Below are 57366 nucleotides of genomic sequence, written 5' to 3'. Positions count from 1 at the left end.
CAGCGACTGATGCAGCGGGATGGTGGTTTCCGGTTTGACCACTTCTGGCTGCCCACCGTTAATGCCCGGCAGGGTATAGCGCCCGTTAACCATGTCGAAATCGAGTCGTAAAAGCGGGCCATTCGCGGTTTTACGTACGAAGCGCCCGTGACTGGCGGTGTCCTGCGGCGTCAGGCCGAAATCCAGGAACTGCACGCCGCTGTTAGCAATAAGCGTGACGCTTTGTTTATAGTCGCAAAGATTTACCAGCATAGGATCAGGCACCTGCTTTCTTGAACGTCAGTGGAACGACGGTGTTGGCATCATAACGCGCGCGACATTCTGCGATATCGCTGGTGCCTGCTTTACAGGCAACTTCCGGCATCGGGTAGCGGGAACCGTCGGTGCAGCGGGCAGTACCGCGACTCTTGATCATCAGTTCGCCATTGCTGTGCAGCCCGGAGAAGACTTCCGCGCGGCAGACAATGTTGTCGCCATGAACAATACGGGCGAAGCCTTTATTGTTCTGGATTTGATAGCGCATTGACGGCGGCTTGCCGGTCACCGGATCTTTTACGTCGAGGATGGCGCGCCAGGTGCCGTTCAGGAAACGCGTGGATCCCGCTTTTACCTGATTCGCTTCCATTACCATGGCATCTTTCGGGATGGCGGCAATCACCACCGGAGCGGGCTGTGGCGCAGGCGCAGGCTCTTTCTCTTTGCTGGCCACCACCTCTGCCTGATGCAGCGGTAACGTCATCGCCAGCGGCTCAACCGCTTTAATCGGCTTTGGCGCAATCTCCACGGGCTGAGGGGCGGGGGCCGGTGCGGGCTCGGCGGAAGGCGCCTGTTTTGGCCACAGCAGCGGCGCGGCGATAGCGGCAACGATCACGGCAGCAACCGGCAGCGTCCACAGGGGGATACGACGTTTTTTCGCGACAACCGCCGGGGCCGGTTCCTCTACGGGTTGCGCAACAACCGGGGCTGGCTCAGGTTCGTACAGCTCTTCCGGCGTAATGCGCACCACTGTAGAAGGGGCGACCAGCGGCTCGTCAGCGTGCTCAAAGGTCACCACCGGTTCGGGTTCCGGCTCGGGTTCAGGATCGTCAATCACAACGGGGTCAGGCTCAGGGATCAGGGATTCACGCAGGCAGTCGAGGACATCGTCGCGCGCATTTTCGTTGAGGTTTACAAATCCCCAGAAGCTGATCACCGGTTTTCCGTCCACCAGGAAAAGGAAATTTTCACCCGGGAACTGAAACGCCTTTGACAACAGAGAGCCAAAAAGCTGTTGCGCAGTTTTGGGCGACTGGAGGCATTTCTTGCTTAACGACTCGACGCTGGCGAGCGTGTTTTCCAGATAGCGCAGGGCGCGGTAACGGTCATCTTCACCGGCCGCTTTCCAGCTGGTTACGCTCCCTTCAACAGGAGAATACCAGTCCACGCGGTCACCGCTGTCGTTGACCTGAGGAATAGCCAGACAGTCGACGATAGCCTGCTGTTTGCGCAACCGGAGCGCTTCCCGGATTTGTAACGCTGATTCGAAAACGGCTTGTCCGCCGCCGCCAACGGCCTGAAAATCATCCAGATTACCGCTGCGTAAAAGAGTTTTTGCCACGATTTGATCCCATATACTTCTTCACACCGTTACTTTAACGAAACGAGGAAGCAAACAAACGGAGGAAGAGACGCTAAAAGCGTCGATTTCTTGCGGCATAGAAAGTGACGGTTGTGCTTGACGAATAATGGCACTTAAGACAAATCGCTTTTTCTGACGCTGGCTGCAAAACCAGCGAAAAACGCGACTTTAGAATAACCTGATAGTGTTTCGTTATTTGCCAGGTGATTACGGCTGTGCTGTTATTACTGTTCTATATAATAAAATTGTCAGGGTTATAACCATGTCTACAGGGAAAACACTGCTCGCCCTTGCGCTGAGCGCACTTTTACCAGCCGGTGCCGCATGGGCGGCAAACAACGACACCCTTATTTACTGTTCTGAAGCGTCCCCCGAGTCCTTCAACCCGCAAATTGCCAGCTCTGGACCGTCTTTTGTGGCCAGCTCTCAGGTGCTCTATAACCGCCTGATCAATTTCGACCCGGTGAAAAATACCCCGGTGCCGTCACTTGCCGAGTCCTGGACGATTTCACCTGATGGCAAGACCTATACCTTTACCCTGCGCAAAGGGGTGAAGTTCAACAGCAATAAATACTTCAAACCGACGCGTGACTTTAACGCCGATGACGTTATTTTCTCGGTCATGCGTCAGAAAGACCCTAAACACCCGTACCACAATGTGTCGCAGGGCAATTACGAATACTTTAACGATGTGGGCCTCGATAAACTGATCCAGGACGTGAAAAAGGTCGATGATTACCACGTTCAGTTCACCCTCAGTGAACCCAACGCCGCATTCCTGGCCGACTGGGGGATGGATTTCGCCTCCATTCTCTCCGCTGAATACGCCGACGCGATGTTGAAAAAAGGCACCCCGGAGAACGTGGACACCTGGCCGATTGGTACCGGGCCTTACGTTCTCCAGCAGTACAAAGTGGATTCGTTGATCCGCTACGTCGCGAACCCGAACTACTGGGAAGGCGAAGTGCCGACGAAGCATCTCATCTTCTCCATCACGCCGAATGTGGAAACCCGACTGGCGAAATTGCAGACCAACGAGTGCCAGATCATTCCTGCGCCGTCCCCGGTGCAGTTCGATGTTATCAGGAACAACAAAGACCTGACGCTGCACTCGGTCGATGCGCTGAACGTCGGCTATCTGGCGTTTAACACCGAGAAAAAACCGTTTGATAACGTGCTGGTGCGTCAGGCGTTGAACTACGCGACCGACAAAAAGGCCATCGTTAATGCGGTGTTTATGGGGTCGGGCACGGTGGCAAAATCCCCGATCCCGCCAAACATGCTGGGCTTTAACAAAGAGTTGAAGGACTACAGCTACGATCCTGAAAAAGCGAAAGCGCTGCTGAAGCAGGCCGGGCTGGAGAAGGGCGCGGAGGTCACGCTGTGGTCAATGCCGGTTCAGCGTCCGTATAACCCTAACTCCCGTCGTATCGCGGAGATGATCCAGAGCGACTGGGCAAAAGTCGGCGTGAAGGCCAAAATTGTCTCTTACGAATGGGGCGAATACCTCTCCGGCATGCGTAAAGGCGAACATGACTCTGCGCTGTTTGGCTGGATGTCCGATAACGGCGATCCGGACAACTTTGCCGATGTGCTGCTGGGCTGCAACAGCATTAAAACCGGCTCAAACGCCGCGCGCTGGTGTGACAAGGGGTATGATGCCCTGGTACAAAAAGCGAAGCTGACCAGCAACCCGGCGGAGCGTGCGAAACTCTACGGCCAGGCGCAGGAAATCTTCTACCAGCAGGCGCCGTGGATCGCGCTGGCGAACGGCAAAACGTTCTATGCAACCCGGAGCAACGTAACCGGGTACAGCGTGAGCCTGATGGGCAGCGATTTCTCAAAAGCGAAGCTGAATTAAGTATGTCATCGCCGGGTGGCGGCTACGCCTTACCCGGCCTACATTTAGCACCCGTAGGCCCGGTAAGCGTAGCGCTACCGGGCACATAACAAGGAGTGACAATGTCACATTTAAACGACGTGATCGCCCGTGTCGATGGCGCGATTAACGAAGGCGTCATCACCCATATGAATGAACTGCTGATTGAACTGAGCGATGACGCTGAGCTGAGCCGTGAAGACCGCTACACCCAGCAACAACGCCTGCGTACCGCTATTTCGCACCACGGCAAGGAGCACAGAGAAGAGATGGAGGCGCGCCACGAACAGCTGACCAAAGGTGGCACGATCCTCTAGCGATTAAAACTGACGTCGCGCCACCAGCCAGGCGCCGACGACCAGCATCACCGCGCCGCACACCGGGCCGATCAGGGCGCGTAGCGGAATGCCGTTGCTTCTCAGCACGTCCAGTACCAGCCCGCCGATAAGCTGGCTTGCCACCAGCACGGCAATCGTCGTCGCCGCGCCAACATTCTGATACCCGCTGATGCTGGCAAACACAAAAAAGGAGCCCAGCAGCCCGGGAATGAGCGTCCACCAGCGTACCGTTGCGGCCAGCTCGCTAAATCCGGCGACGCCCTGTTTCAGCAGCAGAATGCTGACAAACAGCACAATGCCGACCAGGGAATTCAGCAACATCGCGATAAGTATGGTGGAGGAGGACTGGGTGATACGCACCATCAGGGTGTTTTGCACCACCAGGCCTATTCCCGCCGCCACCAGAAATGCCAGCGTTAGCGACTGATTCATGGGATAGCGTCCGGATCGCTGCGTTCATCCAGCTGCAGCTGCATAAAGGTTAAGTCCAGCCAGCGGCCAAACTTGGTCCCCACCTGTGGCATTTGCCCCGTCGTGACAAAACCGAGCGTTTCATGAAGATGGATCGAAGCCTGATTCTGCGCTTCAATCCCGGCAACCATCACGTGTTTACCGATGGCGCGGGCCTCGTCAATCAACGCTTTCATCAGCGTGCGGCCAATGCCTTTGCCCTGATGATCCGGGTGGACGTAAACCGAGTGCTCAACCGTGTGACGAAAACCGTCAAAAGCGCGCCAGTCGCCAAAGGAGGCGTAACCGGTGATCGCGCCGTCTTCCTCACTGACCAGTACCGGGTAACCCGCGAGCGTGCGCGCCTCAAACCAGGCGATGCGGTTCTCGGTATCGACGGTTTTATCGTTCCAAATCGCGGCGGTGTGCACCACCGCGTGGTTGTAGATCTCTCCTATCGCAGCGCAGTCTTCTTTGCAGGCATGACGAACGATCATGATTAAACCTCTGTGTGTTGTTCACTATAGTGTTACGTTATGGCTACGATATTACACAACTGTATCGCCCGATCGCTACGGCATAAGCCATATTTTTTTGTTATCAAAAGCCCATTGAAATGCCGTTCATACACTATAGTATGACGTCATGAACACCATAACAGACACAATGAATCAACGGATTAGCGCAAGAATTCGCCTGGAGCGCGAGTCTCGCGGCTGGTCCCTGAGCGAGCTTGCTGACCGGGCAGGCGTCTCCCGCGCCATGATCCATAAGATAGAGCGCGGGGACAGCAGCCCGACAGCCACCTTGCTTGCCCGCCTGTCTGGCGCATTTGGCATCAGCATGTCCACGCTGATTGCCCGGGCCGAGATGCAGGAAGGAAAGCTGCTGCGCCTGGCAAACCAGCCCGTCTGGCGCGACCCGCAAACGCACTACCTCCGCCGCCATGTTTCTCCCCGCACCGATCTGCCCATCGATCTTGTTCAGGTTGAACTGCCTGCGGGCAGCGATGTTCCGATGCCTGCATCTTCTTACGCGCTGGCACGTCAGCTTATCTGGCTGCAGTCCGGCGAACTGGTGTTTCAGGAGGGCGATACGCGCCACGAGATGCGCGCCGGAGACTGTCTTGAACTGGGGCCGCCCAATGACTGCCGGTTCATCAATGAAACGAATGAACCCTGTATCTATCTGGTTGTACGGCTGAACCAGTCTGGCTCGTAATGCTAAGGCGAGAACGCCATTCGTGCGCCAGGCTGTAATGACATTTGTACCAGAAGGAGATCCCGATGAATCAACCTGTTTCGCAAAATCGCCGCTGGGTCCTGGCTTCGCGCCCTCATGGTGCGCCAGTCGCAGAAAATTTTCGTCTGGAAACGCAACCCGTTCCGGAACCTGAGGCGGGGCAGCTTTTGCTTCGCACCGTCTGGCTGTCGCTGGATCCATACATGCGCGGGCGCATGAGCGATGCGCCATCCTATTCACCGCCGGTTGAGATTGGTGCGGTGATGGTAGGGGGAACGGTCAGCCGTGTTGAACACTCCCGACATCCCGATTTCAAACCGGGTGAGTGGGTGCTGGGCTATAGCGGCTGGCAGGAGTATGAACTTTCAGACGGCAGCGGTCTGGTGAAGCTCGGTGAAAATCCATCTCATCCTTCCTGGGCGCTGGGTGTTCTGGGTATGCCGGGCTTTACTGCCTATATGGGGCTGCTGGATATCGGGCAACCCAAAGCGGGTGAAACGCTGGTGGTTGCGGCGGCAACAGGCCCGGTGGGGGCGACAGTGGGGCAGATTGGCAAAATCAAAGGTTGCCGGGTGGTCGGCGTCGCCGGTGGTGCTGAAAAATGCCGCCATGCCGTCGAGGTTCTCGGGTTTGACCAGTGTCTGGATCACCACGCGGCGGATTTCGCTGAGCAACTGAAACACGCCTGCCCGAACGGCATTGATGTCTATTATGAGAACGTCGGCGGCAAAGTCTTTGACGCTGTCCTGCCGCTGCTGAATACCGCCGCACGCGTGCCGGTGTGTGGTCTGGTCAGCGGCTATAATGCGACGGGCCTGCCAGAGGGGCCGGATCGCTTGCCGCTTCTGATGGCGACCCTTCTCAAGAAACGCATTCGTATGCAGGGCTTTATCATCGGCCAGGACTACGGGCACCGCATTCAGGAGTTCCAGCAGGAGATGGGGCGCTGGGTACAGGAAGGTAAAATTCACTATCGTGAACAGGTCACGGACGGGCTGGAGAACGCACCGGAGGCGCTGATTGGCCTTCTTGAAGGGCGGAACTTCGGTAAAGTCGTGATTCGCGTCGCGGACGACAATAAATAAAGAGTACTATGGCGGGGTTTCCCGCCATATTTATTTGTGAAGATACGATATATTGTCTTTAATTACTGGACATGGCATTTCGCGCCATCATCCCGGATGAGCCCGAAATCGATAAAAAATGACGTTTGCTTTTTTTTGCAGTTTTTACGTACTCCCACCACCAGGCATGACGATACAGGATATATCGGACCAGCGTCGTTTTATTAAAACTGGCGTTTAAAAATAGCATTAAGTTTTAGCTACAGGAATTGAACATGCTTGATTTGGATCACTTAGAAAAAGCCCAAAGGGTCAGCCTTACTATGCAAGTTGAACTCAGTTTGAAAGGGGCGTTAATTACAGGCTCACTCAAACCTGGGGCACGACTGATAACGAAAGAGATCGCCGATAAATTAGGTACCAGTATTACTCCGGTTCGCGAGGCGCTTTTGCGGCTGGTCTCTTCTGGCGCGTTACACGCCACTCCCGCGCAGGCATTTCTGGTGCCAGAGGTGACGCTGGAGCGCTATAACGAGATTAACGCCATCAGAAAACAGCTTGAGCCGATGGCCGTTGCCGCCGCCTGTCAGAATATGTCTGACACTAAGCTTGAGACGTTGCGCAAAATGTCAGACGCCTTCCATGAGGCCATGCGCAACGGGCACGTTCAGCAGGCGCTGCATGCTAATCGCGTCTTGCGGTTTACGCTGTATCAGTATGCGGAAATGCCAACGCTTAACGCGCTAATTGAACAGTTATGGGTGCGTATCGGGCCATGCATGAACTATCTTCATCAGGAACTCAACGACATCAAAGCCTCGACATATCACTATGACGAACTCCTTTCAGCCCTTGAGCGAAGAGATGTTGAAGCCAGTCAGAAGGCAATTGATAAGTTGATTGATGAAGCCAATACTCTTTTACAGCGACAATATTTTAACTGAGAGATTATTTAACAGAGCGACTATATACCGCGGCTGATTATTTATCTTATGAATAACTCCTGATGGTTTATTGCCATCAGGAGCGTTATTTTAGAGATAAAATAAACTTTTCTTATTACTTACTCGAAGCGATAAGAGACCGAGAGTCCTACACCGTAGTTACGTCCAGGTGCAGGCTCGTAATAACGGCCGTTGGACTCGTTGACAATGACTGAGCCGACGTACTCTTTATCGAAGAGATTATCGACGCGACCAAAGACGTCCATGCCCCAGTTGCCATAGTTAAATTTATACCCGGTATTCAGTCCGACCACCGTATACGATGGCGCTTTCGCTGTGTTCTCATCGTCGGCCATGATATCGCTCATGTAACGCACATCTGAACCCGCGTACCAGCCTTCCTCCGGCTGCCAGCCAAACGAGGCGTAACCCATATTACGGGCGATGCCCGGCATCCGGTTACCGTTACAGTTCGTATCGCCGCATACGTTGGTGCGATAAGTGGCGTCCAGATAGGTCCACGCCATCTTCAGCTTCCAGTTTTCAGCGAACTGCTGATCGAGGGACACTTCGACACCCTGACGACGGGTTTTGCCGGCATTTTTATAGCTGGTACGGCCGCCAGAACTGGCATCCACCACGATCTCGTCATCCGTATCGGTGCGGAACAGGGCGGCGGTCAGCAGGCCATTGCCGATGCGGGTTTTGCTGCCCACTTCATAGGTGTTGTTGGTGGACGGTTTCAGACCAATATTCAGCCCACCCTGGTTATCTGAACGGTAGGAAAGCTCGTTGATGGTTGGCGTTTCAAAGCCACGCCCGGCGGCGGCGTAAAGGTTCCACGCGTCCGTCACGGCATACTTCACGGAACCGGCAGGGAGCCATTTGTGGTAGCTCGCGTCGCCGCTGTCATCGCCATTGCCCGGCGTCACGTAGTGGTCATTGGAATCAAACCAGACCGAGCTGTAGCGTACCCCGGCATCCACTGACAGTTTCTGCGTCAGCTGCCAGCTCGTTTGCAGATACGGATCGACGTTCCACATCAGATTGCGTTCATTGCGACGCTTATCACCTTTGACGCCGTAATCCGGTACGCCGTTATCCATGACGAAGTTCTCGTATCCGCGACGATCTTCGCTCATGTTTTCGTAGTTAAGACCGGTGGTGAAGGTCACCGGCACCAGCAGCTCGCCACGGTGCGTCCAGCGGGTATCAATCCCCTGATAGTGGCGCTGCATATCGATCACCCCACCGGAGTGGGAGGGTTTCAGCTGCGGCTGATACGGAATCGACTGGTACTGCGTCATTTCACGCTCACCGGCGTACATCATCACGCTGAGGTCGTCCTGGGTGCTGAGCTGACGGTCGTAACGCAAACCGGCCTGGGTCTGTTTGATGGTTTTACGCGTGTTGTACTGATCGCCGCGCGGGGACTGGCGCGGGTTATCCCGCCACTCCTGATAGTTCAGTCCGCCCGGATCGTTGGCCTTCATGTCCACGCTATTAAAGACCAGCGTCAGCTTGCTGACGTCATCAATACGCACGCCCAGTTTGGCGTTGGCAAGATTCTTTCGCGCGCCGCTGTGGTCGCGATAACCTTTGGTGGTGAAACGGGTGGTGGACACGGTGTAATCCACATCGCCCGCGTGGGTGCCATCACCCATCGCGCCAGTGGCTTTCATGCCGTAGCGCCAGGTCCCGTAACTGCCGTAATAGCTGCTGGCTTCAATGGTCGGCGGCTGCTGCCCGGTCTGGGTATTGATGTTAATCACGCCGCCAGAGGCGTTGCCGTACAGGGCAGAGAAGGGGCCGCGCAGCACTTCAACACTCTCCACGCTTGAGAGATCGATGTTCGAGGTCTGACCCTGTCCGTCCGGCATGGTGGCCGGAATACCGTCTACGTACATACGGATGCCGCGCACGCCGAAGGTTGAGCGGGCACCAAACCCACGCATCGAAAGCTGGAGATCCTGCGCATAGTTCTGGCGGTTCTGAATTTGCAGGCCCGGGACGCTGCCGAGAGATTCAGACAGGTTGATACGGGGAGCGGCATGGCGCATATCGTCGCCATTGACGACGCTGACCGCGGCTGGAGTATCGAGTTCCGATACGGTTTGCGGCGTGGCGCTGACGATCATGGTCTGTTCTTCCGCGCTCATGGCGGTAAGAGGCGCAAAAATAACAGGAACCAGCAGCAGCGGAAGAGAAGCCTTATGGGCAGAAATGATTTTCATGAATAAAACCGGTTGTGGTGTATAAACGAACCAAATGGAACATGTCCATATATGTTAAAGGTTTTGTAAAAGTTTTGAAAACTATAACCGCACATTGCGTTAATGGAAGGCGAAGCGGGAAAGAAAATCTCCACATTTGATTCATTAATGATTACTATTCTCATTATCAAAAGGCAATGCCATGACGTTGCCTGCCGGAAGCGATGTCAGCAGAACCCCTCATTTAGAAAAGGAATTGTTATGTCTTTACGTCATCTGTGCTCACCGCGCCTGAGCCTGTCACTGCTTTCAGCCACGTTACTGCTTGCCGGAACGTTCCAGGTTCATGCCGCCGAAGAGGTGCTGCGTAAAGCCGTGGGCAAAGGGGCGTATGAAATGGCGGTGAGCCAGCAGGAAAATGCCCTGTGGGTCGCGACGTCGCAAAGCCGTAAAACCGACAAGGGCGGCGTTGTCTATCGCCTCGATCCGGTTACGCTGGACGTGACGCAGGCGATTCACAGCGATCTCAAACCATTTGGTGCCACTCTTGATAAGTCGACCCAGACGCTGTGGTTGGGCAACACTATCAACGGTGCGGTAACGGCCATCGATGCGAAAACGGGCGATGTAAAAGGGCGGCTGGTGCTGGATGGACGTCAGCGTAGTGACACCGTTAAGCCACTGCAGCCGCGCCAGCTGGTGGCCGATGACAGCACGAACACCGTGTACATCACGGGCGTGGGGAAAGAGAGCGTCATTTGGGTGGTGGATGGCGCCACGCTGAAGCTGAAAGCGACCATTGCCAATACCGGGACCTACAGCACCGGCCTGGCGCTGGACGCGCAGGCGAAACGTCTCTATACCACCAATGCGGACGGCGAGCTGGTGACGATTGATACGGCCAGCAATAAAATTATCAGCCGTAAAAAGGTGCAGGATGACGGCAAAGAGCACTTCTACCTGAATCTGAGCCTCGACACTGCCGGTCAGCGCGCATTCCTGACCGATTCAAAACAGCCGGAAGTGCTGGTGGTGAGCCTGAAAGAGGGCAGCGTGATCGACAAAATCGCCGCGCCGGAATCGCTGGCCGTCCTGTTTAACCCGGCCCGCAATGAAGTTTATGTGACGCACCGTGAAGCCGGTAAGGTGAGCGTGATTGACGCCAAATCGTATAAGGTCACCAAAACCATCGACACGCCGGTCTACCCGAACAGCCTGGCGCTCTCAGCGGATGGCAAAGCCCTGTACGTGACGGTGAAACAGAAATCCACCCGTCAGCAGGAAGCCACCCAGCCTGACGATGTGATTCGTATCGCGTTGTAATAAAAAAAGGGAAGGCTAAATGCCTTCCCTTTTTGTTGACTGTGTATTAACGCGAGGTCTCTTCTACCAGCGGCGCGTCGTGTTTTTCATCATCAGGATGAACCGGCGCGGTGCTGTGGATCTCGTGAACGCGTTTACGCACGCCAAACCAGCCAGCAATCAGCAGCACGGCCAGCAGCGGAATGGTCGCGATGGTGTAGGTGCCGTTCGGGTAGTCGAACGCCATCAGCACCAGCACGCTGAACAGGAAGAGCAGGGTGAGCCAGGAGGTCACCGGTGCGCCAGGCAGCTTAAAGCTAACGTCAGCGGCTTTCCCTTCTTTGATCGCTTTACGCAGACGCATCTGGCAGACCACGATAAAGCCCCAGGAGGCGATGATCCCGAGTGCGGCCACGTTCAGCACGATTTCGAAGACCTGAGACGGGACCAGGTAGTTCAGGAACACGCCGAAGACGTAGACCACCAGCGTGGCCAGAATACCGGCGTACGGCACGTGCTGCTTGCTCATCTTCGACATGAACTTCGGTGCAGAACCGCCCATCGACATGGAGCGCAGGATACGGCCGGTAGAGTACAGACCGGAGTTCAGGCTCGAGAGCGCTGCCGTCAGCACCACGATGTTCATGATACTGCCAACGTAAGGCACGCCCAGCTTAGAGAAGAAGGTCACGAACGGACTCTGACCCGCCTGATAGGCGTTCCACGGCAGCAGCAGAACCAGCAGGACCACGGAACCGACGTAAAACAGACCGATACGCCAGATCACGCTGTTGATGGCCTTTGGCACCATCGTCTGCGGATCTTTACATTCACCTGCTGCGGTACCCACCAGCTCGATGGAGGCAAAGGCGAACACCACGCCCTGAACCAGCACTAGCGCAGGCAGCAGACCGTGCGGGAAGAAACCGCCGTTATCGGTTATCAGGTGGAAGCCGGTGGCATTGCCATCCAGCGGTTTACCGCTGCCGAGGAAGACGGTACCCACCACCAGGAACACCACGATGGCCAGCACTTTGACCAGCGCAAACCAGAACTCCATCTCCGCGAACCACTTCACGCCGATCATGTTCATGGTGCCGACAATGGCCAGCGCGCCAAGCGCAAAGACCCACTGCGGCACATCGCCGAACGCGCCCCAGTAGTGCATATACAGCGCAACCGCGGTGATGTCGACGATACCGGTCATCGCCCAGTTGACGAAATACATCCAGCCCGCCACGTAGGCCGCTTTTTCACCGAGGAATTCACGGGCGTAGGAGACGAAGCTTCCGCTGGAAGGGCGATGCAGTACCAGTTCGCCCAGCGCGCGAAGAATGAAGAAAGAGAAGATCCCGCACACCAGATAGACCAGGGCGAGAGCCGGGCCAGCCATCTGCAGACGTGCACCCGCACCTAAAAACAGACCCGTTCCGATAGCGCCGCCGATGGCGATCATTTGAACCTGACGGTTGCCCATCGCTTTGTGGTAGCCCTCTTCGTGGGAGTTCAACCAGCGACGTTTAGCAGCATGATGATCGGCTGCGCTTTTATTGCTTGTTTTCATTGAGTTACCTGTTTGCCTGTCTGAACCATTATCGTGATAGTCCTGCCTGGCAGAATGCAATACAAACGATTGCTTCTGCGCAAACACATGTCGCCTTCCCAGTCATTCTGCGTATGGATAAGGCGAAACATGGCGAGGCATCCTACCTGCAATTCATAAGCGACGCAAAATATAACCGTGCCGAAAGTGATGCACGTCGAAGGAAATCGTGTGGTCAGAGCAGACGGGGATCACAACACGCTGAATCGTGGTGATTTTTTAGTCAAAACCGTCAGCGATATGCTGCTTTAATCATCAGTACCGCTTAATAGTTACCAGGTGGTATAGATTTTGGCCACCGTAGAACCATGAACGTATCCAGGCTCAGGTTTTTACATGGCCGACGCCATGCTGAAATAACGTTCAGTTAACAGGATGAAAACGCTATGCTTTGGGCAGCTTTCGTAAACAGAATGGAGGGAGTGTGAAAATTAATGTCATCGGAACCAGCGGAAGTGGAAAAAGCACACTGGCGAAGCAGATTGCGGCTGAGCTGGACATTCCCTGTATCGAGATGGACCGACTCTACTGGCGCCCTGACTGGCAGGGAACCCCGGACGACGTGTTTCAGGAAACGCTGGAGCAGGCGCTGCAGGCGTCGCCAGACTGGGTGCTTGACGGTAACTATAACCGCACGCGCCCGGTTAAATGGCGCCATGTCGATGTTGTGGTGTGGGTCGATTATGGGTTTACCCGCACCCTGTATCAGGCCGTTACCAGGGCCATCAAACGGGCCTGGCATAAACGGGAACTTTGGCCCGGCACGGGGAATAAGGAGAGTTTTCGCCGCGCGTTCCTGAGCAGAGAATCCATTATCATCTGGACGATAAAAACCTGGCGCAACAACCGCAGGCGTTATGAAGCCGATCTGCAAAACCCGCGCTACGCGCACATTCGCTTTGTCCGTATTACCCGCCGCAGTCAGGTAGATGCGTTGATTGCCTCTCTGAAGACATATTCTTAGCGTGGTTTTATATATCTGTTTTCCGGCAAACTAAATGTAAATTAATTGTTTCTCAGTGGTGAAATACGCCTTTAATAATGTCGACATGTTAAGTCAAACGAGAACGCAACATGTCATGGCGAATCAGCATTCTGGATAAAAGCCCCATCGCTGAACACGAAACGGCTGCCGATGCACTGGCGCGTACCCTGGCGCTGGCGCAGCAGGCAGAAAATCTGGGCTATCACCGCTTCTGGATTGCCGAACACCACAACACTCCCCAACTTGCCAGCCCCTCACCGGAGCTGCTGATTGCCTGGATCCTCGGGCAAACCTCGCGCATTCGCGTCGGTTCCGGCGGCGTGATGCTTCAGCACTACAGCCCGTATAAAGTCGCCGAGAACTTCAACGTTCTGGCCGCGCTGGCGCCAGGCCGCGTGGATCTTGGCGTCGGAAAAGCACCGGGCGGTCTGCCGCTCTCGACCCGCGCGCTGCAGCAGGGTCTGAATCAACAGGAAAAGGGCAGTTTTGCCGAACAGCTGGCCCAGCTCGACCGCTGGATCCGTCCTGAGCATCAGTCAACGGCGGAAGCCGTTCTGGCCACGCCGCTGCCGCCGTCGCCTGCGCAGGGTTTTCTGCTCGGCGCGAGTCGCGAAAGCGCGCTGCTGGCCGCCAGCCTCGACTGGCACTTTGTTTTTGCCGCGCACCTGAATGGCGATCCGCATCTGCTGCGTGAGGTGATCGCCACCTGGCGTGAAAACAGCGTCCGCGATGTGATTGTGGCGGTGCAGGGGATTGTCGCACCGACGCAGGCCGAAGCAGACGCGCTGGCGCAGAAGGTGGAAGTGTGGGGCGTGGAGCTGGCCAACGGCCAGCGCGTCACCGTGGCCAGCGAAGAGCAGGCTTACGCGTTCGCGCGTCAGGCAGGGAGTGAGCCGGTACGCATTGCGCGTCGGGCGCAGTCGCTGCTGGCCGGCACGGCGAAATCCGTGCTCGAACACCTTAACGCCCTCCATGAAACGTGGGGCATTGACGAATTTATTATTGATACCCCGGTAGCAGACGGCGCCACGCGCGTGGCGTCACTGCGTTTGCTGGCCGAGGCCCGTCTTAACAGGGAGGTTACCGTATGAGCTTTGGCGAACAACTGATTGCCTGGCGTCGCGAGCTGCACCAGAACCCGGAACTGTCCGGCCAGGAAGTCGAGACCACCGCACGCCTGCGCCAGTGGCTGACAACAGCGGGCATTACGCCGCTGCCTTACGATCTGCCGACCGGGCTGGTGGCGGAAATTGGTTCCGGCAACAAGCTGATTGCGCTGCGCGCAGATATCGATGCCCTGCCGATTGAAGAGCGTAGCGGCGTACCGTTTAGCTCGCAGCAGGCAGGGGTGATGCACGCCTGCGGACACGACATCCATACCAGCGTCATCCTCGGCGCGGCGTTAAAACTGAAAGAGCGGGAAGTTTCGCTTAACGGCCGGGTGCGGATCCTGTTTCAGCCTGCCGAAGAGAACTTTGGCGGCGCGAAGAGCATGGTGCGGGCCGGTGCCCTGCGGGATGTCAGCGCGATTTTCGGTATGCATAACGAGCCCGGCCTGCCGGTCGGGGAGTTCGCCACCCGCGGCGGGCCGTTCTATGCCAACGTCGACCGCTTTGTGATTCGCATTACCGGCAAAGGCGCGCATGCCGCACGTCCGCATGAAGGTAACGATGCCATTGTGCTGGCGAGCCAGCTGGTGACGGCGCTGCAAAGCGTCGCCAGCCGCAACGTCAACACGCTGGATTCCGTGGTGCTGAGCGTGACGCGCATTGCGGGCGGCAACACCTGGAACGTGCTGCCGGAAAGCGTCGAGCTGGAAGGCACGCTGCGTACCCATCGCACGGAAGTACAGCAGAACGTGAAAGCCCGCGTGGGCGAGATTGCCGCCGGGTTTGCCAGCGCCTTCAGCGCGCAGATTGATATCACCTGGTATGCCGGACCCACCGCGCTGGTCAATGACGAACGCTGGGCGGCGTTTGCCACCTCGGTTGCCCGGGAGGCGGGCTATGAAACCCGGCACGCCGAGTTACACATGGGCGGGGAAGATTTCGCGGTCTATCTGCAGTCCATACCCGGCGCGTTTGTCAGCATTGGCAGCAACAGTGCGTATGGTTTACATCACCCGGCGTTTAACCCGGACGAAGCATTAATCGAGCCCGCTGCCCGCTATTTTGCACAGCTTGCGGAAAAAGCCCTGCAACACGTTTAATTCTGAAGAGGTGAATATGTCTGCACATCGTCAACTGCGGCTCGGCACCATTTTGCATGGTGCATCCGGGAATATGTCCGCCTGGCGCCACCCAGAGGCCATCGCCGATGCCAGTATCAATTTCGATTTCGTCAAAGCGACGGCATTAAAGGCGGAAGAGGGCAAACTCGATTTCTTATTCGTTGCCGACGGTCTTTATATTAACGAAAAATCGATCCCGCATTTTTTAAACCGCTTTGAACCGTTAACGGTGTTATCTGCGCTGGCAAGCATCACCTCGCGCCTGGGGCTGGTGGGAACCTTATCCACCTCCTACAGCGAGCCCTTTACCACGGCCCGCCAGTTCGCCAGCCTCGACCATCTGAGCAATGGCCGCGCGGGCTGGAACGTGGTGACCTCGCCGCTGGAAGGTTCGGCGAAGAACTTCTCCCGCGAAAAACACCCTGAACATGCGTTGCGCTACCGGATTGCCGACGAGTATCTCGACGTGGTGAAAGGGCTGTGGGACTCCTGGGAAGGAGATGCCTTTGTGCGCAACAAAGAGAGCGGTCAGTTCTTTGACCCGGCAAAACTGCACACCCTGAATCACCGTGGTGATTTCTTCCAGGTCGCCGGACCGCTGAATATTGGCCGTACCCCGCAGGGACGTCCGATTGTCTTTCAGGCCGGCGCGTCGGACGACGGGAAAAAACTGGCGGCGAAACATGCCGACGCCATTTTCACCCACCATGAAACCCTCGACGAGGCAAAAGCCTTTTACCGCGACGTGAAACAGCAGCTGGAAACTCACGGCCGCCGCCCGTCGGATTTACATATATTCCAGGGCGTCAGCGTGATTGTGGGAAAAGATGCAGAGGACGTGGAAAACCAGTATCAAACCACGGCGGCGCTGGTGTCGATTAATGATGCCCTCAATTACCTCGGGCGTTATTTCGAACATCATGATTTCAGCCAGTATCCGCTCGACGAACCGTTCCCGGATATCGGCGACTTAGGCAAAAATAGCTTCCGCAGCACCACCGATGAGATCAAGCGTAACGCCCGCGAGCGCAACTTAACCCTGCGTCAGGTGGCGCTGGAAGCCGCTTCGCCGCGTCCACGCTTTTCCGGTACGCCGGAAGAGGTGGCCGACGGACTGCAGGCCTGGTTTGAAGGCTATGCCGCCGACGGCTTCATCATTCAGGGCGGCACGCCGGACACTTTCCCGCGCTTTGTGGACCAGGTCGTGCCGGTTCTGCAGGCGCGCGGCCTGTTCCGCACCGACTATCCGGGCACCACGCTGCGCGAAAGCTTAGGTCTGGACCAACCGAAAAATCACTTCACACAACAATAAAAGAGAACACCGCTATGCAGAAAACATCGCTTATTCTGGCGCTCGCGCTGGCCTTTACCCCTGCCGTCTGGGCAGAGAATGTGAACATTAACGGCACCGGCGTGAGCATCGAGGCCAATAAAACGCCGATCAACACCGCCAAAAACGGCGATGCCATCGCCCGGTTGCCGAAAGACTATCGCTTTGCCGTACCGGGAAAATTTACCGTGGCGGTGGCGGGGCTCAACCAGCCGCCGCTGACGGTGTTTTCCGATGACAACAAAACGCTGTTAGGCAGCGAGGTCGACGTTGCTCGTCTGGTGGCGGACAGCCTCGGGCTGGAGCTGAACGTGGTGCCCACCTCGTGGGAAGACTGGCCGCTGGGGGTCGCCTCCGGGAAATACGATGCGGCCATCAGCAATATCACCGTCACCAAAGAACGCAAACAGAAGTTTGATTTTGCCACCTACCGGAAAGACTCCCTCGGTTTCTACGTGAAATCCACCAGCCCGATTACCTCGCTGCAGAAGGCGGAAGACATCGCCGGGCTGCGGATCATCGTGGGCTCCGGCACTAATCAGGAAGCCATCCTGCTGGCATGGAACGCGGAAAACCTGAAGAAGGGGCTGAAACCCTTTACTCCGATCTACACCAAAGATGATGCGGCCCAAACCCTGGCGCTGCAGTCCGGGCGTGCGGATGCCTACTTTGGTCCGAACGTGATTGGCGCGTGGAAAGCGGCGCTGAACGGCAAAACCAAACTGGTGGGTAGCGTCGACGGCGGCTGGCCGAAGGCGGCGCATATCGCGGTGACGCTGAAAAAAGGCAGCGGGCTGGTTGAGCCGGTACAAATCGCGCTGAACGGCGTGATCAAAAACGGCGATTACGACAAAGTGCTGAACCGCTGGGGGGAAGGGGTTGAGCGCATTCCTCAGTCAGAAGTGAACCCGGCTGGCCTGGGTGATTAAGGAGGCGCTATGCGCGAACAATTTCGTGATGTCTCGCCGGAAGATGCCGAACTCCAGCCCATCATCGAGGGGCTGTTCGGGGAATATGCCGCCCGTTACGGGGACTACTTCTCTAAAGATGCGGAAGTGGAGCTGACGGAATGGTATTTAGCGCCGCAGGGACTGTTTATCGTCCTGGAACGTGACGGGGAAATTATCGCCACCGGCGCTTACAAGCCCTATGACGAACGGACCGCAGAGATTAAGCGTATCTGGACCAACAAATCCCTGCGTCAGCAGGGACTTGCCGGGCGAGTGGTGCAGGAGCTGGAGCGCAGGGCGGTGCTGGCGGGGTATAGCCAGATCTACCTGACCACCGGTTTTCGCCAGCCGGAAGCGGTCCGGCTCTATCTCAGCCAGGGCTATCAGCCGCAGTTCGATCTGAACCGGGATCCGGAAGAGTATAGCCAGCCGCCGTTTGATGGTCGGTTGCGTTTCACCAAAACGCTGGTACGCGAAGCGTTCAGTAAAACCGCATGAGGAACGACGATGAGCAACGTTGAAACCATAAAGGTGGTCCCGGCGCGTTATCCGCTGCGGACCGTCGGCGCCGCGGTGGCGCTGTTTGTCCTGGCGGTCGTGATTCAGTCCGTGGCCTTTAACCCGCGCTGGGAGTGGGGCGTATTCGCCCGCTGGTTCTTCGACCCGGTGATCCTCGAGGGTGTCGGTCAAACCCTGCTGCTGACGCTGATCGGCACCGCGCTGAGTGTCGTGTTTGGCGGCATTCTGGCCCTGGCGCGACTCTCTTCGTCCTGGCTGTTGAGCAGCCTGGCGTGGGCCTACATCTGGCTCTTCCGGTCGCTGCCGCTGATCGTGGTGCTGATCATCCTGTACAACTTTTCCTATCTCTACGACACGCTCTCGCTCGGCGTGCCGTTCACCGGCATCACCTGGGGCAGCTTTGAAACCATCAACGTGCTGGGGCAGTTCTCCACCGCGGTGGTGGGGCTGACGCTGGTACAGAGCGCCTATACCGCCGAAATTATTCGCGGCGGCTTCCTCGGCGTTGACCACGGGCAATATGAGGCAGCGGCCGCGCTCGGCCTGCCGGCCTGGCGTCGTACGGTGCGCATCATTTTACCCCAGGCGCTGCGCACCATTCTGCCGTCGGGATTCAATGAGATCATCAGCCTCGCCAAGGGCACGGCGATGGTGTACGTCCTGGCGATGCCGGAGCTGTTTTATACCATTCAGATGATCTACAACCGCACCCAGGAGGTGATCCCGCTGTTGATGGTTGGGGCCGCCTGGTACCTGGTGATTACCACCGTCTTGTCCGCTATCCAGTACGGTGTGGAACGCGCACTTGCCCGTAGCGAACGCCGTTCTGCCGTTAACCAGAACCGCGCCACCCGGCGTAGCCGTTCTGTCACCGCCACGCCAGCACAGGAGCCCGTCCATGCCAGCCTCTCCTGAAGGACATATTTCGATTACCGGCGTCAGTAAATATTTCGGTCGCCATAAAGCCCTCGACAACGTCACGCTTGAGATCCCGCCAGGGTCCGTGACGGTGATCCTCGGGCCATCCGGGTCGGGTAAATCGACGCTGCTGCGCACCATTAACCACCTGGAGCGCGTCGACGAAGGTTTTATCCAGATTGACGGCGACTACATTGGCTATCGCCGTCAGGGCGACAAACTCTTTGAACTGAAAGAGAAGGAGATCCTTAAGCAGCGGGTCAACGTGGGCTATGTGTTTCAGAACTTCAATCTCTTTCCGCACCTCACGGTGCTGGAAAACCTGATAGAAGCGCCGGTCGCGCATAAAAAACTCAGCAAGAAAGAAGCGGTGGAAAGGGCCTACAGCCTGCTGGACGTGGTGGGGCTGCGGGATAAAGCGGACGCCTGGTCCCGCCATCTTTCTGGCGGCCAGCAACAGCGCATTGCCATTGCCCGCGCGCTGGCGCTGCGACCTCGGGTGATGCTGTTTGATGAACCCACCTCGGCGCTCGATCCGGAGCTGGTGGGTGAAGTGCTGGATGTGATCAAGAAGCTGGCCCGATCCGGCACCACGCTGGTGGTGGTCACCCACGAGATCGGCTTTGCCCGGGAGGTGGCGGATCAGGTGGTGTTTATGGTCGATGGAAAAATTGTCGAGCAGGGCAGCAGCGACGAGGTGTTAAACCGTCCGTCGCACCCGCGAACGCGCCAGTTCCTCTCTAAAGTGCTGTAAGGAGCGACAATGAAATATGGACTTCTGGCGGGGCTGATCTTTTCAGCCGCCAGCCACGCCAGCATTGATTTAAAAGCCAACGAGCAGCCGCTGCCGGTGACGGTGGATCGGCAGGCTGTGGCGAAGATCCCCGCCAGTTACAAATTTGTTGAGCCGGGAACGCTGACGGTTGCCATCTCGATGCTGAACTCCCCGCCGCTGGCGCTGCTGGCCAGCGATAACCGCACACGGATTGGCAGCGACCCGGATATCGCCCGCCTGCTGGCGGGCAGTCTGGGGCTGAAGCTGAAGCTGGTGCCGACGGCGTGGGAAGACTGGCCGCTGGGGATCGCCTCCGGGCGTTACGACGTGGCGCTGGTGAACATTGCGGTGACCGAACAGCGTAAAGAGAAGTTTGATTTCGCCACCTACCGCGTCGACTCGCTGGCGTTTTCGGTGAAGTCGACCAGTGATATCCAGTCGATTAAACGTGCGGAAGACCTGGCGGGTAAAAAAGTGATTGTCGGCTCGGGCACCAATCAGGAACGTATTCTGCTGGGCTGGAACGAGGAGAACAAAAAGGCCGGACGCGAGCCTGCGTTGCCGGTTTATCTCCACGACGATGCCTCGGGCAATCTTTACATCCAGTCCGGCAGGGCGGATGTGTTCTTCGGGCCGCAGTCGGTCTCGGCGTATAAAGCGGCGCTGACCGGCAAAACCCGCGTGGTCGGTTTGGGGCCGAAGAAAGCTTATGTCGCCACCACGACCAAAAAAGGCAATCAACTGGTTTATGCCCTGCAGGCCGCGCTCAACGGTGCGATTGAGCGCGGAGAGTACCAGAAAGTGCTGGCGCGCTGGGGGGAGCAGGGCGAGGCGGTGGAACAATCGGAGGTCAACCCGCCTGGGATAACCTACTAATGGTGCTCTACACTTAGGATTTTCACTCCTGAGGGGGCAAAATGATTAAACTTTATGGCGTACCCGGCTGGGGCTCGGCAATCAGTGAAGTGATGCTGACCCTGGCAGATATTCCCTATCACTTTATCAACGTGGACGGGTTTGACCAACCTGGTCCGCAGCGTGAGTTACTGCAAAAACTGAACCCGCTGTGTCAGGTGCCGACGCTGGAGCTGGAAAATGGCGCGATCATGACCGAAACGGCGGCAATAGCCCTGATGGTGCTCGACCGTTGTCCCGATCTGGCTCCGCCCGTGGGTCAGGCTGAACGTCAGCAGTTTCAGCGTCTGCTCATCTGGTTTGTGGCGAACGTCTATCCCACCTTCACGTATGCAGATTATCCCGAACGCTGGGTGCCGGACGCACCGGAACAGCTGCAGAAAAACTGCATTGAGTACCGGAAATCTCTCTATTTGTGGTTCGAAAACCAGCTCAGGGCGGCCCCGTTTGCGCTGGGTGAACGGCTGACGCTGCTGGATGTGTATATTACCGTGGCGCGTACCTGGGGGCCTCGTCACGCCTGGTTTGCGGAAAATACGCCGAAGCTGACGGCCATTGCGGACACCGTATGCCAGCTGCCGGAACTGCACAAGGTGTTAAAGGCAAACAATATTATCTGATAACGTGGAACCCTCATTCACAACCGGAAGCCTGCACATGCCACACGTAGATATCAAATGTTTTCCCCGTGATTTGAACGACGAACAAAAAAACGCCCTGGCGGCGGATATTGCCGAGGTGATTATTCGCCATTTCAACAGTAAAGACAGTTCAGTGTCGGTGGCGTTGAACCAGGTGAATCCCGAGGACTGGAAAGCGCAGGTCTGGGATACCGAAATAGGACCCAAGCTGGACGAACTGATCAAAAAGCCCGGCTATTCAATGTAAGATCGTCTGCCGGGGAGCGGCTTCGTCCTTCCCGGCTTTCCGCTTTTCGCAAAAATCGTAAAAATGAGTTTTGTCTTATCCGCTACACTTCACGTTTCTGACTGACATTTCATAAATCCTTAGGAAAGATCTTCAACAGAATCAGTTAAGGACAGACACGTTAAAGGATAATTTTCTGATGACAAAATTACCCCGGTTTTCACTCGCCTTTCTTCATCCCCGGTACTGGCTAAGCTGGACAGGCATTGCCGCACTGTGGCTCATCATGCTGCTGCCTTATCCGCTGTTGTTCCGGATCGGTCATGGCCTTGGCCGACTGGCGATGCGTTTACTCCCTCGCCGCGTCGCGATTGCCCGCCGTAACCTTGAACTCTGCTTTCCTGAGATGAGCGCGGACGAGCGCGAAACCTTGCTGCAGCGTAATTTCGAATCGGTAGGTATGGGCGTCATCGAAACCGGTATGGCCTGGTTCTGGCCTGCGTGGCGGGTGCGGAAATGCTTTACCGTGACCGGGTATGAGCATATGGAAAAGGCGCGTGAGAAAGGCAATGGGGTGGTGCTCGTTGGTATGCACTTTCTTACCCTTGAGCTGGGCGCGCGGATCTTTGGCATGCTTAACCCGGGCATTGGGGTCTACCGTCCCAACAATAATGCGCTGCTGGACTGGCTGCAGACCCGCGGGCGTCTGCGTTCCAATAAAACCATGCTCGATCGCCATGATTTAAAAGGCATGATCCGCTCGCTGAAGCAGAATGAAATCTTGTGGTACGCCCCGGACCATGACTATGGCAAAACCAATAGCGTCTTTGTGCCGTTTTTTGCGGTGCCGGATGCCGCCACGACGGCGGGTAGCTATATGCTGGTCAAAAGCGCACGGCCTGCCGTCGTCCCCTTCGTGCCGCGTCGCCGGGCGGACGGCTCAGGTTACGAACTGATTATTCTTGAGGATATCAGCGAGGCGCTGCAGGGCGGCGATAAAGAAGCCGTGGCGACGCAGATGAACAGAGCGATTGAGCACGCGGTACGGATGGCGCCGGAGCAGTATATGTGGCTGCACCGTCGCTTCAAAACGCGTCCCGAAGGGGTACCGGACCGCTATGCCCGCCAGAAACAGACGGCGACACGGCATGATATTCTCTCCGCCGGCGATTTTTCTGACCGCTCAGGCGTACAGCACTGAAACCTCAGCGACGCCCTCACCCTGCGGTGAGGGCGTGACCGGCGCTACAGCGCGGAGCGGCGGTAAGGCGCATAGTCCGCCTGCCACCAGGTCTTCTCGATACGCGCCATCAGCTCCTCATCATCTATTGCCGGGGCGACGCCCTGTGCAATTGCGGCGCGGGCGACGGCAACGGCAATCTGACGTGAGACCGTTTCAATCTGATCTACTGGTGGCAGCAATCCTCCTCTTTCTGTCGTCACCAGCGGAGACTGCGCGGCCAGGCTGCGGCTTGCCGCCATCAACATCTCTTCCGTCACCCGGCGAGCATCACAGGCCAGCACACCCAGTCCCAGGCCCGGGAAGATATAGGCGTTATTACACTGGGCGATCTCGTAGTGCGCATTCTCCCAGAATACCGGGGCGAACGGGCTGCCGGTGGCGACCAGCGCGGCACCCTGGGTCCATGCGATAAGATCCTGCGGCTGTGCCTCTGCCCGCGACGTCGGGTTTGAGAGCGGCATGATAATGGGGCGCGGACAGTGGCGATGCATCTCTTTGACAATCTCTTCGCTGAACAGTCCGGGCTGGCCGGAAACGCCAATCATCACCGTCGGATGCGCGTTCTTCACCACGTCCAGCAGCGAGATATTTTTCGCCTCTACCGGCCAGTGACAAACGGTTTCGCGGGCGGTAAGCAGGTTTTTCTGGAAATCGAGCAGGTTGGTCATGTCATCGGTCAGCAGGCCGAAGCGATCGACCATAAAGATCCGGCTGCGGGCTTCGGATTCGGTCAGACCGTCATCCACCATCAGCGCGACAATTTTTTCGGCGATCCCGCACCCTGCGGAACCGCTGCCGAGGAACACCACCCGCTGATCGCGTATGCGCGTGCCCGCGGCATGCGCCGCCGCAATCAGCGTACCGGCGGTGACGGCTGCAGTGCCCTGGATATCATCATTGAAGCAGCACAGCTGGTCGCGGTAGCGCTGCAGCAGTCTGGTGGCGTTTTTCTGGGCAAAGTCTTCAAATTGCAGCAGCACATCCGGCCAGCGCGCCTTGACGGTACTGATAAACATATCCATAAATTCCGCGTACTGATCGTCGGTGATGCGCGGATGGCGCCAGCCCATGTACATCGGGTCTTCCAGGTGCTGCTGATTGTTGGTGCCGACATCCAGCATAATCGGGAGAGTGGAGGCCGGATGGATCCCTCCGCAGGCGGTATACAGCGACAGCTTACCAATCGGAATACCCATGCCGCCAATACCCTGATCGCCGAGTCCTAAAATACGCTCCCCGTCCGTGACGACAATCACCCGAATGTCGTTGCGCGAGAAACTTTGCAGCATCTCATCGATACGGTGGCGGTTTGGCCATGAAATAAATAAACCGCGCGCACGACGATAAATGGTAGAGAAATGCTCGCAGGCTTCCCCTACGGTCGGGGTATAGATTATCGGCAACGTCTCTTTCAGATGCGAACGCAGAAGGTTGTAAAAGAGGGTTTCATTGGTGTCCTGAATATTGCGCAGATAAACATGGCGGGAAATATCGCTTTTAAAATGGCAGAACTGCATCCACGCACGTTCGGTTTGTTCCTCAATGGTTTCCACGTTGTGTGGTAATAAACCATGCAGATTAAAATGATCGCGCTCTTCTTTAATAAAAGCGAGACCTTTATTTAATAACGGATTTTCCAGCAGTACGGCTCCATTATAGGGCGTGTACAGAACTTCTTTGCGGGACATGGTTAACTCCTGAATTTATTAATAAAACAGATTGAGAAAACAAGCGGGCAGGCATGAAGTTTGAGGTTTTCATGTCGGTATTTTATCTGTTTTGTTGCAGCGCTAATCTAACGGTTCGCCTACAGGGCAGGAGTGATAAGGGTCACAATCTCTCTGGTTTTATTAATTTCAAAAAGATTACCTGGATGGCTGTCATTAACTTTAGTTACATAATAATGAATTAAGTTATTTAAAATAAAAGAGCTGTGTTGTTCACATTTCCCTGCGTTTCTCCATGTTAATTTCGCGCTGAGCCTGTTTTAAGAAAAGGCCACGTAAGTCATTATTTTTATATTTAAGAGCATTTATTGCTATCAGGAATAGATTCCAGTTTATTCCTTTCTCTGTTTATCCGAACACAATTTTCAGGTGATTATATGAAAGATAATCCTGTACCGACTTCTGAACTGTCGTCCTCGCGTTTCGCCTTTGGCCTCAACAATACCGAGGTTGGCGCGGTTCCGCTGATGCTGTTTGTCGGGATCGCCGCCATTGTGGCGACGTCTGCCTGGGCAGGGCTGCTGCCGAAAAATATGATCGGTGGTCTCGCGGTCATCATGACGCTCGGTTTCGCGTTTGCCAAAGTAGGGCGTCAGATCCCCTTGCTGAAAGATATCGGCGGTCCGGCGATCCTCTGCCTGATGGTCCCCTCTGTACTGGTCTATTTTGGGGTCTTCGGGAAACAGACCCTTGATACGGTGCATCTGCTGATGAAAGAGGCGAATCTGCTCTATTTCGTCATCGCCTGCCTGGTGGTCGGCAGTATTCTGGGGATGAACCGGGTACTGCTCATTCAGGGGATGATGCGCATGTTTGTTCCGCTGGTGGCGGGGACATTCATGGCCGTGCTGACCGGGCTCATTGTGGGATCACTGTTTGGTTATACGCCTTACCACACCTTCTTCTTTATCATTGTGCCTATCATTGGCGGCGGGATTGGCGAGGGAATTTTGCCCCTCTCCCTGGCCTATTCGGCCATACTGGGACAAACGCCGGATGTTTTTGTTGCGCAACTGGCACCCGCTGCGGTCGTGGGGAATATTTTCGCCATTGTGTGTGCAGGCTCGCTGGCGCGTCTCGGGACCAAACGTCCGGCGCTTTCTGGAAACGGCATGCTCACGCGCAGTAAAGAAGACACCAGCCTGTTTGCAGGGGCGCAAAGTGCTCAACAGACGGATTTTCATCTGATGGGGGGCGGATTACTGATGGTGTGCGCGTTTTTCATCGTCGGCGGATTGTTTGAAAAACTGGTCCACATTCCCGGCCCGGTGCTGATGATTTTGATTGCCGTGCTGTGCAAATACTTCAACGTGATCCCGGCCTCCATGGAGCAGGGGGCGCACAGCTGCTATAAATTTGTCTCCGCTGCGCTGGTCTGGCCGCTGATGATTGGCCTCGGGATGTTATACGTACCGCTTGAGAGCGTGGTCTCAGTCTTCTCGGTGGGGTACGTGGTGGTGTGCGGTTCGGTGGTGATTGCGATGGCGCTGAGCGGCTACTTTATTGCGTCGCGTCTGAATATGTATCCTGTGGAAGCGGCCATCGTCACCTGCTGCCATAGCGGTCTGGGCGGGACAGGGGACGTGGCCATTTTGTCCGCCTCTAACCGGATGTCCCTCATGCCGTTTGCACAGATTGCGACCCGCATCGGCGGCGCGTCGACGGTGATCATCGCCACGCTGCTGATGGGGTGGATAATGTAACGTGCTGCGGGTAAGCCGGGTGACGTTGCCGGGCTTACCCCTTTGGTGTCGGCACAATCTGCACCTGGTGGGGTTTCACCTCATGACCCTGCGTATTCACATAGCCAATATGCAACGGATCGCCTGTCTCTTTATCCACCAGCGTTAAATGCGGTGCGGTGTGTAACACCTGTCTGTGTCCCCATTCCATCAGCGCCAGAAGTACCGGGGCAAGGGTGCGGCTTTTTTCGGTAAGCTGGTACTCATAGCGTTCCCGTGCCCCTTCTTCCCGGTAAGGTATTCGGGAGAGCAGCCCCAGCTCCGTCATCAGTTTTAAACGCGTCGCTAAGGTTTGTTTCGTGATCCCGGTATGGCTACGCATGGTTTCGAAGCGCGTCACGCCGTAAAACGCCTCCCTCAGGATCAGCAAAATCCATTGATCGCCCACGATTTTTGCCCCTTCAGCCAGACCGCACAGTTCGGGCGAGAGGTAAGGCAACGATTTTTCTTTTGACACCTGCGGGTTTCCTTTCTAATCTGAGTATGATTTTTAGACCTTGGTTATTAGGGAGAATACAATGCCTTTTGTGAATGTACAAACGATTAAAGGGATCATGAACGACGAGCAGAAGAGCGAGCTGCTGCGCCGGATGACGGACTTGATGGTGGAAATCGAGGGGAGAGGGGATCCCGAGTTCCGTCGCTCGGTCTGGATCCGTATTGATGAGCACGACCCTGAGCAGTGGAGCCTCGGAGGATTACAGCCAACCGCTGAAATGATTGCGAAGACATTCGCGACAACACAGCCGTCCTGATGCAAAGCCGGGAGGTGTAATCGCCTCCCGGCACGACCGGGTTACGGTGTACGCAGCAAAATCTCCATTAGCCCCGGAAAGCGGGCATCCAGATCTTCTCTGCGCAGGGAGATCATATTTTCTCGTCCCTGTGGACGTTGCCAGATCACCCCGCTGTCGCGCAACACGCGCCAGTGATGAGTCATAGTGGATTTCACCACTTCATCCGGACGCAGCGCATTACAGCTGAGTTCGCTGCCATCGGACAGGCGGCGAATAATCGACAGCCGGAGCGGGTTGCCGAGGGCAAACAGCACATTTTCCAGCAATATTTGTTCAGTTTCGGGATGGTTAGGGATCATCGTTTTCCTGCGCAGGGTGTCAGATTGAGCTATATCAACAATAGGTCAACCTTTAAAAAATAGTTCGATAATACTCGTACAATAAGACTATTATAGCAAACGAATGAGTAAGCGACCATCCCGGTCGTCACAGAGACGTCATACAGACTAAGGAAATATCATGCCCCGACCCATTCCTCTCGAACGTTATCGTAACATCGGTATCTCCGCGCATATCGATGCCGGTAAAACGACCACCACCGAGCGCATCCTGTTTTATACCGGGATGAGCCACAAGCTGGGCGAAGTACACGATGGCGCGGCAACAACCGACTGGATGGCGCAGGAGCAAGAGCGCGGGATCACTATTACCTCCGCGGCCGTCAGCTGCTTCTGGCCGGGTATGGACAGAGGCTTTGAACCGCACCGGATCAACATTATCGACACCCCGGGGCACGTGGATTTCACCATTGAGGTGGAACGTTCCATGCGCGTCCTCGACGGCGCCGTGATGGTGTATGACTCCGTCGGGGGCGTTCAGCCCCAGTCCGAAACCGTCTGGCGTCAGGCGAATAAATACCACGTACCGCGTCTGGCCTTCGTCAACAAAATGGACCGTCCGGGTGCCGATTTCTTCCGCGTCGTGCGGATGATGCAGGAGCGCCTGAAGGCGAATCCGGTACCGATTGTGATCCCGGTAGGCGCGGAAGAGCACTTCACCGGGGTGGTGGATCTCATCAAGATGCGCACCATTCTGTGGGACGATGCCACGCAGGGGATGGTGTTCACCTACGCGCCCGTGCCGGATGATTTAGTGAATACCGCCCGGGAGTGGCGGGAAAAAATGGTCTCGGCGGCGGCGGAAGCCAGCGACGAACTGATGGATAAATACCTGGAAACGGGCGATCTGGACGAAGCGGAAATCATCAGAGGGCTGCGTATTCGCACCATCTCGGGTGAAATCCAGCCGATGCTGTGCGGCAGCGCGTTTAAAAACAAGGGCGTGCAGCGCATGCTCGATGCGGTGATTGAGCTGATGCCCTCGCCGCTGGACGTGCCCGCTATCGATGGTGTAGATGAAAAAGGGCAACATGCTGAGCGTCATCCCAGCGATGATGAGCCATTCTCCGCACTGGCGTTTAAGCTGATGAGTGACCCGTACGTCGGCCAGCTGACCTTCATCCGCGTGTACTCTGGCGTGCTGCGCAAAGGCGACGCGGTGTATAACCCGGTGAAAGGGAAGAAAGAGCGGATCGGGCGTATCGTGCTGATGCATGCCAACGATCGCCATGAGGTGGACGAACTGCGCGCCGGGGATATCGCGGCCTGTGTTGGGCTGAAAGATGTCACCACGGGTGACACCTTAACAGACCCGAATGCGGTGATCACCCTGGAACGCATGGAGTTCCCCGATCCGGTTATCTCGCTGGCTATCGAGCCGAAAACGAAAGGCGATCAGGAGAAAATGGGGATCGCCCTGCAGCGTCTGGCAGCGGAAGATCCCTCTTTCCGCCTGCATACTGACGAAGAGTCCGGTCAGACCATTATTTCCGGGATGGGAGAGTTGCACCTGGAGATTATCGTCGACCGCATGAAGCGTGAGTTTGGCGTCGAGGCAAACATCGGTCGTCCGCAGGTCACCTACCGGGAAACCTTGCGTAAAGCGGTGAAGGATATCGAAGGCAAATTTGTCCGTCAGTCCGGTGGGAAAGGGCAGTACGGTCATGTGGTGCTGAGCCTGGAGCCGACCGAGCCCGGCAGTGGCTTTACGTTTGAAGATGCCACCAAGGGCGGCGTGGTGCCGCGCGAGTATATTCCGTCCGTTGAGAAAGGGCTGCGTGAAGCCATGAACAGCGGTGTGCTGGCCGGATATCCGGTTGTCGATGTCAAAGCGACGCTGACGTTTGGTTCGTATCACGATGTCGACTCCTCGGAGATGGCCTTCCGCATGGCGGCCATCCTCGGCTTTAAAGAGGGGGCGCGCAGGGCGGATCCGGTGATCCTTGAGCCGATCATGCACGTGGAGGTAGAAACACCCGAAGAGTACGCTGGCAATATTATGGGCGATCTCTCTTCCCGTCGTGGCATGGTTCAGGGCATGGAAGAGCAGTACGGAAGCCAGATCATTCGCGCGGATGTGCCGCTGGCGGAGATGTTTGGTTACGCCACGACACTGCGTTCAATGTCCCAGGGGCGCGCGACGTACACGATGGAGTTCCATCATTTTGCGGAAGCTCCGCGAAATGTGGCGGATGAGATTATTGCGCGGCGTGCGAAGTAGTTAGTTAATTACACATGGTAGTCATTGGGCTACCATGTGTTTTTGCTGCTGTAGCAGATGGGGCTATCGGTTAATTACTTGATCAGCGTGGCCGATCGAACTTTCCATTTCCCTTTTTCCTGAACGAGACAATCTGCTACAACGTGATCTTGTTTCTTACCAAACGCGATATAAACGTTTGTGCAAACGGCATCAAAATCAGAATGCAGGACGGTTATCTGATTCCAGTCCTCATCCCAATCCTGCGCTTTAATGAACATATCCGCATCGGGCATGTCTTTCTCGTTACTATCCCCTGAGTACATTTCCTTAATTGCAGCAATTGTCCCTGAGGCAACGTATTCATGCATGATGTCTGGATTGAGAACCGGCGGTTTGTCCTGATTCAGCTGCGCGATATACCATTGATTGAATTTAAGCGCTGCCAGCCCTGGGGCATAGACACTTTCAGCAACCGCGAACGGAGACAGGGCAAAGAGAAAAAAGTAGAGTATTTTCATTAGTCGTGCCTGAACAGTGCGTATTTTCCACCGGTTCTGATTGCTTCGGTGACGTAGCGAGCACAATACCCCGTGCTTTTCGGTTGGGCGTGTGATTTGGCATACAAGATTGCGCCATCTTTATTCCATGTCATTGATATTTCCTTAATGTGAGGGTGCTAATGCATCAACTCCGGAAATATCCTCCGTTTTACAACGCAATAGTAAACATAAAATGCCATAGAAATTTACTATAATTCAGTAAGATATGATTTAGGCAATCAATCCAGCGCCTTCACCATCTTCCCACTCGCCACAAACGTCCCCGCGCCCAGATGATGCAGTGTATTCAGCTTATCACCGTCAAACTGCCAGCGTCCTTCGACAAACGCACGCTCATCAGCTGCCGCTGAAACCACTTCGCCAAACAACGTATCGTACTTTTCTGCTGCGGATGTGACGGGTAATAACCGACACTCCATCCACGCCAGACATTTTTCTTCTATGACGGGCAGGCCGAGCGCGGGACCGTTTACAACCGGGATGCCGTAACAGTTGAATTTGTCTTCATCCCGCCCACTGACGCTACCCACCGCCCAGGTCCAGTTGGCTGCAGCCACGCCGGGAATGACGATGCCAAACTTCCCGCTGCGTTCAATCAGTTCGCGCGACCAGGTGCTTTTATCCACCACAATAGCGATGCGCGGCGGTTCAAATTCCACAGGCATGGACCATGCAGCGGCCATAACGTTGCGTCTTTCCAGGGTTTCATCCCGGCTGGTGATAAGTACGGTGGGGCCGTGGTTCAGCAGACGGCTGGCATGCCGTAATTCAACAGGGCGAAAGTGATTCATAGGATCTCCTCATCTACAAAGATGAGTATGCAGAAAAAGCACGGAAATCAAAGTGGACGCGTAGAATTAGTTTATAAACACAGCATCACTATCAAAGGAAACTGATATATGTCCCCCTTTCTGACTGCCTATTACGCTCGTATCGGCTGGAAGCAGCCGGCCTCTGTTGATATCGACACCCTGCGAGCGCTGCATTTGCATCACAACTGTGCGATCCCTTTTGAGAATATCGATGTCGTCCTGCCGCGCGAAATCCAGCTTGACGATCAGTGCCTGGTCGACAAACTGGTGACAGGGAGACGTGGGGGATACTGCTTTGAGCAAAACGGCCTGTTCGAGCGCGTCCTGCGTGAAGTCGGGTTTACGGTGCGTAGCGTGCTCGGGCGCGTCGTATTAGCTAATCCGCCGCAAATGCCGCCGCGTACGCACCGCCTGCTGTTAGTTGAGCTTAACGGCGAGCGCTGGATTGCCGACGTTGGGTTTGGCGGCCAGACGCTGACGGCGCCGATTCGTCTGCTCGCTAACGAAGAACAGGAGACGCCGCACGGGCTGTATCGTCTGCTGAGCGAAGGCAACAACTGGGTGCTGCAGTTCCGCCACCACGACCACTGGCAGTCGATGTACCATTTTGACCTGACAACGCAGTATTTCAGTGATTATGTGATGGGGAATTTCTGGTCGGCGCACTGGCCGCAGTCGCATTTCCGTCACCATCTGCTGATGTGCCGCCATCTGCCGGATGGCGGCAAGCTGACGCTAACCAACTTCAACTTTACCCACTGGCAGAACGGTCATGTGGAGGAGCAGATCCATCTCCCCGATGCCGCGGCGCTGTATCAACTGATGCAGACGCGCTTTGGGCTGGGCGTTGATGATGCGAAACACGGTTTTTCACTGGCAGAGCTGACGGCAGTGATGGCGGGTTTTGATACGCACGGGAAATAACCTGGACCGCTATCGGCCGCGAAATTCGCGTCGATAGCGGGAAGGCGACGTATTCAGCCGATTGTTAAAGTGACGACGCAAGGAGGTTGTCGAGGGAAACCCGACCCGCTCGGCAATGTCATCCACCGGCTGGTCAGTTTTTTCGAGATAGCGTTGCGCGACGCTAATGCGTTGGTTCAGCAGCCAGCGCGAAAAACTTTCCCCGGTTGTTTGCTGAATACGTCGGGTAAAGCTGCGGCGGCTCATACAGGCCTTTTCCGCCACGCAGTCCAGCGTGAGGGCGAGCGCAAGGTTCTCCGTTGCCCAGGCCAGCGCGTTGGTGAAATTATCCCCGCGACGCGTATTCTGAACCGGTAATTCGACATATTGTCGCTGTCCACCCTGACGATGGGGCGGTACAACCAGCAAACGCGCTACGCTGTTTGCCACTTCTGCTCCCCATGCCTGACGCACCAGATGCAGACAGCAGTCGATACTGGCCGCTGTTCCTGCAGAAGTGACAACGTCACCATCATCGATATAAAGTACGTCATTATTCATTTGCGCACAGGGGTAAAGGCGCTGAAAGTCAGCTGCCCATCGCCAGTGCGTTGTCGCAGGCCGGTTTTTCAATAGCCCGGCGGCCGCGACAACAAACGCGCCCATACACAAACCGACAATACGTGCTCCTGCGGCATGGGCATTTTGCAAGGCCTGCAAAAGTTCTGGTTCAGGAGCATGCTCAGGGACATCCCAGCTTGGGACGATGACCATATCCATTCCGGCCAACCCATCCAGCCCGCGCTCAACAACGATAGAAAAACCCGCATTGGTTTTAAGCACACCAGGCGTCGTGGCGCAAACAACCAGCTGACAAAGTGGCTCACCTTTCGGCGTCAGCGCTTTCTCAAACACGGCATACGGCACCGACAGGTGAAAAGGGATGATGCCATTAAATACCACAATACCAATTTTCAACGTCATATCAGCCTCCATGTGCCAGCCAGTATAGAAGTCTGGCTGGCGACAGGGTTTAAGTCCGGTCTTATTTTGTGACTGGCAGTGCTATAACGTCTTCAGTGGTCATTATCTCAGCGAATACATCGGCAACACCGGCTAATGCCGCACGTTGCAGTGTTTTGTGATCCACCACGCCACCCTGACCGTCATCCAGATCGCGTGTTGCTGTTGCATCTTCTGGAATAATCACGCTGTAACCCAGCGGTACGGCATCACGTGCAGTAGACGAAATGCACATGTGCGTCATCAGACCAATCACAATTACGGTTTTAATCCCTTTTTTCTTTAATTGCGCATCCAGATCGGTGCCAACAAAAGAACTGGGGGTCGCTTTGGTGATAATAGTGTCTTGCGCAGAAGGTTGCAGATCTTTATGGAATTGCGCATAGACAGACCCTTCGGCGAACAGCGGGCTATCCTTCGGCCCCAGATGACGCACGAAGTATACCGGCAGCCCGATATGATGGGCATAGCTGACCAGTTTTTGGCTATTCTTAAGGACTTTCTCGCCATCCGGGATAACCATCTGACCGCGAAAATCGTTTGATGCGTAATATTCGTTTTGAATATCCACGACGATTAACGCAGTGTCAGAGGCAGATAAGGATTGCGTTGCCGTTGCGCCCGTCATCGCGCGAATTGTTTTGCTATTCATCCGGGGTGTCTCCTGTTCGGTAGCGTAAGTGGAAAACGTACTGATCATGCCAATCAGCAATGCCGTACGAAAAATGGATATCTTCACGTGAACTCCCTCTGTGTTCTGTTCGGGAGTCATTATTTCGCACAGTCATCAACGACAGGAGTCACCTGGAACACCAATACCGGTACTTTTGGGCCAATATGAGACGGTTACAACTGCGTAAACTTGCCAATCCAGGGGCTGCGGTTTTCACCGGACCACAGATGTAAAACCATCTCCCGGAACTTCTCCGCCGCCGGGCTCAGGGTTGTTTCCCGGCGCTGTACCAGCCCCAGGGTGCGGCGTATGACGGGTTCAATCAGTGGACGGCTGACCAGAATATGATGTTCATCGGTCGGCATCGCCAGGCTGGGAACGACAGAGACGCCAAGACCCGCTTCCACCATCCCCAGTGACGTTGACAGATGACGCACTTCATAAAACCAGTTCGGTTTCCAGGCCATTTTCTCGAACGCCTGATCGATAAGCGAACGGTTCCCGCTGGAACGCCTGACCCCAATCAGCTTCATGCCTGCCAGATCGTCCCAGGTCACCAGCGGTTTTTTCGCCAGTTCATTGTCGCGGCGGCATGCCAGAACAAAAGGTTCGTTCACCAGCGGGGCAAAATCGATATTCGGATGTGTGATGTTTATCATATTTATACCGAAATCTGCGTCGCCATTTAAAACCGCTTCGAGACAATCGCTGGCACTGTGCTCAAGGATGCGGATCCGGATGTTTGGGTAGTCATTGTTATAATCTCGTATCACGGAAGGCAGGAAATAGAAGGCGGCAGTAGGGATACAGGAAACTGTAATAACCCCGGCCTGATGCGTCGCCATCTCTTTAATACTCAGGACTGAGCTTTCATAAAAATCGATTAAATTCTTTGCCTTAGGTAAAAATTCTCTTCCCACCGTCGTGAGCTTGACGCTGCGCGTTGAACGCTCAAAGAGCGTGGTACCCAGACTTTCTTCCAGTTTTTGAATTCTTCGTGTTAACGCCGGTTGTGAAATATGAAGAAATTGCGACGCTTTTGTAAAACATCCGATTTCTGCAATTTTTACAAACGCTTGTATTCCCTGTAATTCATGTTGCATGTCTGCATCCCATTTTCGCTTTTCTTAAACCACGATAACGCAAGGGTTATTAATGTGCAAAACGTATTAATCCCGCTTTTTTTGACATTAGAGTTATCAACTGGAGTGTGAAAACCTTATTGCGCTCCTGATAAAAATGAAATGAGAAAAAGACATGCTAAAGATCCCATGTGTATTAATGCGTGGCGGGACATCAAAAGGTCCCGTCATTCTGGCCAGCGACCTGCCAGCGGAAACCGACGCGCGTGATGCGGTTTTACTCAGCCTGATGGGCGCGGGCCATGAACTTGAAATTGACGGTATTGGCGGAGGAAGCCCGCAAACCAGTAAGGTGGCCATCGTCAGTCCTTCCGACAGCCCGGACGCTGATGTGGATTATCTCTTTGCGCAGGTGATGGTCAACGAACGTCGCGTCGATACCACACCCAACTGCGGCAACATGCTCTGTGCCGTGGGGCCCTTTGCGATAGAAAAAGGGCTGGTGAAGGCGCAAAGCCCGGTAACGACGGTGCGGATCCGTAATCTTAATACCGGGACTCTGGTTGATGCGGAAGTGCAAACGCCAGATTTCCGGGTCGTGTATGAAGGCGATACCCAGATTGACGGTGTGCCGGGTACCGCTGCGCCCATTGGCTTAACGTTCCTGAATTCTGCGGGTTCTAAAACAGGAAAATTACTGCCAACGGAGAGTGTGACAAACGAATTCGACGGAATTGAAGTCACCTGTATCGATATGGCAATGCCCATGGTATTGATTGACGCCTCAGCCCTGGGAAAAACAGGAGGGGAGTCACCCGCAGAGCTGGACGCTGATAAGGCTTTTAAAGAAAAGCTCGAACATCTGCGTCGTCAGGCTGGCGCCGCGATGGGCTTAGGGGACGTGTCCAACAAAGTGATCCCTAAACCGGTTCTGCTCAGCAAGGCGCGTAACGGCGGAACGCTTCAGGTGCGCTATTTCATGCCACACACCTGTCATAAATCACTGGCGATTACCGGATCAATTGGTATTTCGACCGCGACGCTCATTGAAGGCTCTGTCGCCGCGAAAATCATTGCCGACCGACCAAAGGAACGCTTCACCAATATTATTGATATCGAGCATCCAAGTGGAAAAATATCGGTGTCACTATTGAGGGAAGATAACAATATCGAAAATACCCGTGCGGCGGTTATTCGCACTTCACGTAAATTATTTGAAGGCGTGGTTTGCGTACCTGAGAAAATGCTCTCTGAAGTTGATTAAATAAAGTCTGAAAAATATCTGTCTTACACAACGAATTTCTGTACCTTAACTATAATACTGAGGTTATTATGGCGTTAACGCATGCTAACAATACCCAGAAAGCATCTGAGCCGGTAAAAGCCAGCGCGCATATTCGCGTAATTCTGGCGCTGGCATTATCCGGGCTTGCTGAACTTGCTTCTCTGTTTTTTATTCAACCTCTGCTGCCGACGCTGGCTGTGGAATATAATGTGCCAGTCAGTCAGGTGAGTATTATCCTGTCAGCAGAAACGGCGTTGCTGGCAATTGGCTTGCTGTTTACCGGAACGTTATCCGATCACTATGGCAGGAAGCGGTTAATTATTGTCTCCCTTCTGCTGGGCGGGATCCTGACGCTGCTCTGCCCGCTGGTAGAGTCCTGGGCGATGCTGGTGGCGCTGAGTGCGGTGATTGGTCTGGCGCTGAGCGGTATCGCGGCAGCGGCAACCGCCTACATTAGTGAGGAAGTCGCGCCGGTAGCGGCAGGGATCGTCACGGGGTATTTTGTCTTCGGTAACTCGATGGGCGGCATGTCCGGCCGTATTGTTGCCAGTCAGCTTATCGATCACGTTTCTATTAATGTCATCTTTTACGGCTTTGCCGTCAGTCTGATTGCGGTTGCTATTCTGGTGAAATTCCTTCTGCCTGAATCCAAAAACTTCACTCCTACGCAAAACCTGAATGTGATGCGAATGGTAAAAGGGGCGGCATCGCATTTCAAAAACAAAAATCTGGCGCTGGCATTTGTCATCAGCTTTATTATCTTCGGCGCATTCACCTCTCTTTATAACTATCTGGCTTTCTTCCTGAAGGGTCAACCGTTCCATATTTCACCGGCTAATGCAGGTCTGCTCTCCTTTAGCTTTGCCCTGAGCTTCTTTACGGCTCCGCAGGCCGGTCGCTTATCCGCGAAATATGGCGCGATGAAAGTCTTGCGCGTGCTGTTCCTGATCATGGCCTTTGGCATGCTGCTGACGCTGACGTCGAATGTTGTCACCTTTATTGTGGGCGCGGTCATTTTTACCGGCTGTTTCTTCGGCTGCCACTCTATCGGTTTAAGCTGGGTCAGTAAAAATGCAACCCATGCAAGAGGCCAGGCCGTCGCGCTCTATTTATTCTTCTACTACATGGGCGGTTCGGTTATTGGTTTTATCAACGGTTTTGTTTTCCATTCTATGGGCTGGCTGGGAATGACAGGATTTATTCTGGCCTTACTCGGGGTTGGCGTTATGGTGGCAACGTATCTGGCATCCGGTAATAAACCGGTGCTGGTACCCGCGCAGTCAGCAGAATAAAACATCAGGCAAGGTGTTCACGCCTCAGGGCGTGAACACAGAACGAATATGTATATCAATCGGGTATCATCATGAAATTAGCAAGTTATATTCATCAGGGCCGTAAAAGCTACGGGATTTATACACCATCCGGCATTATCGATTTGGGTAATAAAATCGGCCATCACTACGAGACGTTGAAAGATCTCCTGCAGTGGGATGCGGTTGACGTTGCCAGGCAATATCTCGATTGCCCTGTGGATATGATGCCTGAAGAGATTACCTTTTTACCCGTTATTGAAGAGCCTGGAAAGATTTTCTGCGTTGGTATGAATTACGCTGAAAAAAGAAAAGAGTTTGCCGAGACCAATAATGCGCCCACGCTGTTTATTCGCTTTCCTGATTCACAAACCGGGCATGCGCAGCCGGTGATAAAACCGGTTCTCTCCAGCGAATTCGATTATGAAGGCGAGCTGGCCGTTATTATCGGTAAACCTGGCAGCCGGATTGACGTGAATGACGCACTCAGTCATGTCGCGGGATACAGCTGCTATATGGATGGTTCCGTTCGCGACTGGCAGCACGCCTGGTTCACTGCCGTTAAAAACTGGACGCAAACCGGCGCCTTCGGCCCCTACATGACCACGGCGGATGAGATCCCCGATCCACATGCATTGACCATTCATACCTGGCTGAACGGCATGCTGGTTCAGAATGACTCCACAGGCAGCATGATCCACAAAGTGGCGGATATTATCGCCTACATCAGTACGTTCACCTCTCTCAGCGCTGGCGACGTCATTATTACCGGTTCGCCAGGCGGCGTCGGCAAAAAGCGTAATCCGCCGCTGTTTATGCACCATGGCGATCGCGTTGAAGTTGAGATCGAAAACCTTGGTCGCCTGATGAACACCATTGTGGAAGCTCAACCGCAGCCGGAAGAACTCGCTGTCTAAACGCCCAGGAGAGAGAAGATGTTCAGCGCCAGAACACCCGAGTTTGAGGTTATTAACGCCGGTAACGCTCAGGCCAGAGAGGAGGTTGCTGCTTTCCTGGCCCGCAACGGTTTAGGTATTGATGACGATATCGCGCAATTTATTGTTGCCCGCTATCAGCGCCATCTTGTCGCCTGCACCGGCATTGCGGGTAACACGTTGAAGTGCATCGCAGTGGATGCCGGGTGGCGGGGCACGTCGTTAATCCTGACGTTAATCCATGAGGCCGAACTGCAGGCGGCACAGAACGGTGAACATCAACTCTTTCTCTTTACCTGTCCGGATAACGTGAAGTCATTTCGCGGATGCGGCTTTTATCCGCTGGTGACGGTCGGGAAGCGTGCGGCATTAATGGAAAATACGCCGGTGGGGATTCATCGTTATTGCAGCGAACTTCGTCGTCAACATCTCGTGCCGGGAAATACTGTTGGCGCGATTGTGATGAACGCGAATCCGTTCACCCTGGGCCATCAATATCTGATCGAACATGCAGCAAGCCGGTGCGACCATTTGCATGTTTTCGTGGTTCAGGAAGATGTCTCCGCGTTTTCATTTAAAGAACGCTTCGCGATGGTCAGGGACGGTTCCCGGCATATTCCTAACGTCACGGTGCATCCGGGGTCTGCGTATATTATTTCTCGTGGCACCTTCCCGGGCTATTTCCTGAAAGACAAGCAGGTCATTGATAAAGTCTATGCGGCCATTGACCTCCTGCTGTTCAGAAATTACATCGCCCCGGCGTTGAATATTCATCATCGTTTCGTGGGTACCGAACCGTTCTGTCCGTTAACCGCTGAATATAACCGGGCAATGCATCGCTGGCTGGAAGACGAAACCAGCGCGGCACCCCATATTTGCGTCCACGAAATAGAAAGAAAAACGGATGGCTTTAATGTGCCGGTCTCGGCTTCAGCCGTTCGTCGTTTATTAAAAGAAAACAACATCGCTGCCGCCAGCCGCATGGTGCCAGCCACCACGCGCGCGTTTCTGAATAACGGAGTGCAGCATCAGCGTTGCTTATCCGAGCCGCTGACGGCAGCGGTTTAAGCGCATTACCACAGGAAAATGGATATGAAAATTGTACAAGCCGCGATGGCGGGAACGCTGGAGTCCAGCGACCTCATGGTTAAGGTCAGCCCCGATGAGAGCGGGCTGGACGTGGTCATCCACAGCGAAGTGTATAAGCAATTCGGCGACCGAATTGCAGAAGTGGTGAATGAAACGCTCTCTGCGTTCAACATCGAACAGGGGCAGATCATTATTGATGATAAAGGCGCGCTGGACTGCGTGATCCGCGCCCGCGTGCAGGCTGCACTGCTCAGAGGGACAGCCCGGGAAGACATTGCATGGGAAACGTTATAATGAAAAAGTTACGCCGCAGTATGTTATTTATTCCCGGTTCAAGTGCTGCCATGCTGTCGACGGCATTTATCTATAAACCTGACTCTATTATGTTTGACCTGGAAGATGCCGTGTCGCTGAAAGAAAAAGACAGCGCCCGTCTTCTGGTATTTCATGCCCTGCAACACCCGATGTACAACGATATTGAAACCGTTGTTCGAATTAACCCGCTAAATACCCCTTTCGGTTTGAAGGATCTTGAAGCTGCCGTCAGGGCGGGGGTGGATGTTATTCGTCTGCCGAAAACCGACTCTCCGGAAGATATTTATCAGCTCGAACGTGAAATCGTCCGCATTGAAGAAACCTGCGGCCGTCCTGTTGGCTCCACGAAATTAATGGCGGCAATAGAATCTGCCGTGGGGGTTATTAATGCGGTCGCCATTGCGAAATCGTCCGACCGTTTAATGGGTATTGCGCTGGCCGCTTTTGATTATGTGATGGATATGCAAACCGAGCGGGGCGACGGGACAGAGCTGTTTTATGCACGGTGCGCGGTATTACATGCCGCGCGCGGAGCCGGTATTGATGCGTTCGACGTGGTGTACGCCGACGTCAATGACGAGGCCGGGTTCCTGAAAGAGGTGGATCTTATCCGCCGGATGGGCTTCAACGGAAAATCGCTGATTAACCCGCGACAAATTGAAATTCTTCATAACGCCTATGCTCCCACCCAGGAAGAAGTGGATTACGCACAGCGCGTGCTTGCCGCCGCAGAAGAGGGCGAACGCAACGGACTCGGGGTGATCTCGCTGAACGGCAAAATGATCGACGCGCCGATTATCAACCATGCCCGTGTTGTTATCGAACGCAAAAATGCCTCTGGCATTCGTCAGTAATCACCTTTTTTCGCAAGCGACAGGATGAATAATGAAAAATCTTACTGAAACCCTGCACCACATTCCCGGCACGCGTCGTGAATACGTCGCCTTCAGCGGCGCTAACGCGACGACGCCGTATCTTTCTGATACACAGCAAAAATATCAGCGCAAACTTTTTGCCAGCGTGGACGAGGTGCTGGACCGTTGCGATCTGCATGACGGTATGACCGTCTCCTTCCACCACGCGTTCCGCGAAGGCGACAAGGTGATCAACTATGTGATGGATAAGCTGGCTCAGCGCGGTCTTAAAGGGCTCACGCTCGCGTCCAGTTCGTTAATGTCATGCAATACGCCGCTCATCGAGCACATTCGCAATGGTGTGATTGGCAAAATCTACACTTCCGGGATGCGTGGTGAGCTCGCGGATGCGATTTCACACGGACTGATGGACGAACCGGTACAGATCCACTCCCACGGCGGACGGGTGAATCTGATTCTGAAGGGCGAAATTACCATTGATATCGCTTTTCTGGCGGTCTCCTGCTGCGATGAATATGGCAATGCCAGCGGCAACGGCGGTACCTCGCAGTGCGGCTCGCTGGGTTACGCCATGGTCGATGCGCAGTATGCCAAAAAGGTGGTCCTGCTTACCGAAACCCTGAAGCCATTCCCTAATCTGCCGGCCAGTATCGTTCAGGATCGGGTTGACTATGTGGTGCAGATTGAGAGCGTCGGCGATCCGGCCAAAATCAGCGTCGGCGCTGCCAGGGTGACCAGTAATCCACGCGAACTGATGATTGCCCGCTCTGCTGCCGATGTTATCGAACACTCTGGTTATTTCCGCAATGGCTTTTCCATTCAGACCGGTTCAGGTGCGGCATCCACCGCCTGTACGCGGTTTATGGAAGCCCGGATGCGCAAACACAATATTGTCGCCCAGTTCGCGCTCGGCGGGATCACCGGCAGCATTGTCGATCTGCATCAAAAGGGGCTCATTGAAAAGATCCTCGATACGCAAAGCTTTGACGGTGCGGCGGCGGCCTCCCTGGCTGTCAATCCCAACCATGTTGAAATCTCCACTAACGTCTACGCCAACCCGGCGGCCAAAGCCGCCTGCTGCGACAGGGTAGATGTGGTCATTCTCAGCGCGCTGGAGGTGGACATACAGTTCAACGTCAATGTCCTCACCGGTTCCGACGGGGTGATGCGAGGCGCGTCAGGCGGGCATTGCGACGTCGCGGCGGCGGCCAATCTCACCATTGTGGTTGCTCCGCTGATCCGCAGCCGAATTCCAACCGTTGTCCGGCAGGTCACCACCCTGGTAACACCGGGGGAGAGTATTGACGTTCTGGTTACCGATCACGGTATTGCCGTTAACCCGGCGCGCCCGGAGGTCCGCGAACGCCTGATTCACGCCGGGCTGCCCGTCGTCGACATCGAGGCGCTGTATCAGAAGGCGTTGCTTATCTCGGGCGAGCCTAAGCCGGTGGCGTTTACCGACCGGATCGTTGGCGTGGTGCGCTACCGCGACGGCAGCGTAATTGATGTGGTTCACCAGGTGAAGGAGTGATCCCCATGACGGATAACGCATCGAATACCTCTGTTTCGCTGGAACAGGTTCTGACGTCAAAAGAGCAGCGTGCACGCCGACAGCAGGCGTGGCTGTTTCAGTCGGATCATACCGTAGTATCCGTCACGCTGGTCTGGCCGGGGGCGGTGAAAGATATCGGTCTGGCCCGACGGGTGATGGCCGTTGCGAATGAGGCGCTCGGAGAGCTATTCCGCACGCATCAGTGGACGGTCTGTCGCCAGCAGACTCTGCAGCCGGTCACCGGGCCGGAAGCGCTCTGGTCGGTGGCTGCCCCGGCCTGGATGATCAAGCACGTCACCGCGCATCTCGAAGATAACCATCCTATGGGACGCCTGTGGGATATCGATGTGCTGTGTCCGAAAACGGGACTGCTGAAAAGAAGCGCCATCCAGCAACCGATGCGCAGATGCTTTATCTGTCATGAACCTGCTCATGTCTGCTCGCGTATGCGACGCCATTCCCTGCCCGAGCTTATGCACGTGATTGAGGCGTTAACCGATGACTACTTCGCTTGCCAGATGTAATGCGCCAGACGTTCAGCAACCCTTCGCGGCGCTGGCGATCGAGGCTCTGTACCGGGAAATTCGCTTAACCCCGAAACCGGGCCTGGTGGATTGCGAAAACAGCGGAGCGCATCGCGATATGAATTACGCGCTGTTTATGGCCAGTATCGCGGCCATTGCCCCGTGGTTCACCGTGTTCTTTAACGTCGGCAGGGAGACGGCCCGTCTAGCCGGGCCGCAAACGCTGCGGGCAATAAGGCCGGTCGGTCTGGCCTGCGAGCAGGCGATGTTCAACGCCACCGGCGGGGTGAATACCCATAAAGGCGGCATCTTCTCCCTGGGGCTGCTCTGTGCCGCGGCGGGGCGTCTGACGCAAAGGCAGGAAAACCTCACGCAACGCAGCCTGTGCGATGAGAGCAGGGCGATTTGCGCTGGCATCGTTGACCTGGAGCTGAAAAATCGCGGTGTTGCGAAGACGAAGGGCGAGCAGCAGTTCCAGGCATACGGTTTAACCGGCGCCAGAGGGGAAGCTGAAAGCGGTTTTGCCACCGTCCGTCACGCCGGGCTTCCTCACTTTGAAATGGCACTGCGCCGGGGAGCCTCTGAGGAGGAGGCGTTACTGAGAATGTTGCTCGGGCTGATGGCGGCGAATCCGGATACCAATCTTGTTTCACGGGGTGGACCCGAAGGGCTGAATTATGCCAGACGCTATTCCAGACGACTTTTGTCAGTGAAACATCTGACGCCGGAGAAACTCGTTAACGCCTTAACCAATATGGACGTTCAGTTTATTCGCCGGAATCTAAGCCCGGGCGGGAGCGCAGATCTTATCGCCGTCGGATGGTTATTGTCGCAGTTTCCCTCCGAATAATCGAAAAGGAAAACGTCATGATTGAACAACGCCTCCAGCAGCTCAGTAGCGTCTATACCGTGGTTCTGGTGCCGGGTCTGAGAGACAGCGATGAACATCACTGGCAAAGCTGCTGGGGGCGACGTTTTCCTTTCTGGAAGCGAATTCAGCAGAAAAACTGGTTCGAGCCCGATATTGAAAACTGGATCTCCGCCATTACCCGGCAGCTGGCGCAGTGCCCGCTGCCCGCCATCCTCGTCGGGCATAGCTTTGGTGCGCTGGCATCGTGTCGGCTGCTGCAAACGCGACCGGTAAACGTCGCCGGGGTGGTGATGGTCGCACCGGCAGAGCCCGCGTTTTTCGGCCTTGAAGAGGCCATTCAGCCTGCGCCATTACCGGTTCCCTGCCTGATGTTTGCCAGCAGAAACGATCCCCTGATGCGCTTCTCGCGCGCGCAGTTCTGGGCTGCCTGTTGGAAGGGGCAGTTAATCGATATCGGCGAGGCCGGACATATTAATGCCGAATCTGGCCACGGTGAATGGCCTTACGGACTTGAACGACTAACAGAATTTTGTGAACAACTTTAGCTTTAACAGGAGAACCTATGTTAGATGATTACACTCAGCACCGGAAAGTCCGCCAGGAGGTGGGCATTCCGGCGAAACCGTTAACAGCGGAACAGACAGCGGTGCTGATCCAGCGTTTACTTCACGATGCGCCGACACATCACCCGCAATTAATCGATTTATTAACCCACTGCGTCCCACCGGGTGTCGATCCTGCGGCAAAGTTAAAAGCCGAGTTTTTATTTAAGGTGGCGTTGCAGGACTACCGTGTTAACGGTCTCTCTACCGAAGCGGCCACCACGCTGCTGGGTACCATGCAGGGCGGTTATAATGTCCAGCCGCTGATTGCGCTGCTTGACCATCCGGACCTGGCGCCGCTGGCCGCACAGCAGCTCTCAACAACCATCCTCATTTTTGAAAAATTCAGCCAGGTTGAAGCCAAAGCGATGGCCGGTAACGTCCATGCGAAAGCGGTGCTTCACGCGTGGGCCAATGCCGAATGGTTTACCCGCCGCCCGGCGATGGCTGAAAAAATCACCCTGCAGGTATTTAAGGTGCCCGGTGAGACCAATACTGACGATTTGTCTCCGGCACCGGAGGCATGGTCACGGCCGGATATTCCGCTGCATGCGCTCTCCATGCTCAGTAACGCCCGGGAAGGGGTTGAGCCTGATGAACCCGGCGCGCGCGGGCCGTTGCGCCAGCTGGCAGAATTAAAAGCGGCTGGCTGGCCGCTGGTCTATGTTGGCGACGTTGTGGGAACCGGATCGTCACGTAAATCCGCCACCAACTCCATCTTATGGCACATCGGGAACGATATTCCTTTCGTGCCGAATAAACGCAACGGCGGGTTTGTGTTTGGCGGCAAGATCGCCCCCATTTTCTTTAATACGCTCGAAGATTCCGGTGCCTTGCCGGTAGAGATGGATGTCTCCACGCTGACGACCGGGATGCTGATCGATCTTTATCCCTGGAAAGGCGAAATTCGTGAGACCGAAAGTCAGCGTCTGGTGACGACCTTTACGCTTAAAACCGAGGTGCTGCTGGATGAAGTGCGTGCCGGCGGGCGGATCCCGTTGATTATCGGACGCAGCCTGACGGCGAAAGCGCGGGAATCGCTGAAGCTTGCGCCTTCTGAGGTCTTCCGCCAGCCTGCGGCACCTGCGCCTTCCACCGCCGGTTTTACGCTGGCCCAGAAGATGGTCGGTAAAGCCTGCGGCGTCGCGGGGATCCGTCCCGGGCAATATTGCGAGCCAAAGATTTCGACAGTCGGTTCACAGGATACCACCGGCGGGATGACGCGTGATGAGCTGACCGATCTGGCGTGCCTGACGTTTTCAGCCGATCTGGTGATGCAGTCTTTTTGCCACACCTCTGCGTATCCAAAGCCGGTGGATGTTCGGCTGCATGAAACGCTGCCGCAGTTTATCACCCACCGTAACGGGGTGGCGCTCAAACCGGGTGACGGCATTATCCACTCCTGGTTAAACCGCATGCTGCTGCCGGATACGGTAGGCACCGGTGCTGATTCCCATACCCGTTTCCCGCTGGGGATCTCCTTCCCGGGCGGCTCCGGACTGGTGGCGTTCGCCGCGGCAACGGGCATTATGCCGCTGGATATGCCGGAATCGGTGCTGGTTCGCTTTAAAGGTGAGATGCAAAAAGGCATCACCCTGCGCGATCTTGTTCACGCTATTCCGCTGTATGCCAGAAAACAGGGGCTGCTGACGGTCGAGAAAAAGAATAAGCGCAATGTTTTCTCGGGCCGAATCCTCGAAATCGAGGGGCTGGAAGCATTAAGTGCAGAGCAGGCGTTTGAACTGGCCGACGCGTCGGCTGAACGGTCCGCTGCCGCCTGCGTGATGCGCCTGGCGGAAGAGAAGGTGGCGCAATACCTGCGCTCCAATGCGGCTCTGCTGCGCTGGATGGTTCAGCAGGGGTACGAAAACGCCGCCACGCTTGAACGTCGTATCGCGGAGATTGAGGCCTGGCTGGCTAACCCGTCGCTGCTCTGCGCCGATCCAGATGCGGAATACGCGGCCGTCATTGAGATTGACCTCAATGAGATCACCGAACCGGTGGTCTGCGCGCCGGACGATCCGGATGATGCCCGCCTGCTTTCTGAGGTGGCCAGCACGCCGATAGAAGAGGTCTTTATTGGCTCCTGTATGACCAATATCGGCCATTTCCGCGCGGCCGGGACAATCATGGCCGAGGCCAGCGAAAGTCAGGCGCGTTTGTGGCTCGCTCCGCCGACAAAAATGGATGCCCAACAACTCTCTCGTGAAGGCTATTTTAATCAGTTTATTCAATCGGGCGCGCGCATTGAGCCCGCGGGCTGTTCACTCTGTATGGGGAACCAGGCGAGGGTGCGCGAAGGGAGTCACGTGGTATCAACGTCCACCCGAAATTTCCCGCATCGACTGGGAACAAATGCCAAAGTTTTCCTGGCATCGGCTGAATTAAGTACTGTTGCGGCCATCCTGGGTAAAATGCCCACCGTTGACGAGTATTTTCGCTATACCGATAAACTTCATGACACGCATGAAAATATCTATCGTTATCTCAGTTTTGACACCCTGGCTGAATATCAAACCACAAAAGGTGATAATATCCAGATTGTTACCGTGTAATTCTTTATTATTTGTTTGATAAATATTATTTAGCCGGCAGAGACCTCTCGCAGGAATGGTCTCTGCTATTCAGGGACCCTTTTCTCATGGGTGAGATATGCTTAAATCCAATGTTTTAAAAACAATCTTACTTGCCATTATTATATTATTATCAATATTTATTCCTCCGCCTGATGGATTAACCAAAGAGGCGTGGATCCTGGCAGGCATTTATCTTTCCGCAATCGTAGGGCTGGTAATTAAACCCTATCCTGAACCTGTCATCATGCTGGTCGCGGTCGCATTAACCTGTTTTACCGTGACCAAATTCCCCGATTCTCCCGTGAAATCCATGGACGTTCTGAGCGGATACGCCTCCGGCACCACCTGGCTGGTGTTCAGCGCCTTTACCCTTAGCGCGGCGTTTGTCACCACCGGTCTGGGGAAACGGCTTGCCTACTGGTTTATCCTGAAATTTGGCAGCACGACGCTGAGACTGGGCTATGTAACCGCCTTGCTGGATTTGGTGCTGGCACCCGCCACGCCCTCAAATACCGCGCGGGCAGGTGGGGTGGTTTTCCCTATTATTAACAGTATCGCGACCGTACTGGGGTCAACACCACAAGAGTCACCGCGCAAGGCCGGACGTTATTTAATGGTCAATGTCTATATGGTGACTAAAACGACTAGCTATATGTTTTTAACCGGTTTTGCCGGGAACGCATTAGCGCTACAGCTTATTTCCGACATATTCCATATTCATATTAGTTGGATCGGTTGGATGCTGGCGGGTGCCCCGCTGGGATTATTGATGCTGTGTATTATTCCCTATATTTGTTACCGCGTCGCCTCGCCGGAAATTAAAAAGATTGATAATGTCGCGATTGCGACTGATGGGCTGAAAAGCCTGGGGGCGATGAGTCTCAAAGAGAAAGGGCTGGTGGTGATTTTTATCGCCGCGTTACTGGGTTGGATCTTTTCTCGCCATCTTGGACTGAATGAATCCGCTGTCGCCATTATCGCGATGGGGGCGGCACTGCTGTTTAATATTATCGGCTGGAGTGATGTTCAGAAAAATAAAGGTGGCTGGAATACCCTGATGTGGTACGGAGGCATCATTGGTCTGAGCGCCACCCTGAGCAAAGAGGGCTTTTTCCGCTGGCTGGCTGATTTCCTGTCAGCGCATCTGGATTTCCTCAGCGCCGGTAATATGACCATCGTGATTATCGTGTTTCTCAGCGTACTGGTTCGCTATTTCTTTGCCTCCGGCGGGGCCTACGTGGCGGCCATGGTGCCGGTCTTCGCCACCGTGGGTTTGGTCACCGGCACGGCGCCCGTACTGCTGGCGCTTGCCATTCTGTTTTCCAACTCGTATGGTGGCTGTATCACCCACTATGGTGGCGCGGCAGGGCCAATTATCTTCGCCTCCGGCTATAACGACATTAAGTCATGGTGGACAATCGGCACAATCGTGGCGCTGGGCACGTTTTTAGTCCATATGTTCCTCGGCATACCGTGGTGGGGTTTCCTGATGCAGCACGGCATGCTGCAGTATTAATCGCCCGGTGGCGGCTACGCCTTACCGGGCCTACAGTCCACGCGGCGGCATTACTCGAAGGCATGTTGATATGGAAATCGTATTACGAAATAAATTCAGTTCATTGGGAATGTTTCTGGGGGGAATTGCACTCATTCTCTCAATCGTTCAGTTTTCATTCGGACCGTTTTCTCCGAAGCCGCCAGCGCTTGAAGTTATTGTTGCTGAGAAAGTGTCGGCTGTAAAACAAGGGGTAATTGCGGGGCTAAAGGGAGAGCGTCCTGCTGCCCGAACCGAAAAAACGAAGGTTGATATTGACAGCATTCTTCTTAACGCCGGGATTATTCTCGCTGTTGTGGCACTGGGACTTTCGTTCATCGGAGGAATGTGCAAGGAGAGCCGTTGGGGTATCTCTGGGGCACTTCTATTCTCAGGGCTAACGCTTACCTTTCATGCTGTGCTGCTTGCGTTCGGGCTGATCGTCGCGGTGTTGTTGCTGTTATTTATTCTCTCTCTGCTCACCGGAGGTTCAATAAGTTGATTTCAGCCCGGTGGCGGCTACGCCTTACCGGGTCTGGAGGAACCGGAACGTAGGTCGGGTAAGGCGTAGCCGCCACCCGACAAAATCATCGGCGATCAGCGGCATCACGCGCCCAGGTTGCCCAGCCCGTCCTTCAGGAGTATTAACCCAATTCGAGGGAGATCAGCTTGTCGAGATGCTGATTAAATGCCGCGTCATCCATCTCAGGCATATTCAGGACATACATCCCGTCAAGACCACACACCAGCCCGATCAACCGCCAGGCAATATTTTCCGCCCGATCGGTAAGCGTAAACGCGTTGGCCTCCGCCCCGGCGCGGATAATCGCCACGGTCTCCTGATGCCACATCTCCATGGTCATCACATAGGCGCTTTTAATGTCAGCGTCGCGGCTGGCCAGGAGCTGCGCTTCCCGCCACAGGCGAATATAGGGCTCAAACCCGCCATCATCGCTGCCGAGCATAGCGTGCAGCCGCTCCCGCCAGCTGGCGTTTTCACCCACCACGTCGGCATCCAGTAACGCACGGATCAGCCGAACGAAGGCCAGCGATTTTAGCTCCCCACCGGAGGTAAAATGATGGTGAACCTGTCCGGTCGCGACCCCGACTTCAGCCGCAATGCGGCGTACCGTCATGGCCGTCAGTCCTTCAGCCAGCGCCACGCGCATGGCGGCCTGTAAGATGGCTTCCCGCCGTTCATCCTTGCTCAGATATCGCATGTTGACTCACTCTCAATGGGAACGAAACGAGTGTAACAAAAAGCTGGACACACGTTCAACTTTCCGTAGGATCGCATTCTGGACATGTGTCCATATTTGCAATGAAAAGGAAATTTATGTTTGGTCAGTGGTTAGCGTTAGTGATTATCGTGCTGGTGTATATCCCGGTGGCGATTGACGCGACGGTGCTGCACGTGGCGGCGCCGACATTGAGCATGACGCTGGGCGCCAGCGGCAATGAATTGCTGTGGATTATCGATATTTACTCGCTGGTGATGGCGGGAATGGTGCTGCCGATGGGCGCCCTGGGCGATCGGATTGGTTTTAAACGCCTGCTGATGATGGGCAGTGCGCTGTTTGGCCTGTCGTCCCTGGCGGCCGCGTTTGCCCCGTCGGCAGGGTGGCTGATTGCGGCCCGCGCCTCGCTGGCCATCGGTGCGGCGATGATCATTCCGGCTACGCTTGCCGGGATCCGTACGCTGTTTGTCGATGCGCGTGATCGTAACATTGCGCTTGGCGTCTGGGCGGCGGTGGGGTCCGGTGGCGCGGCGTTCGGTCCGCTGATCGGCGGCATGCTGCTTGAGCATTTTTACTGGGGATCGGTATTCCTGATCAACGTCCCGATCGTGCTGGTGGTGGTTTCGCTGGCGGCGCGTTTTGTACCCCGTCAGCAGGGGCGTCCGGAGCAACCCCTCAATATTAGCCATGCCATCATGCTGATTGTGGCGATTTTGCTGCTGGTCTACAGCGCCAAAACCGCGCTTAAAGGTGTGCTCTCGCCGTGGCTGGTTGCGAGTGCGCTGGTTGCTGGCTCGGTGCTGCTGTTTGTCTTCGTGCGTATTCAGCTTCGCGCCCGCGTGCCAATGATCGACATGCGCCTGTTCTGCCACCGCATCATTCTGAGCGGCGTGGTGATGGCGATGACCGCCATGATTGCCCTGGTCGGGTTTGAGCTGTTGATGGCTCAGGAGCTGCAGTTTGTTCACGGCTTCACGCCGTTTGAAGCGGGGATGTTCATGCTGCCGGTGATGGTCGCCAGCGGATTCAGCGGACCGATAGCAGGTTTCCTGGTCGGGCGTTTAGGGCTGCGCATCGTCGCGGCTGGCGGTATGGGGCTCAGCGCCGTCAGCTTTATCGGCCTGTCGATGCTCGACTTCAGCACGCAGCAGTGGCAGGCGTGGGGGCTGATGGTGCTGCTCGGCTTCAGCGCCGCCAGCGCGCTGCTGGCCTCGACCTCCGCCATTATGGCTGCCGCGCCGAAAGAGAAGGCCGCTGCCGCAGGGGCGATTGAAACCATGTCCTATGAGCTGGGGGCCGGGCTGGGGATCGCCATTTTTGGCCTGCTGTTGACCCGCAGCTTCTCGGCGTCGATTGAGCTACCGGAGGGGCTGCACGCTTCTCTGGTCGATAAAGCCGCGTCGTCTATTGGTGAAGCGATGAAGGTGGCGCAGGAGCTGACGACGCCTCTGGCAGAATCGGTGATTGAGGCGGCAAAAAGCGCGTTTATCACCTCGCACAGCGTGGCGCTGGGCAGTGCGGGAGGCATGCTGTTGTTGCTGGCCGTTGGGATCTGGTTTAGCCTGGCGAAGGTGCCGAAGTCCTGAAACACACCCGGTGGCGCTGCGCTTACCGGGCGTGCGGGCGGTTTCGTAAGCCGGGTAAGCACCCGGCTTATTTTTCCTGTGCGGAGGCCAGCACGCTGTGCAGCAGCACGTTTGCCCCTTTCTCTGACCATTCCGGCAGGATCCTCTCTGCTTCGTTATGGCTGATGCCTTTCACGCAGGGGATGAAAATCATGCTGGCAGGCGCGACTTTACTGACATAGCAGGTGTCGTGCCCCGCGCCAGAGACCATCGGTTTCGACGAATAGCCCAGTTCGGCCGCCGCCTTCTCCGTACGCGCCAGGCATGTGGCATCAAACGCAATCGGCGCATAATCAAAAATGCGCTCAACGGCAGCCGTCACGCCGCGCAGGGTGAGGCTTTCAGCCACTTTATGCAGCGCCGCTTCCATGGCTTCCAGTGCCGCCTGCGAAGGATGGCGAAACTCCACGCTGCATACCACACGAGAGGGCACAACGTTGCGCGAGTTCGGCGTAACCTGCGCCATACCGATCGTCGCGCGTCCGTCTGGCGCATGCCGATAGCCAATCTCTTCCACCTTCAGCGCCAGCTCCGCGAAGGCGGTCAGCGCGTCGCGACGGCTGTGCATTGGCGTCGTTCCGGCGTGGGCGGCAAATCCGTCCAGCGTCAGGGTAAACCAGCGCTGGCCCATGGCGGCGCGGACGAGCCCGATATCCAGTCCTTCATCTTCCAGAATCGGGCCCTGTTCGATATGCAGCTCATAGCAGGCGTGAACCGGAAACGCGCAGGCCGGTATGTCTCCACGATAGCCAATCTCTTCCAGCGCCTCGCGAACGGTCACGCGTTTGCTGTCCATTCGGGCGTAAGCAAATGCCTCGGTAAGCTGGCCGGTCCAGACGCCTGAGGCGAGCATAGCTGGCGCAAAGCGGGCACCTTCTTCGTTGGTCCAGTTCACCAGCACAATGTCACGCTCCGTCTCAATGCGATGATCATTGAGGGTGCGCAGCAGCTCCAGCCCGGCCAGCACGCCGTAAACCCCGTCGTAGTTGCCGCCGAGCGGCTGGGTATCCACGTGCGATCCGGTCATGACCGGCGCAAGCTCGCGGTTTTTCCCCGCACGGCGGATAAACATGTTGCCCATGCGGTCGACGTCGCAGGTAAATCCGGCGTCCAGCGCCCAGTCGCGCAGCAGGTTACGCGCAATACGATCTTCCTCGCTCAGCGCCAGACGGGTCACGCCACCGGCGGGCGTCCCGCCGATCTGCGCCATCATCGCAAGCGTTGACCAGAGCCGTTCGGCGTTGACGCGGATCATGGCTTGTCCTTAGTGCTGCGGTAGCGGAAATCACAGCATGCGCCGCCCTGCATGATGGTGGTGGTGCGGGTCAGCTTCACGTCCGGGGCATAGCCGACGATGAATTTTTCATCGCGCGCGCAGGAGAGCAGGTGACCAATTTCGCCCAGCCCCATCTCGTGATACATCTCCGCGTAGCGGCAGCGGGTCACGTTGTAGTTGTACTGCTGGTCGTCGGCGTCGATCACCTTCACCTCGAGGGCGTTATCTTTTTCCCACAGATACTGCAGAGCGATAAAGCTCTTCACGTCCGTGCCGTTGGGCTCTTTGCTGGCAAACGCTTTGCCAGCGTCAATCGCGGCCTGCTCAATGGCCTCGCCAATCACCGCCTGGGCGCGGGTTTTCCCTATCTCGCGCACCAGGATTTCATAAATTGGCTTAATAATTTCGGCTTCAATTTTGCGGCGGGCGAGAATGCCCAGCTCGTTATTATCACTCATCACATTGCCTCGCTGCGTTACTTCGCTTTTGCGCCGCCCAGCACGGTCTGCGGCTGCCATTTGCCGTCGACAACCTTGTAGACCGTGAACGACGGCGATTTCAGGTTGCCTTCGTTATCAAACGCAATCTGGCCGGTGACGCCAGCGTAGCTTATGGCACGCAGGGCAGGCAGATACGCGGAAGGATCAACGGAGTCTGCTTTTTCCATCGCCGCCACCAGCACGCGGGTGGCGTCATAGGCGAACGGGGCGTGCAGTTCGATATGGGTGTGGTAGCGGGACTGATACGCCTGCTCGAACGCTTTACCACCCGGCATCTGGTCAACGGGCAGACCCGGCTCCAGGGCGACCACGCCTTCTCCCTCTTTTTGTGCCAGCTGCAGGAACGTCTGGCTGACGAATCCGCCTGCGCCCATCAGCGTGGCGTTCATGCCCAGCTGTTTGATGCGGCGCGCCAGCGGTGCGGCCTGGCTGTCGACGCCGCCGAAGAAGATCAGATCGGCATTTTTACTGCGAATGGCAGTCAGTACGGCGCTGAAATCGACCGTTTTGTCATCCACGTACTGACGATCGACAATCTTCACGCCCTGTGCTTCAAGCGATTTAATAAACTGGTCTGCCAGACCCTGACCAAAGGCGGTACGGTCGTCGATCACCGCAATGCGTTTGGCTTTCAGGGTGTTCACCGCGTACTGTCCGGCAAGCTGGCCACCGTCGTCGTCGTGACCCATCACGCGGAAGCTGGTATCAAAACCCTGTTGTGTATAGGCATGACCGGTCGCGACCGGTGCCACTTGTGCAATGCCGGCATCATGATAGACGCGGGCCGCCGGAATGCTGGTACCGGTGTTCCAGTGGCCGACCACGCCCGCCACGCCGCTGTCCACCAGACGCTGCGCCACGGCCACGGCGGTGCGCGGGTCGGACTGATCGTCTTCAGACTGCAGTGTGAAGGTCACCGCTTTGCCGCCGATGGTCGGGTGCTGTTTGTTGATGTCATCGATCGCCAGCTGCGCGCCATTCTCCAGATCTTTACCGATACGGGCAGACGGGCCGGTGAGCGGGCCCGCCAGACCGATAACCACGGTTTCACCCTCAGCGGCTCTGGTGGCCGTTGAGGCGAACCCACCGAGCAGAATAGCGGCGCTTAGCGCACTGATTTTTACTGTTTTCATTGTATTTCCCTGGTGTTGGCTGGTGTTGTTAAACGGGCATTTCGCCCAAATAAATCTGTGCAATCTGGTCGTCATTAAGCAGCGCTTTCGATTCGCCATGATGAACGATGCTGCCGCTGTCCATCACCCACGCGCTGTCGGTCACTTCCAGCGCCAGGCGGGCGTTTTGTTCGATCAGCAGCAGGGCAACCCCGCGCTCGCGCAGACTGGCGATAACCGCAAAAATGTTCTCCACCATCTTCGGGGCAAGGCCCATCGACGGTTCGTCGAGGATCAGCAGGCGCGGCTGGCTGAGCAGGGCGCGGTTCAGGGCCAGCAGCTGTTGTTCACCGCCGGAAAGCAGCCCGGCGAGCTGGTGCTGTCGTTCGCCAAGACGGGGGAAACGCTCGAAAATCGCCGCTATCTCCTGCTTTACCGTGACGGTGTCACGTCTGAGCCAAGCCCCCATCTGCAGATTTTCCAGAACCGTCATGCGGGAGAAGATCCCGCGGCCCTCCGGGACCATCACCAGCCCGTCGCGCAGCAAGGTGTCAGGGCGCTGTTTGCGTACCGCTTTACCGTTGAATTCAATGCTGCCGCCAAAGTGTTCCAGCCCGGTAATGGCGCGCACGGTGGAACTTTTCCCTGCGCCGTTAGCGCCGATGAGCGTAGCCTGTTCACCCTCGTGCAGGGTAAAGGAGACGCCGCGTACGGCCTGAATACCGCCGTAATGCACGTCCAGACCTTCGACTTTCAGGAGTTCAGACATGGGCGCTACCTCCAAGCCAGGCGGCGATCACAAGAGGGTCGCGGCGCACGCTTTCCGGCGTGCCGCAGGCAAGCGTTTTGCCGTAATCCAGCACCGTCAGACGATCGCAGATATTCATCACCAGCTTGACGTCATGCTCAATCATCAAAAGGGTTTTGCCGTCATCGCGGATGCGGATGAGCAGCTCGCCGAGGGCCACTTTTTCCGCCGCGTTCATCCCGGCGGCGGGCTCATCCAGCGCCAGCAGAAGCGGATCCGTTGCCAGCGCGCGGGCGATTTCAAGACGGCGCTGGTGACCATAGGCCAGATCGCAGGCGCGATAGTGGGCGAACTGCGCAATGCCGGTATAGTCCAGCCAGTGCCACGCCTGCTCGCGGGTCTGCCGCTCTTCCGCGCGGGCGCGCTTGTGGCGGCTCAGGGCGGCCCACAGACCGTTACGGGTGCGCACGTGGCGGCCCACCATCACGTTTTCCAGCACCGACATATCGTTAAAGAGGCGCACGTTCTGGAAGGTGCGCGCAATTCCGGCGGCAGTGACTTTCTCAATGTGCTTCGGGAAATAGGGCTTACCGGCAATCGAAAACTCACCGCTGTCCGCCGGATACAGCCCGGTGATCAGGTTAAAGCAGGTGGTTTTCCCGGCCCCGTTGGGGCCGATCAGACCATAGATCTCGCCCTTGTCCACGGTGATTGAAACATCATCCACGGCCGTCAACCCGCCGAAGCGTTTTGACATGTTGCGAACGGTTAACAGACTCATGCCTTTAACTCCTTGTGGCGCACCGGCCAGATGCCGGCAGGACGCACCAGCATCACCAGCACCAGTGCCAGGCCGTAGAACAGCTGACGCAATACTTCCGGGTCTATCAGCACCGTACCGAACAGCGCCTGCTGCACCGGAGCCGCCTGGCTGCGCAGCAGTTCCGGCAGGGCGGTGAGCAGTATCGCGCCGAGGATCACCCCCGGAATGTGTCCCATCCCGCCCAGCACCACCATCGCCAGCACGGCGATGGATTCCTGCAACGTGAAGGACTCCGGGGAGACAAAGCCCTGAAACGCGCCGAACAGTGCGCCCGCCACGCCGCCAAAAGAGGCGCCCATCGCAAAGGCCAGCAGCTTATAGTTACGCACGTTGATCCCCATCGCGCGGGCCACATCTTCATCTTCACGGATGGCGTGCCAGGCGCGGCCGATACGGGAATGCTGCAGACGCAGGCAGACGAAAATGATCGCCACAATCACCAGCATCAGCAGGTAGTACCACAGCCAAAGCGCGGGCACCTTGACGCCGAACCAGTGGTATACGCCGCTGAACTTCAGGCCGAACAGGTTCAGCGTGTCCACCCCGGTAATGCCCTTTGCACCGTTAGTGATGTTCACCGGACGATCGAGGTTACGCATCAGGATGCGGATAATCTCCCCAAAGCCGAGGGTCACTATCGCCAGATAGTCGCCACGCAGCTTCAGCGTGGGGGCACCCAGTAAAATGCCGCAGACTGCCGCAACCAGCGCGGCCAGCGGAATAATGAGCAGGTAAGAGGTATGCAGCCCGTCCGGGAACCAGACTCCGAGGATCGGGAACACCGCCAGCAAGTGTGGCGACGCCATCAGCGCCGCGAGGTAGGCCCCGACCGCGTAAAAGGCGATAAAGCCCATGTCCAGCAGGCCGGTGTAGCCGACCACAATGTTGAGCCCCAGCGCCAGCATGATGTAGAGCAGGGCGAAGTCGATAACGCGCACCCAGTAGTTGCCGCCGAGCTGCGTGGCCACCACGGGCGTAATCAGCAGCGCGAGGCAGAATAACGTCATGCCGGACCAGAACTTGCGCGAGGTCGCCGGAGCCTGGAGTTGAAGAGTTGTCATAATGCCCCTTACGCTCTGTTTGCCACGCGCTCGCCCAGCAGGCCTGCCGGACGGAAGACCAGCACCAGGATCAGCACGATAAACGCAAAGACATCCTGGTAATTGCTGCCAAACACGCCGTGGGTCAGCTCACCCAGATAGCCCGCGCCCAGCGCTTCGATAATGCCGAGCAGGATCCCGCCAATCATGGCGCCACGAATGTTACCAATGCCCCCCAGTACGGCGGCGGTGAAGGCTTTGATTCCGGGTAAAAAGCCCATCGAGAAGCTG

The 57366-nt window shown here is 55.9% G+C and carries 56 protein-coding genes and 1 pseudogene (2 of these 57 running past the window's edge); 35 read left to right on the top strand and 22 right to left on the bottom strand.

The window, feature by feature from the left end; all coding sequences use genetic code 11:
- Positions 1-252, bottom strand: the start of a protein-coding gene (locus SP99_RS11785) for a virulence factor SrfB (protein WP_047958710.1). 2730 nt of this gene lie to the left of the window's left edge; only the first 252 of its 2982 coding nucleotides appear in the window; it begins with the start codon at positions 250-252; its stop codon lies beyond the left edge, outside the window.
- 4 nt (positions 253-256) lie between these two features.
- Positions 257-1597 (bottom strand): SrfA family protein, encoded by a 1341-nt coding sequence (locus SP99_RS11780; protein WP_047958709.1) that lies wholly within the window; start codon positions 1595-1597, stop codon positions 257-259.
- Between the two features lie 283 nt (positions 1598-1880).
- On the opposite strand from SP99_RS11780, the gene SP99_RS11775 reads away from it, so the two are divergent.
- Together SP99_RS11775 and SP99_RS11770 are read left to right on the top strand one after the other, a co-directional pair.
- Positions 1881-3479, top strand: a complete 1599-nt coding sequence (locus tag SP99_RS11775) for an ABC transporter substrate-binding protein (protein ID WP_047958708.1) — start codon at positions 1881-1883, stop codon at positions 3477-3479.
- Positions 3480-3580: 101 nt separating this feature from the next.
- Positions 3581-3814 (top strand): YdcY family protein, encoded by a 234-nt coding sequence (locus tag SP99_RS11770; RefSeq protein WP_025759130.1) that lies wholly within the window; start codon positions 3581-3583, stop codon positions 3812-3814.
- Between the two features lie 3 nt (positions 3815-3817).
- Here the strand turns inward: SP99_RS11770 and SP99_RS11765 are convergent, their stop codons facing one another.
- Both SP99_RS11765 and SP99_RS11760 read right to left on the bottom strand, forming a co-directional pair.
- Entirely contained in the window at positions 3818-4267 is a 450-nt protein-coding gene (locus tag SP99_RS11765; protein ID WP_047365031.1) for a DMT family transporter, read from the bottom strand.
- On the bottom strand, positions 4264-4782 hold the full coding sequence (locus SP99_RS11760; RefSeq protein ID WP_047958707.1) for a GNAT family N-acetyltransferase: 519 nt from the start codon (positions 4780-4782) through the stop codon (positions 4264-4266). Before SP99_RS11760 ends, SP99_RS11765 begins: the two co-directional genes overlap by 4 nt.
- A 148-nt stretch (positions 4783-4930) precedes the next feature.
- Between SP99_RS11760 and SP99_RS11755 the strand changes: the two genes are divergently transcribed.
- The 3 genes from SP99_RS11755 to SP99_RS11745 all read left to right on the top strand — a co-directional run bounded on the left by SP99_RS11755 (position 4931) and on the right by SP99_RS11745 (position 7535).
- Positions 4931-5506 (top strand): helix-turn-helix domain-containing protein, encoded by a 576-nt coding sequence (locus SP99_RS11755; protein WP_025759136.1) that lies wholly within the window; start codon positions 4931-4933, stop codon positions 5504-5506.
- Positions 5507-5571: 65 nt separating this feature from the next.
- Positions 5572-6612 (top strand): NADP-dependent oxidoreductase, encoded by a 1041-nt coding sequence (locus SP99_RS11750; protein WP_047958706.1) that lies wholly within the window; start codon positions 5572-5574, stop codon positions 6610-6612.
- A gap of 254 nt (positions 6613-6866) precedes the next feature.
- Positions 6867-7535, top strand: coding sequence for a GntR family transcriptional regulator (locus SP99_RS11745; RefSeq protein ID WP_047958705.1), 669 nt, complete (start codon positions 6867-6869; stop codon positions 7533-7535).
- Between the two features lie 119 nt (positions 7536-7654).
- On the opposite strand, the gene pqqU is transcribed toward SP99_RS11745, so the two are convergent.
- Positions 7655-9769, bottom strand: coding sequence for a TonB-dependent receptor PqqU (gene pqqU, locus SP99_RS11740; protein ID WP_025759141.1), 2115 nt, complete (start codon positions 9767-9769; stop codon positions 7655-7657).
- A gap of 240 nt (positions 9770-10009) precedes the next feature.
- On the opposite strand from pqqU, the gene yncE reads away from it, so the two are divergent.
- Positions 10010-11071, top strand: coding sequence for a 7-bladed beta-propeller protein YncE (yncE, locus tag SP99_RS11735; RefSeq protein WP_047958704.1), 1062 nt, complete (start codon positions 10010-10012; stop codon positions 11069-11071).
- A 46-nt stretch (positions 11072-11117) separates the two neighbouring features.
- Here yncE and ansP read toward each other — a convergent pair whose 3' ends face one another.
- A complete protein-coding gene (gene ansP, locus SP99_RS11730) occupies positions 11118-12614 on the bottom strand; it encodes an L-asparagine permease (RefSeq protein ID WP_008501774.1) in 1497 nt (498 codons plus the stop codon).
- Between the two features lie 463 nt (positions 12615-13077).
- On the opposite strand from ansP, the gene SP99_RS11725 reads away from it, so the two are divergent.
- The 11 genes and pseudogenes from SP99_RS11725 to SP99_RS11670 all read left to right on the top strand — a co-directional run bounded on the left by SP99_RS11725 (position 13078) and on the right by SP99_RS11670 (position 23343).
- A complete protein-coding gene (locus tag SP99_RS11725) occupies positions 13078-13617 on the top strand; it encodes an AAA family ATPase (RefSeq protein ID WP_045285038.1) in 540 nt (179 codons plus the stop codon).
- Between the two features lie 110 nt (positions 13618-13727).
- Entirely contained in the window at positions 13728-14729 is a 1002-nt protein-coding gene (locus tag SP99_RS11720; RefSeq protein ID WP_047958703.1) for an LLM class flavin-dependent oxidoreductase, read from the top strand.
- A complete protein-coding gene (locus tag SP99_RS11715) occupies positions 14726-15847 on the top strand; it encodes an amidohydrolase (RefSeq protein ID WP_047958702.1) in 1122 nt (373 codons plus the stop codon). The genes SP99_RS11720 and SP99_RS11715 overlap by 4 nt, the downstream gene beginning before the upstream one ends.
- 16 nt (positions 15848-15863) lie before the next feature.
- A pseudogene (locus SP99_RS25020) lies at positions 15864-18127 on the top strand (NtaA/DmoA family FMN-dependent monooxygenase).
- Positions 18128-18136: 9 nt separating this feature from the next.
- Complete coding sequence (locus tag SP99_RS11700; protein WP_045285035.1) at positions 18137-18646, top strand: GNAT family N-acetyltransferase; 510 nt, start codon at positions 18137-18139, stop codon at positions 18644-18646.
- Between the two features lie 9 nt (positions 18647-18655).
- Positions 18656-19582, top strand: coding sequence for an amino acid ABC transporter permease (locus SP99_RS11695; RefSeq protein ID WP_047958699.1), 927 nt, complete (start codon positions 18656-18658; stop codon positions 19580-19582).
- On the top strand, positions 19566-20339 hold the full coding sequence (locus SP99_RS11690) for an amino acid ABC transporter ATP-binding protein (protein WP_045285033.1): 774 nt from the start codon (positions 19566-19568) through the stop codon (positions 20337-20339). The genes SP99_RS11695 and SP99_RS11690 overlap by 17 nt, the downstream gene beginning before the upstream one ends.
- 9 nt (positions 20340-20348) lie before the next feature.
- A complete protein-coding gene (locus tag SP99_RS11685; RefSeq protein ID WP_045285032.1) occupies positions 20349-21236 on the top strand; it encodes an ABC transporter substrate-binding protein in 888 nt (295 codons plus the stop codon).
- Between the two features lie 41 nt (positions 21237-21277).
- Entirely contained in the window at positions 21278-21895 is a 618-nt protein-coding gene (locus SP99_RS11680) for a glutathione S-transferase family protein (protein ID WP_025760199.1), read from the top strand.
- Positions 21896-21932: 37 nt separating this feature from the next.
- A complete protein-coding gene (gene pptA, locus SP99_RS11675) occupies positions 21933-22163 on the top strand; it encodes a tautomerase PptA (RefSeq protein WP_025760198.1) in 231 nt (76 codons plus the stop codon).
- 178 nt (positions 22164-22341) lie between these two features.
- Positions 22342-23343, top strand: coding sequence for a Kdo(2)-lipid IV(A) acyltransferase (locus SP99_RS11670; RefSeq protein ID WP_047958698.1), 1002 nt, complete (start codon positions 22342-22344; stop codon positions 23341-23343).
- A gap of 44 nt (positions 23344-23387) precedes the next feature.
- Here the strand turns inward: SP99_RS11670 and SP99_RS11665 are convergent, their stop codons facing one another.
- Positions 23388-25073 carry an NAD-dependent malic enzyme gene (locus tag SP99_RS11665; protein WP_047958697.1) on the bottom strand — a complete coding sequence of 562 codons (1686 nt, stop codon included), beginning with the start codon at positions 25071-25073 and terminating at the stop codon, positions 23388-23390.
- A gap of 416 nt (positions 25074-25489) precedes the next feature.
- Between SP99_RS11665 and SP99_RS11660 the strand changes: the two genes are divergently transcribed.
- The gene (locus SP99_RS11660; protein WP_047958696.1) at positions 25490-26815 is read left to right on the top strand and encodes a 2-hydroxycarboxylate transporter family protein; all 1326 of its coding nucleotides are present in this window, start codon (positions 25490-25492) and stop codon (positions 26813-26815) included.
- A gap of 34 nt (positions 26816-26849) precedes the next feature.
- Here SP99_RS11660 and SP99_RS11655 read toward each other — a convergent pair whose 3' ends face one another.
- The gene (locus tag SP99_RS11655) at positions 26850-27311 is read right to left on the bottom strand and encodes a winged helix-turn-helix transcriptional regulator (RefSeq protein WP_025760194.1); all 462 of its coding nucleotides are present in this window, start codon (positions 27309-27311) and stop codon (positions 26850-26852) included.
- 61 nt (positions 27312-27372) lie between these two features.
- On the opposite strand from SP99_RS11655, the gene SP99_RS11650 reads away from it, so the two are divergent.
- Positions 27373-27609: a tautomerase family protein gene (locus SP99_RS11650; protein WP_025760193.1), complete on the top strand. Its 237-nt coding sequence runs from the start codon at positions 27373-27375 to the stop codon at positions 27607-27609.
- Positions 27610-27650: 41 nt separating this feature from the next.
- Here the strand turns inward: SP99_RS11650 and SP99_RS11645 are convergent, their stop codons facing one another.
- Positions 27651-27950, bottom strand: coding sequence for an ArsR/SmtB family transcription factor (locus tag SP99_RS11645; RefSeq protein ID WP_025760192.1), 300 nt, complete (start codon positions 27948-27950; stop codon positions 27651-27653).
- 160 nt (positions 27951-28110) lie between these two features.
- Between SP99_RS11645 and fusA the strand changes: the two genes are divergently transcribed.
- Positions 28111-30210 (top strand): elongation factor G, encoded by a 2100-nt coding sequence (fusA, locus tag SP99_RS11640; protein WP_047958695.1) that lies wholly within the window; start codon positions 28111-28113, stop codon positions 30208-30210.
- A gap of 74 nt (positions 30211-30284) precedes the next feature.
- Here the strand turns inward: fusA and SP99_RS11635 are convergent, their stop codons facing one another.
- Together SP99_RS11635 and SP99_RS11630 are read right to left on the bottom strand one after the other, a co-directional pair.
- A complete protein-coding gene (locus SP99_RS11635; RefSeq protein ID WP_047958694.1) occupies positions 30285-30710 on the bottom strand; it encodes a DUF3828 domain-containing protein in 426 nt (141 codons plus the stop codon).
- A 260-nt stretch (positions 30711-30970) separates the two neighbouring features.
- Positions 30971-31543, bottom strand: coding sequence for a flavin reductase family protein (locus SP99_RS11630; RefSeq protein ID WP_047958693.1), 573 nt, complete (start codon positions 31541-31543; stop codon positions 30971-30973).
- 108 nt (positions 31544-31651) lie between these two features.
- On the opposite strand from SP99_RS11630, the gene nhoA reads away from it, so the two are divergent.
- Positions 31652-32488, top strand: coding sequence for an N-hydroxyarylamine O-acetyltransferase (gene nhoA / locus SP99_RS11625; RefSeq protein WP_047958692.1), 837 nt, complete (start codon positions 31652-31654; stop codon positions 32486-32488).
- Positions 32489-32497: 9 nt separating this feature from the next.
- Here nhoA and SP99_RS11620 read toward each other — a convergent pair whose 3' ends face one another.
- The 3 genes from SP99_RS11620 to SP99_RS11610 form a co-directional block, all read right to left on the bottom strand.
- Positions 32498-33451: a GlxA family transcriptional regulator gene (locus SP99_RS11620; protein ID WP_047958691.1), complete on the bottom strand. Its 954-nt coding sequence runs from the start codon at positions 33449-33451 to the stop codon at positions 32498-32500.
- Between the two features lie 61 nt (positions 33452-33512).
- A complete protein-coding gene (locus SP99_RS11615; protein WP_231584280.1) occupies positions 33513-34190 on the bottom strand; it encodes a cysteine hydrolase family protein in 678 nt (225 codons plus the stop codon).
- A gap of 146 nt (positions 34191-34336) precedes the next feature.
- On the bottom strand, positions 34337-35266 hold the full coding sequence (locus SP99_RS11610) for a LysR family transcriptional regulator (RefSeq protein ID WP_047958689.1): 930 nt from the start codon (positions 35264-35266) through the stop codon (positions 34337-34339).
- Between the two features lie 154 nt (positions 35267-35420).
- On the opposite strand from SP99_RS11610, the gene SP99_RS11605 reads away from it, so the two are divergent.
- The 13 genes from SP99_RS11605 to SP99_RS11545 all read left to right on the top strand — a co-directional run bounded on the left by SP99_RS11605 (position 35421) and on the right by SP99_RS11545 (position 49215).
- Positions 35421-36509 (top strand): 4-oxalomesaconate tautomerase, encoded by a 1089-nt coding sequence (locus SP99_RS11605; protein WP_047958688.1) that lies wholly within the window; start codon positions 35421-35423, stop codon positions 36507-36509.
- 68 nt (positions 36510-36577) lie between these two features.
- Positions 36578-37822 carry an MFS transporter gene (locus SP99_RS11600; RefSeq protein ID WP_047958687.1) on the top strand — a complete coding sequence of 415 codons (1245 nt, stop codon included), beginning with the start codon at positions 36578-36580 and terminating at the stop codon, positions 37820-37822.
- 71 nt (positions 37823-37893) lie between these two features.
- Positions 37894-38757 carry a fumarylacetoacetate hydrolase family protein gene (locus SP99_RS11595; RefSeq protein ID WP_047958686.1) on the top strand — a complete coding sequence of 288 codons (864 nt, stop codon included), beginning with the start codon at positions 37894-37896 and terminating at the stop codon, positions 38755-38757.
- A gap of 18 nt (positions 38758-38775) precedes the next feature.
- On the top strand, positions 38776-39843 hold the full coding sequence (gene citC, locus SP99_RS11590; protein ID WP_047958685.1) for a [citrate (pro-3S)-lyase] ligase: 1068 nt from the start codon (positions 38776-38778) through the stop codon (positions 39841-39843).
- Positions 39844-39867: 24 nt separating this feature from the next.
- Positions 39868-40158 (top strand): citrate lyase acyl carrier protein, encoded by a 291-nt coding sequence (gene citD, locus SP99_RS11585; protein WP_047958684.1) that lies wholly within the window; start codon positions 39868-39870, stop codon positions 40156-40158.
- Positions 40158-41033: a citrate (pro-3S)-lyase subunit beta gene (gene citE, locus SP99_RS11580; protein ID WP_047958683.1), complete on the top strand. Its 876-nt coding sequence runs from the start codon at positions 40158-40160 to the stop codon at positions 41031-41033. Before citD ends, citE begins: the two co-directional genes overlap by 1 nt.
- A gap of 31 nt (positions 41034-41064) precedes the next feature.
- Complete coding sequence (gene citF / locus SP99_RS11575; RefSeq protein WP_047958682.1) at positions 41065-42585, top strand: citrate lyase subunit alpha; 1521 nt, start codon at positions 41065-41067, stop codon at positions 42583-42585.
- Between the two features lie 5 nt (positions 42586-42590).
- A complete protein-coding gene (gene citX / locus SP99_RS11570) occupies positions 42591-43130 on the top strand; it encodes a citrate lyase holo-[acyl-carrier protein] synthase (RefSeq protein WP_047958681.1) in 540 nt (179 codons plus the stop codon).
- Positions 43105-43980 carry a triphosphoribosyl-dephospho-CoA synthase CitG gene (citG, locus tag SP99_RS11565; protein ID WP_047958680.1) on the top strand — a complete coding sequence of 292 codons (876 nt, stop codon included), beginning with the start codon at positions 43105-43107 and terminating at the stop codon, positions 43978-43980. Before citX ends, citG begins: the two co-directional genes overlap by 26 nt.
- A gap of 17 nt (positions 43981-43997) precedes the next feature.
- Positions 43998-44546, top strand: coding sequence for an RBBP9/YdeN family alpha/beta hydrolase (locus SP99_RS11560; RefSeq protein ID WP_047958679.1), 549 nt, complete (start codon positions 43998-44000; stop codon positions 44544-44546).
- A 17-nt stretch (positions 44547-44563) separates the two neighbouring features.
- Positions 44564-47158: a bifunctional aconitate hydratase 2/2-methylisocitrate dehydratase gene (gene acnB, locus SP99_RS11555; protein ID WP_047958678.1), complete on the top strand. Its 2595-nt coding sequence runs from the start codon at positions 44564-44566 to the stop codon at positions 47156-47158.
- A gap of 97 nt (positions 47159-47255) precedes the next feature.
- Positions 47256-48695: an anion permease gene (locus tag SP99_RS11550; protein WP_025758891.1), complete on the top strand. Its 1440-nt coding sequence runs from the start codon at positions 47256-47258 to the stop codon at positions 48693-48695.
- Between the two features lie 70 nt (positions 48696-48765).
- Positions 48766-49215, top strand: a complete 450-nt coding sequence (locus SP99_RS11545) for a hypothetical protein (protein WP_047958677.1) — start codon at positions 48766-48768, stop codon at positions 49213-49215.
- A gap of 142 nt (positions 49216-49357) precedes the next feature.
- Here SP99_RS11545 and SP99_RS11540 read toward each other — a convergent pair whose 3' ends face one another.
- Positions 49358-49933, bottom strand: coding sequence for a TetR family transcriptional regulator (locus tag SP99_RS11540; RefSeq protein ID WP_047958676.1), 576 nt, complete (start codon positions 49931-49933; stop codon positions 49358-49360).
- A 116-nt stretch (positions 49934-50049) separates the two neighbouring features.
- Here SP99_RS11540 and SP99_RS11535 point away from each other — a divergent pair, with 116 nt between their 5' ends.
- Positions 50050-51537, top strand: a complete 1488-nt coding sequence (locus SP99_RS11535) for an MFS transporter (protein WP_047958675.1) — start codon at positions 50050-50052, stop codon at positions 51535-51537.
- Between the two features lie 67 nt (positions 51538-51604).
- Here the strand turns inward: SP99_RS11535 and SP99_RS11530 are convergent, their stop codons facing one another.
- The 7 genes in view from SP99_RS11530 to SP99_RS11500 are tightly spaced (at most 28 nt apart) and all read right to left on the bottom strand, a layout consistent with a single transcriptional unit that may run on beyond the window.
- A complete protein-coding gene (locus SP99_RS11530) occupies positions 51605-52831 on the bottom strand; it encodes a Zn-dependent hydrolase (RefSeq protein WP_047958674.1) in 1227 nt (408 codons plus the stop codon).
- Positions 52828-53310: an L-2-amino-thiazoline-4-carboxylic acid hydrolase gene (locus SP99_RS11525; RefSeq protein ID WP_047958673.1), complete on the bottom strand. Its 483-nt coding sequence runs from the start codon at positions 53308-53310 to the stop codon at positions 52828-52830. The genes SP99_RS11530 and SP99_RS11525 overlap by 4 nt, the downstream gene beginning before the upstream one ends.
- 17 nt (positions 53311-53327) lie before the next feature.
- Complete coding sequence (locus SP99_RS11520; protein WP_047958672.1) at positions 53328-54485, bottom strand: branched-chain amino acid ABC transporter substrate-binding protein; 1158 nt, start codon at positions 54483-54485, stop codon at positions 53328-53330.
- A 28-nt stretch (positions 54486-54513) separates the two neighbouring features.
- Positions 54514-55233: an ABC transporter ATP-binding protein gene (locus SP99_RS11515; RefSeq protein WP_047958671.1), complete on the bottom strand. Its 720-nt coding sequence runs from the start codon at positions 55231-55233 to the stop codon at positions 54514-54516.
- Positions 55226-55993 carry an ABC transporter ATP-binding protein gene (locus SP99_RS11510; RefSeq protein ID WP_047958670.1) on the bottom strand — a complete coding sequence of 256 codons (768 nt, stop codon included), beginning with the start codon at positions 55991-55993 and terminating at the stop codon, positions 55226-55228. Before SP99_RS11510 ends, SP99_RS11515 begins: the two co-directional genes overlap by 8 nt.
- Positions 55990-57096, bottom strand: a complete 1107-nt coding sequence (locus SP99_RS11505) for a branched-chain amino acid ABC transporter permease (RefSeq protein WP_047958669.1) — start codon at positions 57094-57096, stop codon at positions 55990-55992. Before SP99_RS11505 ends, SP99_RS11510 begins: the two co-directional genes overlap by 4 nt.
- A gap of 8 nt (positions 57097-57104) precedes the next feature.
- Positions 57105-57366: the end of a branched-chain amino acid ABC transporter permease gene (locus SP99_RS11500; protein WP_025758880.1), read on the bottom strand. It continues 689 nt past the right edge of the window; 262 of the gene's 951 nt are visible here — the last part of the coding sequence; its start codon lies off the right edge, out of view; the stop codon is at positions 57105-57107.

This window comes from Enterobacter sp. BIDMC92 (genome assembly GCF_001030225.1).
GTDB classification, from domain to species: Bacteria; Pseudomonadota; Gammaproteobacteria; order Enterobacterales; family Enterobacteriaceae; genus Enterobacter; species Enterobacter sichuanensis.
Note: the sequence above shows the minus strand (reverse complement) of the source record. Positions and strands in the feature narration are given on the sequence as shown.

Bases quoted from the DNA above. Each gene is read 5' to 3' on its own strand.
- SP99_RS11775 (WP_047958708.1), top strand. From the start codon at position 1,881: ATGTCTACAGGGAAAACACTGCTCGCCCTTGCGCTGAGCGCACTTTTA.
- SP99_RS11770 (WP_025759130.1), top strand. From the start codon at position 3,581: ATGTCACATTTAAACGACGTGATCGCCCGTGTCGATGGCGCGATTAAC.
- SP99_RS11765 (WP_047365031.1), bottom strand. From the start codon at position 4,267: ATGAATCAGTCGCTAACGCTGGCATTTCTGGTGGCGGCGGGAATAGGC.
- SP99_RS11760 (WP_047958707.1), bottom strand. From the start codon at position 4,782: ATGATCGTTCGTCATGCCTGCAAAGAAGACTGCGCTGCGATAGGAGAG.
- SP99_RS11755 (WP_025759136.1), top strand. From the start codon at position 4,931: ATGAACACCATAACAGACACAATGAATCAACGGATTAGCGCAAGAATT.
- SP99_RS11750 (WP_047958706.1), top strand. From the start codon at position 5,572: ATGAATCAACCTGTTTCGCAAAATCGCCGCTGGGTCCTGGCTTCGCGC.
- SP99_RS11745 (WP_047958705.1), top strand. From the start codon at position 6,867: ATGCTTGATTTGGATCACTTAGAAAAAGCCCAAAGGGTCAGCCTTACT.
- pqqU (WP_025759141.1), bottom strand. From the start codon at position 9,769: ATGAAAATCATTTCTGCCCATAAGGCTTCTCTTCCGCTGCTGCTGGTT.
- yncE (WP_047958704.1), top strand. From the start codon at position 10,010: ATGTCTTTACGTCATCTGTGCTCACCGCGCCTGAGCCTGTCACTGCTT.
- ansP (WP_008501774.1), bottom strand. From the start codon at position 12,614: ATGAAAACAAGCAATAAAAGCGCAGCCGATCATCATGCTGCTAAACGT.
- SP99_RS11720 (WP_047958703.1), top strand. From the start codon at position 13,728: ATGTCATGGCGAATCAGCATTCTGGATAAAAGCCCCATCGCTGAACAC.
- SP99_RS11715 (WP_047958702.1), top strand. From the start codon at position 14,726: ATGAGCTTTGGCGAACAACTGATTGCCTGGCGTCGCGAGCTGCACCAG.
- SP99_RS11700 (WP_045285035.1), top strand. From the start codon at position 18,137: ATGCGCGAACAATTTCGTGATGTCTCGCCGGAAGATGCCGAACTCCAG.
- SP99_RS11695 (WP_047958699.1), top strand. From the start codon at position 18,656: ATGAGCAACGTTGAAACCATAAAGGTGGTCCCGGCGCGTTATCCGCTG.
- SP99_RS11690 (WP_045285033.1), top strand. From the start codon at position 19,566: ATGCCAGCCTCTCCTGAAGGACATATTTCGATTACCGGCGTCAGTAAA.
- SP99_RS11685 (WP_045285032.1), top strand. From the start codon at position 20,349: ATGAAATATGGACTTCTGGCGGGGCTGATCTTTTCAGCCGCCAGCCAC.
- SP99_RS11680 (WP_025760199.1), top strand. From the start codon at position 21,278: ATGATTAAACTTTATGGCGTACCCGGCTGGGGCTCGGCAATCAGTGAA.
- pptA (WP_025760198.1), top strand. From the start codon at position 21,933: ATGCCACACGTAGATATCAAATGTTTTCCCCGTGATTTGAACGACGAA.
- SP99_RS11670 (WP_047958698.1), top strand. From the start codon at position 22,342: ATGACAAAATTACCCCGGTTTTCACTCGCCTTTCTTCATCCCCGGTAC.
- SP99_RS11665 (WP_047958697.1), bottom strand. From the start codon at position 25,073: ATGTCCCGCAAAGAAGTTCTGTACACGCCCTATAATGGAGCCGTACTG.
- SP99_RS11660 (WP_047958696.1), top strand. From the start codon at position 25,490: ATGAAAGATAATCCTGTACCGACTTCTGAACTGTCGTCCTCGCGTTTC.
- SP99_RS11650 (WP_025760193.1), top strand. From the start codon at position 27,373: ATGCCTTTTGTGAATGTACAAACGATTAAAGGGATCATGAACGACGAG.
- SP99_RS11645 (WP_025760192.1), bottom strand. From the start codon at position 27,950: ATGATCCCTAACCATCCCGAAACTGAACAAATATTGCTGGAAAATGTG.
- fusA (WP_047958695.1), top strand. From the start codon at position 28,111: ATGCCCCGACCCATTCCTCTCGAACGTTATCGTAACATCGGTATCTCC.
- SP99_RS11635 (WP_047958694.1), bottom strand. From the start codon at position 30,710: ATGAAAATACTCTACTTTTTTCTCTTTGCCCTGTCTCCGTTCGCGGTT.
- SP99_RS11630 (WP_047958693.1), bottom strand. From the start codon at position 31,543: ATGAATCACTTTCGCCCTGTTGAATTACGGCATGCCAGCCGTCTGCTG.
- nhoA (WP_047958692.1), top strand. From the start codon at position 31,652: ATGTCCCCCTTTCTGACTGCCTATTACGCTCGTATCGGCTGGAAGCAG.
- SP99_RS11620 (WP_047958691.1), bottom strand. From the start codon at position 33,451: ATGACGTTGAAAATTGGTATTGTGGTATTTAATGGCATCATCCCTTTT.
- SP99_RS11615 (WP_231584280.1), bottom strand. From the start codon at position 34,190: ATGATCAGTACGTTTTCCACTTACGCTACCGAACAGGAGACACCCCGG.
- SP99_RS11610 (WP_047958689.1), bottom strand. From the start codon at position 35,266: ATGCAACATGAATTACAGGGAATACAAGCGTTTGTAAAAATTGCAGAA.
- SP99_RS11605 (WP_047958688.1), top strand. From the start codon at position 35,421: ATGCTAAAGATCCCATGTGTATTAATGCGTGGCGGGACATCAAAAGGT.
- SP99_RS11600 (WP_047958687.1), top strand. From the start codon at position 36,578: ATGGCGTTAACGCATGCTAACAATACCCAGAAAGCATCTGAGCCGGTA.
- SP99_RS11595 (WP_047958686.1), top strand. From the start codon at position 37,894: ATGAAATTAGCAAGTTATATTCATCAGGGCCGTAAAAGCTACGGGATT.
- citC (WP_047958685.1), top strand. From the start codon at position 38,776: ATGTTCAGCGCCAGAACACCCGAGTTTGAGGTTATTAACGCCGGTAAC.
- citD (WP_047958684.1), top strand. From the start codon at position 39,868: ATGAAAATTGTACAAGCCGCGATGGCGGGAACGCTGGAGTCCAGCGAC.
- citE (WP_047958683.1), top strand. From the start codon at position 40,158: ATGAAAAAGTTACGCCGCAGTATGTTATTTATTCCCGGTTCAAGTGCT.
- citF (WP_047958682.1), top strand. From the start codon at position 41,065: ATGAAAAATCTTACTGAAACCCTGCACCACATTCCCGGCACGCGTCGT.
- citX (WP_047958681.1), top strand. From the start codon at position 42,591: ATGACGGATAACGCATCGAATACCTCTGTTTCGCTGGAACAGGTTCTG.
- citG (WP_047958680.1), top strand. From the start codon at position 43,105: ATGACTACTTCGCTTGCCAGATGTAATGCGCCAGACGTTCAGCAACCC.
- SP99_RS11560 (WP_047958679.1), top strand. From the start codon at position 43,998: ATGATTGAACAACGCCTCCAGCAGCTCAGTAGCGTCTATACCGTGGTT.
- acnB (WP_047958678.1), top strand. From the start codon at position 44,564: ATGTTAGATGATTACACTCAGCACCGGAAAGTCCGCCAGGAGGTGGGC.
- SP99_RS11550 (WP_025758891.1), top strand. From the start codon at position 47,256: ATGCTTAAATCCAATGTTTTAAAAACAATCTTACTTGCCATTATTATA.
- SP99_RS11545 (WP_047958677.1), top strand. From the start codon at position 48,766: ATGGAAATCGTATTACGAAATAAATTCAGTTCATTGGGAATGTTTCTG.
- SP99_RS11540 (WP_047958676.1), bottom strand. From the start codon at position 49,933: ATGCGATATCTGAGCAAGGATGAACGGCGGGAAGCCATCTTACAGGCC.
- SP99_RS11535 (WP_047958675.1), top strand. From the start codon at position 50,050: ATGTTTGGTCAGTGGTTAGCGTTAGTGATTATCGTGCTGGTGTATATC.
- SP99_RS11530 (WP_047958674.1), bottom strand. From the start codon at position 52,831: ATGATCCGCGTCAACGCCGAACGGCTCTGGTCAACGCTTGCGATGATG.
- SP99_RS11525 (WP_047958673.1), bottom strand. From the start codon at position 53,310: ATGAGTGATAATAACGAGCTGGGCATTCTCGCCCGCCGCAAAATTGAA.
- SP99_RS11520 (WP_047958672.1), bottom strand. From the start codon at position 54,485: ATGAAAACAGTAAAAATCAGTGCGCTAAGCGCCGCTATTCTGCTCGGT.
- SP99_RS11515 (WP_047958671.1), bottom strand. From the start codon at position 55,233: ATGTCTGAACTCCTGAAAGTCGAAGGTCTGGACGTGCATTACGGCGGT.
- SP99_RS11510 (WP_047958670.1), bottom strand. From the start codon at position 55,993: ATGAGTCTGTTAACCGTTCGCAACATGTCAAAACGCTTCGGCGGGTTG.
- SP99_RS11505 (WP_047958669.1), bottom strand. From the start codon at position 57,096: ATGACAACTCTTCAACTCCAGGCTCCGGCGACCTCGCGCAAGTTCTGG.